Origin of the sequence: Lysinibacillus piscis, assembly GCF_026012395.1 — a bacterium.
Lineage (GTDB): Bacteria > Bacillota > Bacilli > Bacillales_A > Planococcaceae > Lysinibacillus > Lysinibacillus piscis.
In genome coordinates this window covers 57672-106338 of the sequence record NZ_BRZA01000006.1, presented here as the reverse complement: position 1 = coordinate 106338, position 48667 = coordinate 57672, and the positions used below count along the sequence as shown (strand labels likewise).

At 38.5% G+C, this 48667-nt stretch carries 42 protein-coding genes, 2 rRNA genes and 1 pseudogene (1 of these 45 running past the window's edge); 36 read left to right on the top strand and 9 right to left on the bottom strand.

The window, feature by feature from the left end; genetic code table 11:
• Positions 1-124 (top strand): 23S ribosomal RNA (locus OPF91_RS16950); the annotation flags it as partial.
• Positions 125-247: 123 nt separating this feature from the next.
• A 5S ribosomal RNA gene (gene rrf / locus OPF91_RS16945) occupies positions 248-363 on the top strand.
• A gap of 303 nt (positions 364-666) precedes the next feature.
• Here the strand turns inward: rrf and OPF91_RS16940 are convergent.
• On the bottom strand, positions 667-1317 hold the full coding sequence (locus tag OPF91_RS16940) for a LytTR family DNA-binding domain-containing protein (protein WP_264990113.1): 651 nt from the start codon (positions 1315-1317) through the stop codon (positions 667-669).
• Between the two features lie 189 nt (positions 1318-1506).
• On the opposite strand from OPF91_RS16940, the gene aceA reads away from it, so the two are divergent.
• The 7 genes from aceA to OPF91_RS16905 all read left to right on the top strand — a co-directional run bounded on the left by aceA (position 1507) and on the right by OPF91_RS16905 (position 8659).
• Positions 1507-2790 carry an isocitrate lyase gene (gene aceA / locus OPF91_RS16935; RefSeq protein ID WP_264990112.1) on the top strand — a complete coding sequence of 428 codons (1284 nt, stop codon included), beginning with the start codon at positions 1507-1509 and terminating at the stop codon, positions 2788-2790.
• 82 nt (positions 2791-2872) lie between these two features.
• Complete coding sequence (gene aceB, locus OPF91_RS16930; RefSeq protein WP_264990116.1) at positions 2873-4471, top strand: malate synthase A; 1599 nt, start codon at positions 2873-2875, stop codon at positions 4469-4471.
• Between the two features lie 97 nt (positions 4472-4568).
• Positions 4569-4964 carry a GntR family transcriptional regulator gene (locus tag OPF91_RS16925; protein WP_264990111.1) on the top strand — a complete coding sequence of 132 codons (396 nt, stop codon included), beginning with the start codon at positions 4569-4571 and terminating at the stop codon, positions 4962-4964.
• A 3-nt stretch (positions 4965-4967) separates the two neighbouring features.
• Positions 4968-6077, top strand: coding sequence for a DUF1648 domain-containing protein (locus OPF91_RS16920; protein WP_264990110.1), 1110 nt, complete (start codon positions 4968-4970; stop codon positions 6075-6077).
• Positions 6078-6147: 70 nt separating this feature from the next.
• Positions 6148-6822: a response regulator transcription factor gene (locus OPF91_RS16915; protein WP_264990109.1), complete on the top strand. Its 675-nt coding sequence runs from the start codon at positions 6148-6150 to the stop codon at positions 6820-6822.
• Positions 6819-8192 (top strand): sensor histidine kinase, encoded by a 1374-nt coding sequence (locus OPF91_RS16910; RefSeq protein ID WP_264990108.1) that lies wholly within the window; start codon positions 6819-6821, stop codon positions 8190-8192. The genes OPF91_RS16915 and OPF91_RS16910 overlap by 4 nt, the downstream gene beginning before the upstream one ends.
• A 62-nt stretch (positions 8193-8254) precedes the next feature.
• The gene (locus OPF91_RS16905) at positions 8255-8659 is read left to right on the top strand and encodes a hypothetical protein (protein ID WP_264990107.1); all 405 of its coding nucleotides are present in this window, start codon (positions 8255-8257) and stop codon (positions 8657-8659) included.
• A 46-nt stretch (positions 8660-8705) separates the two neighbouring features.
• On the opposite strand, the gene OPF91_RS16900 is transcribed toward OPF91_RS16905, so the two are convergent.
• Entirely contained in the window at positions 8706-10598 is a 1893-nt protein-coding gene (locus tag OPF91_RS16900; protein WP_264990106.1) for a tetratricopeptide repeat protein, read from the bottom strand.
• A 137-nt stretch (positions 10599-10735) separates the two neighbouring features.
• On the opposite strand from OPF91_RS16900, the gene OPF91_RS16895 reads away from it, so the two are divergent.
• Both OPF91_RS16895 and OPF91_RS16890 read left to right on the top strand, forming a co-directional pair.
• Positions 10736-11881 (top strand): transglutaminase domain-containing protein, encoded by a 1146-nt coding sequence (locus OPF91_RS16895; RefSeq protein ID WP_264990105.1) that lies wholly within the window; start codon positions 10736-10738, stop codon positions 11879-11881.
• An 82-nt stretch (positions 11882-11963) separates the two neighbouring features.
• Complete coding sequence (locus OPF91_RS16890) at positions 11964-13256, top strand: transglutaminase domain-containing protein (protein WP_264990104.1); 1293 nt, start codon at positions 11964-11966, stop codon at positions 13254-13256.
• A 42-nt stretch (positions 13257-13298) separates the two neighbouring features.
• Here OPF91_RS16890 and OPF91_RS16885 read toward each other — a convergent pair whose 3' ends face one another.
• Together OPF91_RS16885 and OPF91_RS16880 are read right to left on the bottom strand one after the other, a co-directional pair.
• On the bottom strand, positions 13299-14204 hold the full coding sequence (locus OPF91_RS16885) for an EamA family transporter (protein ID WP_264990103.1): 906 nt from the start codon (positions 14202-14204) through the stop codon (positions 13299-13301).
• A 12-nt stretch (positions 14205-14216) separates the two neighbouring features.
• Positions 14217-14780: a GNAT family N-acetyltransferase gene (locus OPF91_RS16880; protein WP_264990102.1), complete on the bottom strand. Its 564-nt coding sequence runs from the start codon at positions 14778-14780 to the stop codon at positions 14217-14219.
• Between the two features lie 133 nt (positions 14781-14913).
• Here OPF91_RS16880 and OPF91_RS16875 point away from each other — a divergent pair.
• The 6 genes and pseudogenes from OPF91_RS16875 to OPF91_RS16850 all read left to right on the top strand — a co-directional run.
• A pseudogene (locus tag OPF91_RS16875) lies at positions 14914-15858 on the top strand (carbohydrate kinase family protein); the annotation flags it as partial.
• The gene (locus tag OPF91_RS16870; protein ID WP_264990115.1) at positions 15853-16284 is read left to right on the top strand and encodes a protein-tyrosine phosphatase family protein; all 432 of its coding nucleotides are present in this window, start codon (positions 15853-15855) and stop codon (positions 16282-16284) included. The pseudogene OPF91_RS16875 and the gene OPF91_RS16870, both read left to right, overlap by 6 nt.
• A 150-nt stretch (positions 16285-16434) precedes the next feature.
• Complete coding sequence (locus OPF91_RS16865) at positions 16435-16638, top strand: PLDc N-terminal domain-containing protein (RefSeq protein WP_264990101.1); 204 nt, start codon at positions 16435-16437, stop codon at positions 16636-16638.
• Positions 16635-17510 carry an ABC transporter ATP-binding protein gene (locus OPF91_RS16860; protein WP_264990100.1) on the top strand — a complete coding sequence of 292 codons (876 nt, stop codon included), beginning with the start codon at positions 16635-16637 and terminating at the stop codon, positions 17508-17510. The genes OPF91_RS16865 and OPF91_RS16860 overlap by 4 nt, the downstream gene beginning before the upstream one ends.
• Positions 17507-18277 carry an ABC transporter permease gene (locus OPF91_RS16855; protein ID WP_264990099.1) on the top strand — a complete coding sequence of 257 codons (771 nt, stop codon included), beginning with the start codon at positions 17507-17509 and terminating at the stop codon, positions 18275-18277. Before OPF91_RS16860 ends, OPF91_RS16855 begins: the two co-directional genes overlap by 4 nt.
• A 104-nt stretch (positions 18278-18381) precedes the next feature.
• Complete coding sequence (locus OPF91_RS16850) at positions 18382-19083, top strand: CBS domain-containing protein (protein ID WP_264990098.1); 702 nt, start codon at positions 18382-18384, stop codon at positions 19081-19083.
• A 20-nt stretch (positions 19084-19103) separates the two neighbouring features.
• Here the strand turns inward: OPF91_RS16850 and OPF91_RS16845 are convergent, their stop codons facing one another.
• Complete coding sequence (locus OPF91_RS16845; RefSeq protein WP_264990097.1) at positions 19104-19823, bottom strand: YetF domain-containing protein; 720 nt, start codon at positions 19821-19823, stop codon at positions 19104-19106.
• A gap of 75 nt (positions 19824-19898) precedes the next feature.
• On the opposite strand from OPF91_RS16845, the gene OPF91_RS16840 reads away from it, so the two are divergent.
• On the top strand, positions 19899-21104 hold the full coding sequence (locus OPF91_RS16840; RefSeq protein ID WP_264990096.1) for an MFS transporter: 1206 nt from the start codon (positions 19899-19901) through the stop codon (positions 21102-21104).
• 136 nt (positions 21105-21240) lie between these two features.
• Here the strand turns inward: OPF91_RS16840 and OPF91_RS16835 are convergent, their stop codons facing one another.
• Positions 21241-21924, bottom strand: a complete 684-nt coding sequence (locus OPF91_RS16835) for a universal stress protein (protein ID WP_264990095.1) — start codon at positions 21922-21924, stop codon at positions 21241-21243.
• 405 nt (positions 21925-22329) lie between these two features.
• Here OPF91_RS16835 and OPF91_RS16830 point away from each other — a divergent pair, with 405 nt between their 5' ends.
• From OPF91_RS16830 to OPF91_RS16800, 7 genes are read left to right on the top strand one after another with little or no spacing between them, the layout of a single operon-like run.
• Positions 22330-24741 carry a Na+/H+ antiporter subunit A gene (locus tag OPF91_RS16830; protein ID WP_264990094.1) on the top strand — a complete coding sequence of 804 codons (2412 nt, stop codon included), beginning with the start codon at positions 22330-22332 and terminating at the stop codon, positions 24739-24741.
• Complete coding sequence (locus tag OPF91_RS16825; protein ID WP_264990093.1) at positions 24731-25153, top strand: Na(+)/H(+) antiporter subunit B; 423 nt, start codon at positions 24731-24733, stop codon at positions 25151-25153. The genes OPF91_RS16830 and OPF91_RS16825 overlap by 11 nt, the downstream gene beginning before the upstream one ends.
• A 3-nt stretch (positions 25154-25156) precedes the next feature.
• Positions 25157-25495, top strand: coding sequence for a Na(+)/H(+) antiporter subunit C (locus OPF91_RS16820; protein WP_264990092.1), 339 nt, complete (start codon positions 25157-25159; stop codon positions 25493-25495).
• Entirely contained in the window at positions 25488-26978 is a 1491-nt protein-coding gene (locus OPF91_RS16815) for a Na+/H+ antiporter subunit D (RefSeq protein ID WP_264990091.1), read from the top strand. The genes OPF91_RS16820 and OPF91_RS16815 overlap by 8 nt, the downstream gene beginning before the upstream one ends.
• The gene (locus tag OPF91_RS16810) at positions 26978-27460 is read left to right on the top strand and encodes a Na+/H+ antiporter subunit E (RefSeq protein WP_264990090.1); all 483 of its coding nucleotides are present in this window, start codon (positions 26978-26980) and stop codon (positions 27458-27460) included. Before OPF91_RS16815 ends, OPF91_RS16810 begins: the two co-directional genes overlap by 1 nt.
• Positions 27460-27744: a Na(+)/H(+) antiporter subunit F1 gene (locus OPF91_RS16805; protein WP_264990089.1), complete on the top strand. Its 285-nt coding sequence runs from the start codon at positions 27460-27462 to the stop codon at positions 27742-27744. Before OPF91_RS16810 ends, OPF91_RS16805 begins: the two co-directional genes overlap by 1 nt.
• The gene (locus OPF91_RS16800; protein WP_264990088.1) at positions 27722-28078 is read left to right on the top strand and encodes a Na+/H+ antiporter subunit G; all 357 of its coding nucleotides are present in this window, start codon (positions 27722-27724) and stop codon (positions 28076-28078) included. Before OPF91_RS16805 ends, OPF91_RS16800 begins: the two co-directional genes overlap by 23 nt.
• A gap of 68 nt (positions 28079-28146) precedes the next feature.
• Here OPF91_RS16800 and OPF91_RS16795 read toward each other — a convergent pair whose 3' ends face one another.
• Positions 28147-28857, bottom strand: a complete 711-nt coding sequence (locus OPF91_RS16795) for a DNA-binding response regulator (RefSeq protein ID WP_264990087.1) — start codon at positions 28855-28857, stop codon at positions 28147-28149.
• A 5-nt stretch (positions 28858-28862) separates the two neighbouring features.
• Positions 28863-31886 (bottom strand): hybrid sensor histidine kinase/response regulator, encoded by a 3024-nt coding sequence (locus OPF91_RS16790; RefSeq protein WP_264990086.1) that lies wholly within the window; start codon positions 31884-31886, stop codon positions 28863-28865.
• Between the two features lie 387 nt (positions 31887-32273).
• Between OPF91_RS16790 and OPF91_RS16785 the strand changes: the two genes are divergently transcribed.
• From OPF91_RS16785 to OPF91_RS16760, 6 genes are all read left to right on the top strand, one after another.
• Positions 32274-33428 (top strand): hypothetical protein, encoded by a 1155-nt coding sequence (locus OPF91_RS16785; RefSeq protein WP_264990085.1) that lies wholly within the window; start codon positions 32274-32276, stop codon positions 33426-33428.
• Position 33429: 1 nt separating this feature from the next.
• Positions 33430-33825 (top strand): hypothetical protein, encoded by a 396-nt coding sequence (locus OPF91_RS16780; protein WP_264990084.1) that lies wholly within the window; start codon positions 33430-33432, stop codon positions 33823-33825.
• A gap of 141 nt (positions 33826-33966) precedes the next feature.
• On the top strand, positions 33967-34611 hold the full coding sequence (locus OPF91_RS16775) for a phage tail protein (protein ID WP_264990083.1): 645 nt from the start codon (positions 33967-33969) through the stop codon (positions 34609-34611).
• An 89-nt stretch (positions 34612-34700) separates the two neighbouring features.
• Entirely contained in the window at positions 34701-37979 is a 3279-nt protein-coding gene (locus OPF91_RS16770) for an InlB B-repeat-containing protein (protein ID WP_264990082.1), read from the top strand.
• Between the two features lie 150 nt (positions 37980-38129).
• Positions 38130-42512 carry a leucine-rich repeat protein gene (locus OPF91_RS16765; protein WP_264990081.1) on the top strand — a complete coding sequence of 1461 codons (4383 nt, stop codon included), beginning with the start codon at positions 38130-38132 and terminating at the stop codon, positions 42510-42512.
• Between the two features lie 269 nt (positions 42513-42781).
• Positions 42782-43594 (top strand): metallophosphoesterase, encoded by an 813-nt coding sequence (locus OPF91_RS16760; protein WP_264990080.1) that lies wholly within the window; start codon positions 42782-42784, stop codon positions 43592-43594.
• 219 nt (positions 43595-43813) lie between these two features.
• Here OPF91_RS16760 and OPF91_RS16755 read toward each other — a convergent pair whose 3' ends face one another.
• The gene (locus tag OPF91_RS16755; RefSeq protein WP_264990079.1) at positions 43814-44986 is read right to left on the bottom strand and encodes an alanyl-tRNA editing protein; all 1173 of its coding nucleotides are present in this window, start codon (positions 44984-44986) and stop codon (positions 43814-43816) included.
• Positions 44987-45078: 92 nt separating this feature from the next.
• Between OPF91_RS16755 and OPF91_RS16750 the strand changes: the two genes are divergently transcribed.
• From OPF91_RS16750 to OPF91_RS16730, 5 genes are all read left to right on the top strand, one after another.
• Complete coding sequence (locus OPF91_RS16750) at positions 45079-45360, top strand: DUF6509 family protein (protein ID WP_264990078.1); 282 nt, start codon at positions 45079-45081, stop codon at positions 45358-45360.
• An 82-nt stretch (positions 45361-45442) separates the two neighbouring features.
• Positions 45443-46588 (top strand): VanZ family protein, encoded by a 1146-nt coding sequence (locus tag OPF91_RS16745; protein WP_264990077.1) that lies wholly within the window; start codon positions 45443-45445, stop codon positions 46586-46588.
• Positions 46589-46601: 13 nt separating this feature from the next.
• Positions 46602-47936 (top strand): FAD-dependent oxidoreductase, encoded by a 1335-nt coding sequence (locus tag OPF91_RS16740; RefSeq protein ID WP_264990076.1) that lies wholly within the window; start codon positions 46602-46604, stop codon positions 47934-47936.
• Between the two features lie 5 nt (positions 47937-47941).
• The gene (locus tag OPF91_RS16735; protein ID WP_264990075.1) at positions 47942-48430 is read left to right on the top strand and encodes a glutathione peroxidase; all 489 of its coding nucleotides are present in this window, start codon (positions 47942-47944) and stop codon (positions 48428-48430) included.
• Between the two features lie 118 nt (positions 48431-48548).
• A protein-coding gene (locus tag OPF91_RS16730; protein WP_264990074.1) for an ABC transporter ATP-binding protein crosses the window boundary here: on the top strand, positions 48549-48667 show its 5' portion. The gene runs 649 nt beyond the window's last position; 119 of the gene's 768 nt are visible here — the first part of the coding sequence; it begins with the start codon at positions 48549-48551; the stop codon falls past the right edge of the window.

The following is a 48667-nucleotide window of genomic DNA, read 5'->3' as shown; positions in this document are numbered from 1 at the left end:
AGATGAGATTTCCCATTACGCAAGTAAGTAAGATCCCTCAAAGACGATGAGGTAGATAGGTTCGAGGTGGAAGTGTGGTGACACATGGAGCTGACGAATACTAATCGATCGAGGACTTAACCAAAAAAAGTGTTACAAAACAATGCACCGTTTATCCAGTTTTGAAAGAATAATTCTTTCAAAAAGAACGTCTACTAAGGACGCAATATCGTGTTGCAACGTAGACACCAGCACATCCATGTGCAAGTGAAGTGATGATGGCAAAGAGGTCACACCCGTTCCCATCCCGAACACGGAAGTTAAGTTCTTTAGCGCCGATGGTAGTTGGGGGATTCCCCCTGTGAGAGTAGGACATCGCTTCGCAATTAACCAGTCAACTGTTTAGCAGTTGACTGGTTTTTGTTTACTAAAATTTCCCCGGTCCAATAGATGAATTAACTTTGAATGTTTAGCAAGCTCAAAATCTGACGAATTCTAAATCAACAAATCAACATTGTTTTCATTCTCCCTTCATCATATTTCTCTTACCTCCTATTAATAGTCTATTAAAATTTGATTGGTGTTCGTGAGAGAAGTACTGGTAGCTTATGTTCCTCTGCAAAATTTCCATGTGACAATAACAACATTAGGCGATTTTGTGTATCAACTCTCACGCCTAGAAATTCACTAGAATTCAAGGGCGTTACGCAAATTGGTAATATAAGACTGACTTACAGGCAATTCATGACCATCTTCAAGGGTTACAATTAAATTAGAAGTAAGATCACGTGCAATCTTTTTAATAGCATGTATATTCACGATATAAGAGCGATGAATACGAATGAAAGAGGTTGGCAATCGTACCTGTAGCTCCTTTAATGTAAAATTCGTTTTGAATTGCTCACCATTTATATAAAACCAGGTTTTCTTCTGTAAGCTCTCAAGATGAGAAATTTTAGTAGCCGCAATAGGAATCCATTCCTCATTACGCTTCCCCGTTAAAAATTCAACAGGTTCTACTTTCTGTGTTAGCACAATTAATGCAGCAGGCTCTTCTTTTATTTCAATCGGATACCCTACACCATAATAAGGTATATCAGAAAGCGAGTAATCAATTAAAGGATCGGTTTGTTTCCGAGTGAGCAAAACTTGCTCAGCGATGCTCCCTGCCTGTACTGATTCTCCTAATCCTACTTGAATATGTGGTTGTTCAGAATGCAAATAAATATAAGCATTTTGGGCAGCAATTGCAATAGATGAATTGGTCGGAATCAAATCCTTTAATATCGAAAGAAATTGTTGTGCCGCAGCATTTGATAAAAGTGCATGGTGTTCCATTATAAAAATCCTCCTTGTTTTCCAAGTTTCGTCGCTCAAATAAGAGCATTCATCATCAAAATTTAGCTTTTTATCTAAAAATAATGAAAATTCAATCAATCTGTTATATATTAATTTACAATAAAAACAACTGTTATGAAACAGTATTTTAAAAATTTTATAAAAAATATTGGAAGGTGGAGTTTTTATATGGTGACACGTCAGGAGAAAATTCAAAATTTAGAAAAGCAATGGTTGGAGAATCCACGTTGGGCAGGTATTGAGCGCCCTTATTCAGCAGAGGAGGTTGTGAAATTACAAGGCTCTGTTGTATTAGAACAAACATTAGCAGCGAAGGGAGCTGCTCGTCTTTGGAAGTCTTTGCATGAGGAGCCGTTTATCAATGCTTTAGGTGCTCTAACGGGAAATCAAGCTGTACAACAAGTAAAAGCAGGTCTACAAGCAATTTACTTATCAGGTTGGCAAGTAGCTGCTGATGCGAACCTTTCAGGACAAATGTATCCAGATCAATCTTTATATCCAGCAAACTCTGTACCAGCCGTTGTGAAACGTATTAATCAAGCTTTACAACGTGCAGATCAAATCGACCATGCGGAAGGTCGTGAGGATGAATTCGACTGGTTTGCACCAATCGTAGCGGATGCTGAGGCAGGCTTCGGTGGACCATTAAATGTATTTGAACTTGTCAAAGGGATGATTGAAGCGGGGGCAGCAGGGGTACATTTAGAAGACCAATTAGCTTCGGAGAAAAAATGTGGTCATTTAGGCGGGAAGGTATTACTACCAACACAAAATGCTGTGCGTAATTTAGTGTCAGCACGTCTTGCAATGGATGTGATGGGGGTAGATACAATTTTAATCGCTCGTACAGATGCAGATGCAGCTGATATGGTAACATCTGATATTGATCCACGTGATGCTACATTTATTACAGGAGAGCGTACACCAGAGGGCTTCTTCCGTACAAATGCAGGTATTAAACAAGCGATTGCACGTGGCTTAGCGTACGCACCATATGCAGATTTAATTTGGTGTGAAACGTCGAAGCCATCATTAGAGGAAGCACGTGAATTTGCAACAGCTATTCGTGCTGAATTCCCTAATAAGATGCTAGCATATAACTGCTCACCTTCTTTCAACTGGAAAGCAAATCTTTCAGACCAAGAAATTGCGGAGTATCAGCGTGAGTTAGGTAAGTTAGGCTATAAATTCCAATTCGTTACATTAGCAGGTTTCCATGCTTTAAATCACGCTATGTTTGAGCTTGCACATGATTATAAAGACAATGGAATGGCTGCATATTCTAAGTTACAGCAAGCTGAATTTGCATCTGAATCAAAAGGCTACACAGCTACACGTCACCAACGTGAGGTAGGAACAGGTTACTTTGATGAAGTATCACAAATCATTTCAGGTGGTACATCATCTACAACAGCTATGGCTGGCTCTACGGAAACAGAGCAATTTGTATAAGTTGTTTTCTAAATTCATAATCATAGACACGTCCTCCGCTTCTCCTAAAGCGGAGGATGTATAAATTGGAGGGAAATGAATGATGGAACAGGTCACAACAGAGAAACTTCAAATTATAAGTGCACAAGATGAGCAAACAAAGGAAATTTTAACGCCAGAAGCACTTGCGTTTATATGCGCATTACATGATAAATTTGATGCACGTCGCAAGGAATTATTAGCTGCTCGACAGGAACGTCAGAAGCGTTTGGATGCGGGAGATAAGCTTGATTTTTTAGCAGAAACAAAGTCTATTCGTGAAGGAAATTGGACAATTGCACCGTTACCAGCAGATTTACAGGATCGCCGTGTGGAAATTACAGGGCCTGTTGATCGTAAAATGGTCATTAATGCATTAAATTCAGGTGCTAAAATGTTTATGGCCTGTTTTGAGGATGCCTCTGCGCCAACATGGGAGAACATGATTGGCGGACAAATCAATATGCGTGATGCCATCAACAAAACCATTGAATTTACACAAGCATCGAATGGAAAAACATACAAATTAAATGATCAAACAGCTGTCTTATTAGTGCGTCCACGTGGTCTTCATTTATTGGAGAAGCATGTATTAATAGATAGAGAGCCGATATCTGGGAGCTTTTTTGATTTTGGTCTATATTTCTTCCACAATGCTAAAAATGCATTAGCACAAGGAACAGGACCATATTTTTATTTACCCAAATTAGAAAGTCATTTAGAGGCACGTTTGTGGAACGATGTCTTTGTTTTCGCACAGGATTATATTGGTATTCCACAAGGGACAATTAAGGCGACTGTATTAATTGAAACCATTTTAGCGGCATTTGAAATGGATGAAATTTTATATGAGCTGCGTGAGCATTCCGCTGGCTTGAATTGTGGTCGCTGGGATTATATTTTCAGCTATATTAAGCGTCTCCGCAATCAGCCAGATGTGATTTTGCCAGATCGAGGGCAAGTCACAATGACCGTGCCATTTATGAAGGCTTATACATCTTTATGTATCCAAACATGTCATAAACGCAATGCACCTGCAATGGGTGGTATGGCAGCACAGATTCCTATTAAAGGAGATGATAAGGCAAATGCAGTAGCCTTTGCTAAAGTAGCAGAGGATAAATGTCGGGAGGCGACAGATGGCCATGATGGTACATGGGTAGCGCATCCAGGCATGGTAGCGACAGCGATGGAGCAATTTGATGCAATTATGCCGACACCAAATCAAATTCATAAAAAGCGTGAGGATGTGCAGGTGACAGCAGAGGATTTAGTTGCTGTACCTGAGGGAACAATTACGTTAGAAGGCTTGCGTATAAATTGTAGTGTAGGTGTACAATATATTGCCTCTTGGCTACGAGGAAATGGTGCAGCACCTATTCATAATTTAATGGAGGATGCGGCAACTGCGGAGATTTCTAGAACACAAGTATGGCAATGGATTCGTCATCCGCAAGGTGTTTTGGAGGATGGGCGCGATATTACGCTAGCATTTGTGCTGTCTATTTTAGCGGAGGAGCTTGGGAAATTGAAAGTGACATTTGGTGAGCAGGCGTATACTAATGGACGTTATGATGAAGCTGCTGATCTATTTAAGGCATTAATTGAGCAGGATGAATTTGTAGAGTTCTTAACATTACCTGGCTATGAAAAATTAGCTTAATCACAAAACATCTAACAAGCTGGGGGACTTGTTAGGTGTTTTTTTATGTACAGAAATTTGTTATACTAAATATATAACAAAAAAAGAGGTGATGAAGATGTTTATTGAAATAGAGCCACAATCTACTGTACCGATTTATGAGCAGCTCACAAGGCAAATTATCGAAGGTATTGCTAGAGGTGATATGCAGGCAGGGGAGACATTACCATCTGTGCGGAGTTTGGCAGCAGATTTAGGTGTTAATATGCATACAGTGAATAAAAGCTATCATGAATTAGAGGCGAAAGGGATTATCTTCATTCGTGCTAAATCGGGAGCGGTTATTCGTTCAGCGGATGAACGTGTACTAACCTTGGAGCAATTGCAGCAAATTGAAAAAAATTTAAAGCCTGTTGTCGCAGAAGGGATGGTGCTAGGGGCAACAGAAAAACAAATTGAAGACATGATGAAAAAAGTATTTGCCGATTTACAATTACGGGTGGAGGGGGTATAGGAAATGGTGGTTACTGTATTACTAAGCATTTATATTGTGACAGTAGTCATACAAATGTTTATCCCTTACCTTGTAAGAGAAACGAGTGTCTTTGGTGTAACAGTACCTGAACAAAATTTAGGACATCCACTATTAAAGAAGATGAAAAAGCAATATACACAAGTCATTGGTATAGTGAGTATCCTTCTGCTCATTGTGATGATATGTAGTATGGTGCTGTTGACATTGGATGATGCAGTGCAAGCATTACTATTTATGAGTTGTTTATTCGGGATGCTAGCTGTTAGTATGGTCATTTATGGGGTGAACTATCGAAAAGTAGCAACTTTGAAGAAACGAGAGCAATGGGGCATACATGTGAAGCAGGTGCGAGCAGTTGATGTGACAGCACGCAGTCGAGAGGAAATGCTACCATGGCCATTTTTTGCAATACCAATTAGTATGACAGTGTTCATGATTTTTTTTACATTATGGCATTATGATCAAATGCCCCAGCAAATTGCTACACATTGGGGACCTACGGGAGAAGCGGATGCTTGGCAGGAAAAAAATTATTTTACAGCAATCCTGTTGCCACTTGGGATGCTAATCATACAGTCTATTATGTGGGGAACAGCAGATTCCATTAAACGTTCAGCCATTAAAGTAGCGGTTAATCATAAAGAGGCATCAGTGGAAGAACAATTAAAGACTCGTAAATATATCAGTTGGAATACAGCGGTAGTTAGTTATGCTTTAACGATGCTACTAACGGTATTACAGCTTAGTAATATTTACCCCTCTATAGCTACAGGAAAAAGATTATTACCATTATTTGTTTTATTTTTAATCATCGTGTTAGGCTCAATGACTATTTATGTGTGGAAGAAGCGACAATTAAGGGTGCGTTATGACAATCGGGCACCAGTATCTGTGATGGATATAGATGATGACCGTTATTGGAAAGGTGGATTAATTTATATCAATCGTCAAGACCCTTCTGTATTTGTGGAAAAACGTTTCGGTGTGGGGTGGACAGTAAATCTAGGGAATCCACGTGTCTATGTTATATATGGTATACCACTCGCATTGCTCATTGTCATTTCTCTATTAGCTGTATTCACTTACTCATAAAGGGTGAGTGAATTTTTTTGTATCGCAAAAGGTTCCTATGTTAAATTGAAAAGAAATGGGGGGGAGAAAGATGAAAATTCTTGTGGTGGATGATGATATACATATTTTAAAGCTGGTCAATATTTATTTGACAAAGGAAGGCTATCAAGTGCTACAGGCAGAAAATGGGGAACAGGCACTACAGTTGCTTGAAGGGCATACGCCTGATTTAGCAGTTGTCGATGTGATGATGCCTGGTATAGATGGCTACACTTTGACAGAAATATTAAGTCAGGATTATAAGCTACCTGTTATTTTATTGACGGCAAAGGGAGAATTAGAGGATAAGGAACGTGGATTTTTAGCGGGCTCGGATGATTATATTGTAAAGCCGTTTGAGCCAAAGGAATTATTGTTTCGCATTGCCGCCATTTTGCGCAGATTAGATAAAAAAAACCAAGTCACATTACAAGTAGGGCGATTAGTGATTGATCGCCTGAGCTTTGAAGTGATAATTGGGCAAGACACCTTATTGTTACCATTGAAGGAATTTGAGTTACTCGCTTTATTAGCCTCACGATCAAACCAAGTATTTACACGTGGCATGATTATGGAACAAATTTGGGGCTATGACTATGAAGGGGACGAGCAAACATTAAATACACATATTAAGCGACTTCGGGAGCGTCTACAATCTTATGAAACAGGAGCAGAGATTACTACAGTGCGTGGTGTTGGCTACAAACTTGAGGTGAAGGCACCATGAAGACGTTGTACAGCAAATTTATGTTGACGACATTGCTTGTGATGCTTGGTAGTTTAATGCTCAGTTTTTTGGCTATTAATATATACTATCATCAAGTCATGAAAGCGAAGAATGATGCAAAAAACGTAAACATTGCCGAAGATATTGTCGATTATATAGAAGCTACACAGCCTAATGATTTAATGGAATATTTAACGACACTTGGTGATATAGGCTATCAAATTTATGTAACGACAGGAGATCGAGGGAGTTTTTTCGGTGGCGAATATCGTGATACGACATTACCTTTTGAAGTAGTTGAGCATGTTTTAGCTGGAGAGGTATATCATGGCATGCGGGATTTTCCAAAAGAAACGTTTGTAACAGGCTTTTTCGCCAATGAATTAACGAATACGATTGGTGTGCCGTTCGTATATGAAAATCAACAATATGCCTTATTTGTACGACCTGATATTCGTTTATTATTTTCAGAGGTGCATACGATTTTAGCAGGGTTACTTCTAGCAATGGCTGTATTAAGCTTACTAGCGATGTTGTTATTTGCAAAGGCATTAATTCGCCCCATTACACAGTTAACGACTGCTACACATCAGCTAGCACATGAACAATTTGATACATTGCTGACGATTGACCGTGCAGATGAAATTGGTCAATTAGCCAATAGTTTTAATAAGATGGCAACACAATTACAGGAAAATGACCGTATGCGTAAAGAATTTATTAGTAATGTATCACATGATTTTCAGTCACCGTTATTGAATATTCAAGGCTATGTCGATTTATTGAAGAGCTCGAACTTAACGGAAGAGGAAAAACAAGAATATACAACAATTATTGAGCTGGAAACGAAGCGACTATCTGCATTAACAAAGCAACTTTTATTGCTGACTTCCTTAGACCAATCAACAAGAATGGTGAAACGTGAGCCATATCCTCTTGATGAACAATTAAAAGAAACGGTAAGGAAATATCGTTGGCAGCTTGAGGAGGCTAATATTCAATTATCTTATCAGCTTGAGCCAATTGAGTATGATGGCGATGCAGGCTTGTTGCAAAATGTTTGGGATAATTTACTGACCAATGCGATTAAATATAATCATGACGGTGGTATTATTCAGCTAACGATTAAAGTACAGCCTACAAATATCGAAGTGCTAATAGAGGATAGTGGGATAGGAATGACTGATGAACAATTGTTAAAAGTATATGAGCGTTTTTATCGTGCAGATGCTTCAAGGACGAAGCAAGGAACAGGATTAGGCTTAGCCATTGTGAAGCAAATTATAGAATTGCATGGTGGTACAGTTGAGATGGAGAGTCAGATTGATGTGGGGACAAAGGTATATGTGCGTTTGCCAAAAATGTCATAAGAAGTTCATGTAAAGTTCATGTTCACACGATATGCTCATGAATAGATAGGGGGCATCATCAAATGGAACAAAAATGGAGTTTACGTTTAATTCGCCTAGCCGCTATATTTGGTCTTATTGGTACTTATTTAGGCTCACATATGGCTGGTTCAGGAGGCTATGAATATCGACCAATCCACGCACATATTTTACTTGTTGGCTGGCTAAGTATGTTTGCATGGGGCATTTTTTATCGTGTGTTCCAAGTAAAATCAGCAAAATTAGTAATGGCACATGGCTGGTCAGCGATTATTGGTGTAGTGGGCTTAATAGTAGGGATGCTATTTTACAATGTGAATCCGTTTCATTTTGGGCATACATTTACACTGATTTTCTTTATTGTGGGTGGTACAACATTACTTATTAGCTTTGCTTTATTCATTGTAGTGACTTTTATGGTTCGACCATCCAAAAAAACGAGCGTATGACTTGAAGATACGCTCGTTTTTTGCTGTTGTAAATGTTACTTAGGAGTTATTGACCTTCAATCGATTTTTTTAGCCATCTTGTTGCCTCTGTATAATCTTGTGCAACACCTTGCCCCTTTTTATAGAGCATGCCGAGTTGGAACTGTGCTTTTACATGCCCTTGATGTGCAGCAAGGCGATAGAACTGTGCCGCCTTGGAGAAATCCTTTGGTACACCTTGTCCATGCATATGCATTTGCGCTAATTGATATTGAGCCTTTGCATGTCCTTTAGCAGCTGCTTGCTCAATCCATTTAGCGGCCTCTGTATAATCCTGTGTGACACCCTTGCCTTTATCATATAAATTACCAAGCTGATATTGTGCACCAGTATGTCCTCTAGTAGCGGCTGAACGATAACTGCGTCGAGCTCGTTCTAAATCCTGCTCTACACCTTGCCCTTGCTCATACAATAAGCCTAATTGATATTCGGCCTGTGTATGTGATTGATTGGCAGCTATTTTCCACCAATCGAGGGCTTTTGCGTAATCAGCCTTTGTCGCATAGAGTAAACCAAGCTCATATTGTGCATCTACATAACCCTTTTCCGCAGTAGCTACAAAATAAGGTAGGGCTTTATCAGGCTGTTGCCTATGATGGGCATAAATATAGCCTAATTCAAACTGAGCTGCTACATGATGGGCATCAGCGGCAAGTAATAGCCATTTTTCAGCAGAATCCAAATTGTGCTCTTGCTCATACAATAACCCAAGATGATATTGAGCCTTTGTATGCCCTTTATATGCCGCTAATTTCAACCATTTTTTTGCCTCTTGCTGATCTTGTGGGATACCTTGCCCTGTGTGATAGAGTAGGGCTAACTGAAATTCTGCATTTGTATGGTCTTGCAATGCCGCCATATGAAACCACTTCGCCGCTTCTACATCATCTTGTGGAATGCCTCGACCTTTTAAATACATATAGCCTGTATTATATTGAGCACTAGCATCGCCTGCAAGTGCGGCTGTTTTGAAATAAGACATCGCTTGCTCATAGCTTTGCTCAACACCTGTACCATCATGATAAAGGAAGCCTAGATTATTTTGAGCACTTGTATTGCCCTGCTCAGCAGCTAGTTGATACCATTTGGCTGCCTTCTGAAAATCAACCGTTGTACCTAGCCCTTGATTGTAAAGGACACCTAAATGATATTGTGCATCTGCATTACCTAAATTCGCCGCTGCTTTGTAATGAATAGCGGCTTGTTCATAATTTTGTGAAACACCATGTCCTAAGTGATAAAGTAGCCCTAAGTTGTAATGCGCATTAGCATCATTTTGAGCCGCCGCTTGCTCATACCACTTCTTCGCCAGTGCATAATCTTTTTTGACACCTTTGCCTTGATTGTAAAGGACACCTAAATTGTATTGTGCACTTGGATTCCCTTGTTGTGCAGCAAGCTCAAACCATTGAGCCGCTGCTTGGTAAGCTTCAGGCGTTTGCGCTTCATACAGCATCACATCAATATCAAATGGTTCGATTGTATGTACTTTTTTAGCTTGCAGTGTTGCATCATAATGCTGCATAAACCATTCCACAATGTCACTTATATAATCAAGGACCATTTTTGCCGCTTTCGCCTCAATAATGTCATTGCTATTACGATTCGTCATTTTATTGACTACATTCATTAATAAATAAATACGGCGAGGATGAATTTTAGCTACAAAATTTCGATTATTGAGCAAGGAACGCCTATTTTTAACACGTGGCTCTGTGTGCATTTCTAATTTATATACCTCATACAAAATTTCCTCTAATACAAGTAATGAATTTTTTAGAGACACAACAGGCTTTGAAACAGCATGGGAGCTAGCTTGTTGTAAATAGTTTGCAAGTGTATGAAGAGCGAGTACCTCTAATTTCTCGCACTGCTTTTGTAAAATATCATATTGAATCATCATCCACACCTCCTTTTGAGAAATCTTCTCTTTTGATAATATCGGGGGGATAAGGTAGTTATTGAGAAGTTTTATATAAGTAGCATAGTATTCATAGAAATTTGTTGTTATACTAGGGTCAAAAGGAGGAATGGAGAATGAAGAAATGGCTAATTAGTAGTGTTGCTTTATTATTGTTAAGTCCATTAACTGTCTATGCGCAAAGTCCAAATGGTAATATAGTCAGTTCCTCTATGACGATTGCACAGAGTGAGACAACAACAGTTTCGACTTGGGAGCAACTCACAAATGCAATTGTTACTAAATTAAATCAATTTGAAACAACTATTCGTATCACATATAAAGGAAATATGAAGAACTTTGAAGAAAAATTTGTAGAAGCCTTTGAAGAAGCACAACAGCAGGCGGTCTATGCAAATGGACATATGGATAATACCACAATGTCAATGGATTCAGCAGGAAATGCAACATACAAGGTTAACTATTTAACAGATGCAAAAAAGGAAGTAGCTGTCCAACAAAAGATTGATAAAGTGTTGAAGACAATTATTAAGCCATCTATGACGGAGTTTGAAAAAGTAAAGGCTGTGAATGATTATATTGTGTCCAATACGACTTATGGAGAAGATACGATAGCAAGTCCTCACAGTACTTATGCTGTATTATTTGAGGGACAAGCTGTGTGTCAAGGTTATGCGTTAACGGCTTATCAAATGCTGACACAGTTGGGTATCCAAACGCAATATGTCACAGGTTATGTAGACGGTAATGAGGCACATGCTTGGAATTTAGTGCATGTTGGTGGACAATGGTATCATTTGGATACGACATGGAATGATCCGCTACCGAATCGTATAGGAGCAGCAACCTATGATTATTTTTTAGTGACAGATGCACAATTGAAGAAAGATCATTCATGGATAGCAGCCGATTATCCCGCGGCTACAAGTGCCAAGTATAGCTTTATGTTAGGTGTTGATTTTGGGCATCAAATAGGCAATATCATATATTTTAGTAATACAACAGATGATGATAAATTATATAAACTAGATTTAGCTAGTGGTAAGAAAACAAAGGTGATTGATACGCGTGCTATTTATATTACAGGAGCGGGCAATTTCCTTTATTACAGCGATTATAGCAATGGTGGCTATCTGGCAAAATTGAATCTACAAACATTGAAGGTAGAGACACTTGTGAAGCAAGAGGTAGCCAATTTGCAGATTCAAGGAAATGAGTTAATTTACGAGATGAATGGGAAAAAACAAAAATTAAAAATCTAAACTATTGCACAAAGAGCATCGTGATGAGTTCTTTGTGCCTTTTTTGTATATAATGAATGTAATAGGGATGGAGGTGGGCATTTTGTGGAAGAAATTAGTGATTGTCATAGTGGTACTTATTTTTATTGATCCTATTTATACAGCGAGTAAAGCGGCCGTAAAGCAAATCATTGCTTGGACGGAGAATGAAGATATAGAGGATATACTGCTAGTAGCAAAAGATAAAATTACAGAAGTGACAGCAACTATTTCAGACAATGCAGCGATTGAAAAAGCGACTTTCATCGAGGAAGAACCGTCAGAGCAAACAGCAACAGCTCCCATTACGTCACAGCCTGAAGTTGGACGTGTGGTAACAAATGCACAGGAAATGGCTGATGCTATGTATGTTTATTATAGTAGCTTTGCCCCAACATTTGAGATTCAATATAAAGGCAATACCCAACGAATTGAGCAAATTGTTGAGGAAGCCTATAATAATGCGATACAACGAGATGATTATGTATATGGACATATGAAAAAACATGCGATTCGCTATGAATATGGCAGAAATACAGCAACGATTTTAGGTGAGCAAAGCTACTTAATGACACCAGAGCAAGCTGCCTATGTGGATAAAAATGTACAAGCAGTAGTTGATATCATCAAACAAAAATCATCAACAGCGATAGAAAAAGTACGGGCGGTTAATGATTATATTGTGTCCAATACGGTTTATACGGAGCAAACGAAATCGAGCCCACATAGTGCATACACGGTGCTTGCTGAGCATAGTGGTGTTTGTCAAGGCTATGCTTTACTCGCACATGCTATGTTAACGAAACTCGGCATTGAGACACAATATGTCGTGGGCTATGTAGGGCAAGAAGGACATGCATGGAATTTAGTAAAGCTAGACGAGGCTTGGTATCATCTGGATACAACATGGAATGATCCTGTGCCTGACCGTAAAGGTGCGATTCGCTATCGTTACTTTTTAGTAGATGACCGCACAATGGCAGAGGACCATACATGGATAGTGAAGGACTATCCTAAAGCGACAAGTACACAATATCAGTATTATCATCAGGTTGATTTTGCTACACAAGTAGACCAGCAATTGTTTTATAGCAATACGGCAGATGATAGTAAATTATACGTGTTAGATTTGACGACAGGAAAATCGAAGCGTGTCTCGAATACACGTGTACAGTATATCGTTTATGCAGATGGTTGGCTGTATTATAGCAACTACTCACACGGCGCGTATTTAACAAAAATACGTCCTGACGGTAGTGATGAGCAATTATTGAATAGGGAAGATACGAAGGATTTATTTGTGAAGGATGGCTATTTGTACTTTATGACAAATGAGCAAAAGCGAATGGCATTGTAAAATAGGGCTATGAGGGAGTTTTCCTGATAGCCCTGTTTTCAGTTAAGAGTTAGCTATACGCTGCTGTTTACGCTGAGCAAGAATCGATGGTAGCATCATACCTAAAATAACGAAGATAATGCCAACTATTTGTAGCCATGTTAGCGTTTCATGTAACACAATAACGGAAACAGTAACAGCCACAGGCAATTCCATGGCACTTAAAATAGAAGCAAGTGCGCCCCCCACCCTTGGTATAGCAATGGAGAACAAATAAATAGGTAAAATAATACCGAAAAAGCCGAGTGCTAGTCCGAACTTCCACAAGCCTTCTGTAAATAGTTTCCCATTCCAAATGATTTCAGGGTCAAGGAAAATACTAACGACTACAAGAGCCATAAAAGATACGATGAGTACACGGGAAGTTGTGGTAACACCCTCAACATGCCTAGAGTTAAACTGAATAAAGCAAGCAAAGGTAAAAGCAGCCGCTAAGCCAAATAGCCATCCTTGCATAGGAATATTACTTAAATCTACGTTTAGGACACCTGCAGCTAAAATAGTTCCCGTAAATAGCATCATTAATGACAGTGTTTCTGCACGATTTGGGAAACGGCGATGCAGTGCACAGTCGATGAATAAGCCAATCCATGTAAATTGAAATAGCATCACGACGGCTAAAGAAGCAGGCAAATATTTTAAAGATTCGCCATAAACAATGCCTGTCGTACCAGTGAAAATACCTGATATAAGGAGAATCAGCCAGCCTTTTGTTGAAGGACGAGGCAATTGTCTTTGCGTTACTAGAAAAATAATAGCTATTAACAGAAAACCAATAATATATTGACTGGATACAGCTTCAGAAGCTAAAAAGCCGTGCTGCATGGCTACTTTGACTATGGTTGATAAAATGCCATAGCTGCTAGAAGCGATAATAATAAGAACTGGATAAAATACGTTCGTTTTCATAAAGATACCTTTCTATAATTGTTTCACCATATGATGGAATGGTTCATCAATAATGGACCAAGGTTCTATAATGACATAACCGATGCGTTCATACAAGCGGCGAGCATTTATTTTTTCTGTTTCCACGTTTAAGGATAATTTTTGCCCACCACGTTCTTGTGTGAGTTGTTCTGCATATTGGAGCAATAATGTACCAATGCCTTTTCCCCGTGAGGCTGGTGTCACACAAACGGTATCAATATAATATTCATCCTCATGTGCCTCTTTATCAATCACGATAGAGGGTGCATTTTTTGCCTCCAGCCATTGAACGAGGTTGGCATCCATTTGAATGGCCTGTTTGCCATTATAATAAACAAGAATGCCAAGTATTTCTTCATCCTCTATGGCGACAAATGTATTTAAGTAAGAATGACGATTATCTTCACGCTTGAATAGTATGGTTAGTTCACGTTCCACAGCTTCATCTGTTTGCTCACCTGTTAAACGATTGGCAATAGCACCAATAGCTTCAATAATAAGTGGTACAACAGCAAAAGCATCCTGTGGTTGTGCTTGTCTTATCGTTATTGTCATGTAAAATCCCAACCTTTCTATAGGTAAGTATAGTCAAGATAGCCACAAATATATAATAATACGCATCAAATTAACGCACATTCCGACAAATTTCGTGTTAATCTATAAATAAGAGACTTTTTTGGAGGGTATTATGTTAAAGGAAGATAAAGGATTTATTTTGGTGTATGGGGATGCGTTTATTGATTATATTGCTGATGATGTAACAAATACGTCGTTTACGAAATATATGGGTGGCGCAACGGTAAATGTGGCAGCAGGGATTAGCCGTATCGGTGCACCATCTGCGTTGATTACGATTACAGGCGATGATGAGGGCTCGGAATTTGTAAGAGAAGGGCTTGCGATTGAAGGCGTGAATTTAGATTATGCTGTTTTTAATCCAGCTAAACGTGTGAGTGGCGTCTATGTTCATTTAACAGAGGCTTGTGAACGCATTTTTAAAGATTATGTAGATGAAACACCTGATTTGCAAGTTGAGGCATCACAGCTAGAGGAAGCGGCTTTTAAACATGCATCAGCATTAACGGTATGCTCAGGTACAATGTTCCATCCAACAGCACTTGAAACAACGCGTACAGCTGTCAACATGGCAAAGGACAAGGGTGTTATTATTGCGATGGATGCCAATATTCGTCCATTACGTTGGAGTAGTGAAGCCATTTGTCGCGAAACCATTACATCTTTCTTTGAGGATGTAGATATTTTAAAGGTAACGGATGATGAATTATTTTTCTTAACGGAAACAACAAATTTAGAAGATGGTATTGCACAATTAGACAGCTACTTAATACCGATTATTTTAATAACAGTTGGTGAAAATGGCACATATGCGGTGTTAAATGGAGAAGTGATCCATGTGCCGACAGAAAAAGTGATACCTGTCGATACAACGGGTGCTGGAGATGCCTTTATGGCAGGTGTATTGCATGACGTCCATTATAACGGCTTGCCAACAACACAGGAAGAATTAATGCGCTGTGTGACTTTTGGCAATAAACTAGGTGCTTTAGCAGCAACAAAGGCAGGTGCATTAACCGCTCTTCCTTATTATGAGGACATCAAGCATTTAGTGGAGCCAAATTATGATGTGTTGGTCGAAGGACAGCTCTTTTTTGGCGGTGTCAAGGATGCGAAGACAGCTTTTGAACAGGAGCATGTAGATGTTGTGATTGATGTGCGTGTGAATGGCTTGACTACTGAGGAGCAGACAGACGCTCCTTATGCATATAAGCATGTCCCAATCGCTGATGAGGATAGTGACATTGCCTCGTCCATCCAAAAAGTAGCGCAAGAAATTGCAGGTGCTTATGAAAATGGACAAAAAGTTTATTTCCATTGTGGAAGCGGTGGTGGTCGTGCAGGTGTAGCAGCAACGGCTGTACTAATGGAGCTTGGCTTAGCCGATTCAATAGAAGAAGCGGAGCAGGCTGTGAAAAAGGCACGCCCAGAAGTAACCATTCGTCCAAACATGGCGGCTGCGTTGAAGAAGTTATATAAATAATACTAGGCATAACCATTTCAATCTGTTGGGAATGGTTATGCTGTTTTTTATTTTACGAAAAAATAACGGATAAAAATTAAGTTGATTGTTCTATACAAAGTAGCACAATTTTGTTATATTTATTGTATAACAAACAATGAGGTGATTTAGATGATGGAGGAGTTAGCTAAAATCCCGTGGGCAGTCATAGCACCATTAATCGTTGTGCAGTTAGTGCTGATGATTGTTGCTTTAATTGATTTACGTAGAATTCACACAACAAATGGACCGAAAATTTTATGGGTGCTTATTATTTTATTCGCCAATTTACTTGGGCCTATTTTATATTTCATTATTGGGAGAAAGCAATCATGACAATCGTGTTAGAGGTTAAAGGATTGACGAAACAATTTGCTGATAAAGTTGTAGTGCATCCACTTGAATTTACATTGAAAAGTAATACATCTACAGCATTAATCGGGCCAAATGGAGCAGGAAAAACAACAACGTTATCTATGTTAACAGGATTATTGAAGCCGACAGCAGGTGCTATTCAAATAGCAAAGGGAGATATCGGCTTTTTACCACAATATCCACAATTTTATCCATGGTTGAGCGCATTAGAGTTTACAGAGATGGCAGCAAAATTGAGTGGTCTACCTACCAAAACAGCCAAATTGGAAGCGCAAAAAACGTTAGAATTTGTTGGATTAGGCGACGTACTGCATAAAAAGATTGCTACTTTTTCTGGAGGAATGAAGCAACGATTAGGTATTTCCCAGGCAATTGTGCATAAACCAAAGCTTTTATTATTGGATGAGCCTGTTTCTGCGTTAGATCCAATCGGACGTCGAGAAGTGATGAATGTCTTAAAGGATTTACAACAAGAAACGACAATTTTGTATTCTACACATATTTTGAATGATGCCGAAGAAATGACAGACCAATTATTGTTTTTACGTGATGGACAATTAGTAGAACAGGGGACGCTATCTGAGGTACGTCAACGCTTTGATGAGCCAAATTATATTGTAGAATTTTACTCAGCTAAGGAAGCACAATTGTTTGCCTCACATTTTATAGGTGAGGTGAGAGGGTGTTCCGTGTATATTACTATACAAGATGAGCGACCTAACATGAATGAATTGTTTGAATGTTTGAATAATAATTCATTCCAAGTACGAAAGGTAGAACGGCAGACAGCATCATTAGAGGAAATTTTTATGAAGGTGGTGGATCGAGCATGAGAGGACTACCTATATTGTTACAAAAAGAATTTCGAGAGGCTTGGCGAAGTTGGAAATTTTTATGGATTCCACTTGTCTTTGCAATACTTGGTATGAGTGATCCACTGACTAATTATTATATGATGGATATTTTACACGCTGTCGGTAATTTACCAGAGGGCTTCGATATTCAGTTACCCGAATTTGTACCAGCAGACCTTTTGCAAGCATCCATTGGGCAATTTCAAATGATTGGTTTATTAGTATTGTTGGCAAGCTTTATAGGAAGCATTAGTAAGGAGCGAGCAAATGGTACAGCAACATTACTGTATGTACGTTCAATCTCATTTAGTGCCTATTTTATAAGTAAGTTTTTAGTGATAAGCGCAATTGGCTTTGTTAGTGCTGTAGCGGGCTTTGCAGCAAGTGTGTACTATACAACTGTGCTATATGGAAATTTTGAAATAGGTACATTGCTAGCTTGCTTTGTAACCTACTTCATTTGGCTATTGCTTGTCATTGCTGTTATTTTAATGATGAGTGCGACTTTTAATACAATGATTGCTGCAACAGGAGCATTTATCGTGATTTTTATAGGGCAATTTTTAACGATATTATGGGATTTTTTGCCGTGGTCATTGCCGAGTAATGGGGTTTTATTAATTAGAGATATGATGTATATGCAGGATTATTGGTGGAGTATGTTTATGACGGTCATGTTCACTATAATCAGTATAGCGATTGGTATTGTGATGATGAAAAAGAATACTTCGATGGTGAAAATTTAAAAAGAATAGCGCCTACCTTTAGCCAACGTTATAATTAACATAAAGTAAACCTTCAATCGGGTTTTTACAGCCTGTTAATACGGGATAAAAGGTAGGTGTTAGTTATGACACGTAACTCAGATAGATTTCTTACAGCATTTAATCGTATTGACCATCGACTACGAGATATTGTTGGTGTGAAAGAGTTTATGCCGTTTTCTCGCTTGCTGGACCAAGCAAAGAGGAAAGATGCACTTGTGACTAAATATGAGGATGATTTGCGTGCATATGCTGACTTACGTAATGCCATTGTCCATAATCGTATTGCCTTGGATTATGTCATTGCCGAGCCGCATATGGAAGTAGTGGAGAAAATTGAAGAGATTGATGCAGCGCTAGCCAAGCCGACTTTAGTAGGGCAAATGTTTGATAAAAAGGTTTATGTATTTCAAGAAAAAGATTCTTTACAGCATGTTTTAAAGGTGATTAAATCTCGTAAATATACACAGTTCCCTGTCTACAATCAAGAGCAGTTTAAAGGACTTGTGACAACAGTGGGAATCACCAATTGGTTAGCTACAACGATGACGGACAACCAATTGCCAAAGCAAATTCCAACATTGCAAGATATTTTATTGCATGAGAAAAAAAGAGTAAATTATAAGTTTATTAGTCGGTACATAACGATTTATGAGGCGGAGGAAATTTTTAAACGTGGTGTGGAGCGGGGGCAACGCTTTGAGGCATTGCTGATAACTGAACATGGCAAGCCACAGCAAAAGTTATTGGGCATGGTGACACCACTAGACATTATGAATATTGACTAAAAGCAAGACGAGACAAGCTATTAAGGGCTTGAACGTCTTGCTTTATCTTTTAAGCTAATATATAAGGAGCCATTATCTTGTACTTGTGCAAAATAAACATCTTCCACAGCATGAACATTTTGTTTTTTCAATTTCTTCATTAACCAATCTTCTGTTAATTCAAGTTCTACTAGGTTTTCGTATATCAACTGACCATCTGATACAACTTCTGTTGGAATGTAGGCAGGAATGGACACATCAGCTCGTACATCTTGCTTCGTGGCAGACTGTTCAGCAGGTTTTTGTAAAATACTGAGCTTACCTGTTGTTTCTAGTAAAGCATATTGGACATCTTGAATGGAAAAAATAGATTGTTCACGTAGCATCATCGTTAATTCATCCATATGCAGGCGATTCTTTTTCAGAGCGGATTCTAAAACAAGTCCATTTTGAATGACAATAGTTGGCTTATCATCAATCAAGACACGTGCTTTTTTCGATTTGATGGTGATAATAGTCATTAAATAGGTCAAAACACTCCACCAAATAAGAGCAATAAGACCGTCTAAAAAAGGGGTTTCTGCTTGTGCAGCAATTTCAGAGGCAATCGAGCCAAAGGTGATACCTGTTGTGTAGTGGAAGAATGTCAGTTGTCCAAGCTGTTTTTTTCCGAGAATTCGGGCTAAAATAAGTAATGCAAAAAAGGAAATTGTTGCACGAAATATCATTTCCCAAAAATGAGCATGTAGAAAATCATCCATTGTATCAACTCCTATCAAAAGGTAGCATGTGCACAAAGGACGATATTATACGAGTTGAGAAAGAAGGAATCTGCTATGAATACAAAAGCAGGGAATTTGAACAATCCTATTTACCCTATTATGATTGCGATTGCCGTTGCACATCTAATTAATGATACGATGCAGGCTGTTATTCCAGCGATGTTCCCGATATTGAAAAGTGAGTTGGGTCTAACGTTTACGCAAATCGGACTTATTTCATTTGTTTTAAATATGTTTGCCTCTGCCTTGCAACCTGTTGTAGGCTTTGTCAGTGATAAAAAACCGATGCCCTATGCATTGCCGATTGGGATGATTAGCTCCTTTATCGGTATTGCAATTATTGCTTTTACCTCTCAATATTGGGTAATCCTTGTCGCTGTTTTATTTTTAGGTTTTGGCTCTGCTGTATTTCATCCTGAAGGGTCACGTGTATCTTTTATGGCAGCTGGATCAAAAAGAGGATTAGCACAATCGATTTATCAAGTTGGTGGTAACTCTGGTCAAGCATTAGCGCCATTAATCAGTGCTTATATTTTGGATATTTTCGGACAACGTGGAGCAGCGATGGTCTTACTATTAACGACAATTGGCATTATTTTATTGAGCAAAATTGCAGGTTGGTATAAAAATCAATTAGAGCAGGAGCGTAAAGCGAAAACAAAACGTATACTTGTTTCTAATTTACCGCCTTTGACGAAAAAACAGGTAGGTATTGCACTAACATTATTATTTACGATTATTTTTGCACGATCATTTTATACAACTAATATTACAAGCTTCTATGTATTTTATTTGATGGATCACTATGATATTAGCTTGCGTCTTGGTCAAATGCTTATTTTTGCTTTTATGGCTTTTGGTGTTGTCGGCACATTTTTTGGTGGTTCATTGTCAGATCGCATTGGTCGGAAAAATGTCATTTTACTATCCGTTGTTGTACCAATGCCGTTTTGTTTAGCCCTACCATATGTGCCATTATGGGCGGCGATCCTATTTTTAATCATTATTGGTACATTGATTATGATTAGCTTCTCTGTAACAGTTGTGTATGCACAGGAGCTAGTACCTTCTAAAATTGGAACGATGGCTGGTTTAACAACAGGCTTTGCATTCGGTATGGGTGCTGTTGGGGCGATGGTAATTGGTATATTGATGGACCATAAAGGAATTGATTTTACAATGATGGTTGTGTCCCTATTACCACTGCTGTTACTTGTAGCCTTTCTTTTACCAAAGGATAAACCAGCTTCGATGGCATAATGAAAGCCATTCGTAGGCAATCGACATGACTTCGTAGATATTCGACAAATGTTTATTGTGCAAAAGTGTAGTGTAATGTAACGTCAGCAATAAAATAAAAACGTGCTCTCACAATGAGAGCACGTTTTTTTGTCAATTAGGATAATGGTGATAAAAATTCAGCTGGTAATTTTTCAGGCTCTAATAAATAGCCTTCTGATATATGCACCTCATGCATTTTGTCATTGTAGGAGAACTTAAAGATTCCATTGTCAAAGTCTGTACCGATTTCTTTAAAGAAGATTCCTTCAATGGCTAACTGCTTTGGACAAGTAAAGGCAATTTTAAAGCGGTCATGCTCTTTTATTAAATAAGCTCGAACACCTTTTTCAAAAATGTCATATACTTCGTCATCTGTTGGGCGTTGGACAGCCACGATATGAAAATCAACAAAAGGGATTTCTTTCAATAACACATTGAGGAAGGAGCCACGCATAATTTCCTCCCAACGACTTTGGGCACTTTGACCAACAATAATTTGTGAAATGGCATGTTTTTTAGCCACTTCTGCAATGACTTTTTGGACGGGGCGTGTTTCAGCGTCAAGAAGAATAAACTCCTCCACGTCAAGCTCAACGGATAGAGCCTTCCATTGTTCAATATAACCAGATTTTTCTGCGTCGAAGGCATCAAAGGGTTGAGGGTCTACCGAAAGAATATAGAGTGGGCAATCTAACATAGATGCCATTTTATGACCTCTTCGTATTAAGCGTTCACCGTTTTGACCATAATACACACATACTAAAATACTTTCGTCTAAACGCCTTTTTGTATGCTTCATAAAAATTATACACCTCTTTTAGGACGAATTTTGAAGAAATGGTAGTAAAAAAGCTAAAACCAATGCTGTTACAGTGCAATCCATTTATCTCGGTTCAGCAAACGTTCATTTGCTGAACCGAGATAAAAGCCCCAGCAGATGTCATGGATTTTAAAAAGGAACTTTTTCGAGCAAGCTCGAAAAAATCCAGACGCAATTACGCTGGAGCGTAATTGATTTATATTGTATACTTAAAAATGTATAGAATTTGTAGACAATATATCAGAATAACTTGAAATAGTAAGATTTAGTTGATATAGGCTAAATTCCTATGCATTATATGTCACATTATTATGCAAGGAGTTCCACAAATTAGTCAAGTCCACAGCACTCCGATATTCAAATATACATTATAGGAGGTTTCTTATGGCCATTCTTTTTCTAGCGATTCTTTTCCCATTTATTTGTGCCGCACTCGTGTCATTGCTACATAAACGATTGAGGCGTATTGCGCACCTAGGTTGGTTTATTTTACCGATACCACTTATTATATTCCTTTTCCTTATACAGTACATTCCTCAAATAGCTGAGGGTAAAACATTGATCCATACATATAAATGGATTCCCTCTTTCCATATTAATTTTACAACCTACCTTGATGGCCTTAGTATGATTTTTGGCTTATTGATTACAGGCGTCGGTAGTTTAGTGATATTGTATTCTATTTTCTATTTATCAACGAAAGAATCACTTCATCATTTTTACTGCTATTTACTACTATTCATGGGCGCAATGCTTGGCGTCGTCTTCTCAGATAATTTAATGGTGCTGTATACGTTTTGGGAGTTAACGAGCGTATCTTCCTTTTTGCTTATTGCCTTTTGGCATCATCGAAAAGCTTCTCGTGCAGGGGCAAAAAAGGCGATGATGATTACGGTTTTTGGTGGCCTTTCCATGCTTGCAGGCTTCCTGATGCTATATGTAGCAGCAGATACATTTAGTATTCGAGGAATAGTAGCGACCCTTGACATCGTAAGTCAACATGCACTCTTTATTCCAGCACTTATTTGTATTTTACTCGGCGCATTTACGAAGTCTGCCCAGTTCCCATTCCATATTTGGTTACCAGATGCGATGGAAGCACCGACACCTGTTAGTGCCTATCTTCATTCAGCAACGATGGTAAAAGCAGGGATTTATTTAGTTGCTCGCTTTTCGCCAATTTTTGGAGGAGAGGCCATTTGGTTTTGGCTTGTTAGTGGCATCGGATTAATTACATTATTCTGGGGTTCATTTAATGCTGTACGTCAAATCGATTTAAAAGCATTGTTAGCTTACTCAACAATTAGTCAGCTAGGTTTAATTATGAGCTTGTTTGGGCTAGGCTCTGTTGGCCATTATTACGGTTACGCAGATAGTACATTGTTATATACACAGGCTAGTTTTGCAGCATTATTCCATCTTATCAATCATTCGACATTTAAAGGTGCACTATTTATGATGGTCGGCATTGTGGATCACGAAGCAGGGACACGAGATATTCGTCGTCTTGGTGGGTTAATGGCATTGATGCCGATTACCTTTACTATTGCTGTGATTGGAAGTTTTTCGATGGCTGGACTTCCACCATTTAATGGATTTTTGAGTAAGGAAATGTTTTTTGCAGCGGTATTGGCAATTCGAGATGTAGAAGCCTTTTCTATTGCAGATATCGGTCTGCTTTTCCCGATGGTTGCATGGGTGGCTAGTATCTTTACTTTTGTTTATAGCATGATTTTAATTAGTCGTACATTTTTAGGAAGATTTCAACCTGAGCGATTGGATAAGAAGCCACATGAAGCACCGTTTGGCATGTTAATTTCACCGATTATTCTATGTGTGCTTGTTGTAGGGATTTTCCTTTTCCCGAATCTTATTGGCCATTATCTTTTACAGCCTGCCATGGCAAGCATTTATCCAAGCTTCCCATCCATTAGTGAGCTAACACCACATATTTCCGCATGGCATGGCTTTAATATGGAATTAGTGATGACGATTGGTGTCGTGATTATCGGTACCGTGCTCTACAAAACATTAAAGAGCTGGCAACCACTGTATCGCTTATTTTCCCAGCGTTACACGTTTAATGCCTACTATAATCAAGCACTAAGCTTTGCGGAAAGTGGCTCTACAAAGCTAACAAATCGTTATATGACGGGGAATTTAACACATTACTTTATCTATATTTATGTATTTTTTATTGCATTAATTGCTGGTTACTTCATTTGGTCAGATGCCATGGTTTTACGTGTGACACGGGATGCAGCAGTTGAATCGCATGAGCTCATTTTAGTATTTGTCATGATGTTTGCGGCGCTATGGATAGTGTTTGCTAAAGGGCGAGTGACAGCGATGCTATTAAATGGTGTGCTCGGTTACTCTATTGCTTTCTTCTTTGTGATTTTCCGTGCACCTGATTTAGCACTGACACAATTAGTAGTGGAATCAGTCACAACAGCATTGTTTTTATTATGCTTTAAATATTTACCAGATTTAATGCCTGAGCAAAAGCAAAGAAAAGCTCGGTGGTCACATGTGACAATCTCTATTTTAGTAGGCGCAACTGTGACGCTAGTTGGTCTAGCAGTTGTGCATTATGAACGATTTGAATCGATTGCCACGTATTTTAACGATGCTTATGAGCTGGCAGGAGGCTCTAATATTGTCAATACAATATTAGGCGATTTCCGTGCATTTGATACGATGTTAGAGGTAGTTGTTCTTCTGATTGCAGGCTTGGGTGTTTATACATTGACAAAGCTGAAGCCAAGAAAGGGGGAGGCAGACAATGAAAATTAATGATGTCATTTTACGTACTGTGGTGAAAGCGGTCGTATTCATTATTTTAACGCTTGGTGTGTATTTATTTTTTGCTGGACATCATGCACCAGGTGGTGGCTTTATTGGCGGTTTAGTGCTTGCCTCCGCTATTGTTTTATTATATTTAGCTTACGATATTGAGACTGTACATAATGGAATGCCCTTTGATTTTAAAAAAGTAGCGGCATTCGGCGTGTTACTGGCAACAGGTACAGCAGCAGGCTCATTATTTTTCGATAAACCCTTTTTAACACAGGCATACACATATGTGGAAGTACCAATATTTGGAGAAAAAGGGCTTTCAACAGTCACATTATTTGAAGCAGGTGTTGCATTAACTGTTGTAGGTGTTGTTGTCACGATTATTTTAAGTATAAGTGAGGATGAGTAGCCAATGGAATCTTTAATACTATTATTAGTTGGGGTATTAGTGGCTGTTGCGACCTATTTAATCCTCTCTAGACAATTGTTACGTGTTATTTTAGGAACGGCTGTCCTATCCCATGCCGCACATTTATTAATTTTGACAATGGGTGGATTGAAAAAGGGGGATGTGCCTTTATTAGGAGAATCGGATGGACCGTATACAGATGCACTGCCACAAGCTTTGATTTTAACCGCTATTGTAATCAGCTTTGCGGTGACAGCATTTGTCCTTGTCCTTGGCTATCGCGTATATAAAACAAATGGTACAGGAAATTTTGATGAACTAAGGGGGAGGCCTGATGAGTAATATCATTGTTTTACCATTAATAGTACCCGTCATTACCGCTATTTTACTAGTGTTTTTGCGTGAGAATATTGTATTGCAGCGTATGATTAGTTTAATGACGCTAGGTTTTGTCATATTAACAAGTATTGTTTTATTGATAGAAATTCAAGCGCAAGGTGTGATGCGACTTGATTTTAGTGGCTGGGCTCCACCATTTGGTATTTTATTTGTAGCAGATTCATTTGCTGTGCTGCTAGTATTGATTGCGAATATTGTAGCGAGCATTTGTGTCCTATTTGCTATTTACACAATCGGTTCGCATTTTGAAAAAATGTATTTTTATTCATTTGTTTTATTGATGGTAGCAGGTGTGAATGGTTCCTTTTTAACGGGAGATATTTTTAATTTATTTGTCTGCTTTGAGGTGATGTTGCTTGCCTCATATGCTTTGATTAGCTTAGGTGGCGATAAAGTACAGCTACGAGAAGCCTTAAAATATGTGCTGATTAATGTCGTAGCTTCGTGGATTTTTTTAGTGGCATTAGCCTTTTTATACGGCACGGTAGGTACATTAAATATGGCTCATATTGCGCTTCGTGTGATGGAGGCGGGGGCTGATCCGCTGATTACAACGGTAGCATTATTATTTTTAATTGTCTTTAGCTTAAAGGCTGGCTTATTGTTATTCTTTTGGCTACCCGGCTCTTATAGTGTTCCACCGACTGCGATTGCTGCTTTATTCGCCGCCTTATTAACAAAGGTTGGCATTTATGCACTTGTGCGTTCATTTACATTGCTCTTTGTTAATAATGTTGAAGTCACACATATGGTATTAGGAATAATGGCTGGTGTAACAATGATTGCAGGCTGTATAGGAGCAATCTCTAGTAAGGATGTGCGTACAATTGCTGCCTATAATGTGCTAATTGGTGTTGGCTTTATTGTAGCAGGTCTTGCGATTGGTACAGAATCCTCGCTACAAGGGGTTGTTTATTATTTAATGCACGATATGGTAGCAAAAGCATTGTTATTTTTAGCTGTTGGTTTAATGATCTTTTTAACAGGTGAAACGCTAATTGACAATATGAGTGGATTAATTCGTAATTACCCTGCTTTTGGTTGGATTTTCTTTATTACGATGTGTTCATTGGCTGGGATTCCACCATTAAGTGGCTTTTTAGGCAAAGTATTAATTGGACAAGGTGCGATTGAAGGTGGTCATTTTGTGTTATTAGGGTTAGGCTTCCTTTCTAGTTTATTTGTCTTATATTCATTGCTCCGCATTTTACTTGGCTCATTTTTTGGTGAAACGATTATTAGTCTAGAAGATGAGAAGCCACTAAAAGGTCGTGTGTTAATGCCACTGATTTTATTGACGGTATGTACGGTTGGCTTAGGTGTCGGTGCACAATGGTTAGCACCATATGTACTAGATGCAGGACAAACATTGTACACGCCATCCATTTATATTGATGCTGTACTAGATGGCGGGGTGAATCGCTAATGGCTATGCAGTTTATTTTAAATTTGTTTATCGCAACACTGTGGTTATTGTTAAACGATGAAATCAAGCCGCAACTTTCTACATTTTTAACAGGCTTTGTGGTGGGGATTGGTATTTTATATGCTATGCACCGTTTTTATGGTACACAGTTTTATTTGCGTCGTGTCTTTGCGATTTTGAAATTGTTTTGGCTATTTAATTGGGAGCTATTATTATCGAGCTATAGTGTGTTAAAGCAAATTACGACACCAAAGCTAAATATTACACCTGGTATTTTTACTTACAAAACGGAATTGAAGGGGGATTGGGAAATAACAGCTCTAGCCCTATTGTTGACATTAACTCCTGGCTCTGTTGTGATGGAAGTGTCAGAGGAGGGCGATATGTTCTATATTCATGCGATGGATATGGAACAGTCAAAGGATGCTGTTATTCGTTCAATCGGTAAGTTTGAACAAGCGATTATGGAGGTGACACGGTAATGATTGACAAGCTTTTATTAGTAGCACTTGCTCTATTTAGCATATCCATTGCGCTATCTTTGTATCGTGTGATTCGTGGTCCATCGATGCCAGATCGTGCAATTGCGCTAGATACGATTGGTGTTAATCTGTTATCAAGTATTGCGATTGTGTCGATTGTATTGAAAACGAAGGCGTATTTAGAGGCTATCTTAATTTTAGGGATTCTAGCTTTCATTGGCACGATTGCCTTTTCAAAATATATTGAAAGAGGTGTGATTGTTGAACGTAAATCAAATGATTGAATGGGCTGCAGTCATTCTTATTTTGATTGGCTCTATTGCGAGTGTGATTAGTGCATTTGGCATGCTGCGTTTGCCTGATGTTTATACACGCTCACATGCTGCAACAAAAAGCTCCACATTATCAGTGTTAACTTGTTTATTAGGTGCATTTATTTATTTTTGGGTGCATGATGGCTTTGTCAGTGTACGTTTAATTTTAGGTATAGTTTTCGTGTTTGTAACGGCTCCTGTGGCGGGGCATCTCGTATGCCGTGCTGCCTATCGCTCTCGTGTACCTTTAGCTAAGGGGTCGGGAGAGGACGAGCTGAAGCCAAAGCTATTTCCAAATGAATAGAATATGTAAAGTGACAAATAGAAAGGGAAGTTGTTCATATATGTGAACAGCCTCCCTTTTTATTATGTCTATTGAAAAACCAACTGATAGCCAGAGCCTCTTGTCATCACGATTTTAGCAGGCTGCTCTGGAATAGCATCTAGCTTTTTTCGTAGATTGCTAATATGCACTCGTAATGACTGTGTTTGGCCAATGCTTTCCTCGTCCCAAATAAGTTGATAAAGCTCAGAGGCTGGAAAGGCTTGTTCACTGTTTTGTGCCAAAAAGAGTAAAATTTGAAATTCCTTATTAGATAGGGCTAACACTGTATCATCAATGGAAACTTTGCCTGAATAGATATGGAAATGCAATGTGTTGATAATGATTGCATCTTCATTGGGCAAAACATTTTCAGAGAATTGTATAGATGGTGCTGGATTCCTTCGTTTGTATAAGCGTTCAATCGTTTTGAATAATCGATTTCGATCAATTGGCTTTAAAATATAATCTGTTGCTTGTACATCAAAGGCTTCCAATGCATAATGCTCATACGCTGTGACGAAAATGACATCCATCTTATGCGATAAGGATTCTATTTTAGAGGCAAGTTCAATGCCCGTCATTTCAGCCATTTCAATATCTAAAAATAAAATATCAGGCTTTAATACATCAATACATTTTAAGGCTTCCTTTGGATTTGTGAAGGTTGCCAGGACATTAATCATGTTACTCGTCTTTAACATTGATTCTAATAAATGGATCGCTAAAACTTCATCATCTACAATAATTGCCTTTAACAATATACTCATATCCTTTCAGCCATAATAATTGGAAATTTAATTTCAACAGTTGTTCCTTTATTATGAATGCTTTCAATCCATATAGTAGCATGTTCAAATTTCTTCAATCGCTTAGAAATATTACGAATACCAATACCTTGACTAGTGGTTATTTCCCCTTTTTGTAGTTTTCTTAAAAGCTCTTGGGGTATACCAGAGCCATTGTCTATTACTTGGAAAACGACCATCTGCTGTTCTTTTTTGATGACTAACTTTAATTGGCCCTCGCTATTCTTCGTTTTCAATCCATGAAGCAACGCATTTTCCACCAATGGCTGAAGCAATAGTGGAGGAATAAGGCATTGAATAGGTTCATCCATACAAATCGCCCATTCTAATTGCTCAGGATATCTTGTGCGATGAATATTTACATATGCTTTAATAAGATTGAGTTCCTTCTCCAATGGCACAAGACTATTGGCATTTTCAAAGGCGAAACTATTACGTAAGAATGTGGCAAAATCGGTAATCATGGAGCGCGTCTTCTCTAAATCTAAATAACTTAGGGATAGAATAGAATTTAAGACATTGTAAACGAAATGCGGTTTAATTTGTGCCTGTAAAAATGCAGTTTCCATTTTTACAGCGGTTTCTGTAGATTCTTTTAATAAAAGAAGATTTCTTACTCTTGTTTTCAACTCTGTTGTGTCCAAAGGCTTGTGTAAAAAATCATTTGCCCCAGATTGGAAGGCCGCAACCATATCCTCAGGGCGAATAGCGGCTGTTAACATTAAAATTGGTAGCTCAGCAGATGAATAATTGTTTCGGACAAGCTGACAAACTTCATAGCCAGAAAGGTTAGGCATCATAATATCTAAAATAAGCAAATCGACATCATGGTGTTTCGCTAATTGCTCAAAAACGTGCTCACCATTATCGACTGCGATGATATAATAGTTTTCTTTTTCAAGAATATCAATTAAGACACGTAGATTGATATGGTCATCATCTACAATAATAATTTTTCGTTGTCCTTTATTTTTTACAATATGAGGGAAGGTAAGAGATGGCTTCGTATTCTCTATTTTTTTCTTTCTTTTGTATACAGGCTCCATATAATGCTTTGAACCCAATGGTAGCTTGACACAAAAAGTTGTACCTTGTCCAATAGTAGACTGTACAGTGATATCCCCACCTTGAAGCTGAACAAGTTCCTTTGTCACGCTAAGACCAAGTCCTGTTCCATCAGTAGCATTTTCTAATTGCTGAAATGGCTCGAAAATCGTTTCTAAATACTCTATTGCAATACCACGACCCGTGTCCTTTACTTCAATAGCTAGAAAACCATTTTCTTCATAGCAAGAGATTTCAATTTTCCCATGGTTTGTATATTTCACCGCATTATTGATTAAATTATAAAGAATTTGCCGAAGTCTATTCTCATCTGCCAATACAAATTGACCACGTTCAATACGATTATCTATTACGACATCTTTGCTCACAAGATAGGAGACTATCTCCACAATCAAATGGGTGACAGAAAATAGGTCGACAGAGGTGATATGTAATTTTAATTCCCCCTCTTTTAATTTAGAAAAGTCTAAAATATCATTGACAAGATGCGATAACCGTTCTGAAATACTAAAGATTAAAGAAACCTTTTCCTTTTGCTCCTTTGTGAGGTTCTTCTCCTCCTTTGAATCTAACATCGATTGAGAAATTGCAACAATCCCATGCAAGGGTGTTCTAAATTCATGTGATGTTTTAGCAAGAAAATCATCCTTTAATTTATCTACACGTATAAGTGCCTCCGTTAACTTGCCTTTTTCTAAATATGAATCTGCAAAACGATGAGAAATATATAAGGATAGCATTGTTAAACAGACAAATGGTAATAATGGTGGCAAGGCATTTAACTCCAAATTGATATGTGTGTTAAATGTAGCAACGATAAAATAAAGAAAAACAGCTAAAGAGCTTAATAATAAATACATAACACCCGTTGCACGCTGGTAAATGGCTATAATTTGCGCATAAAAAATATAAACAATATTGGCAAAGACATAAAGAGAGTTTATATCTTGCAAGCGTGAATTGATGGTCGCAGGTAGTAACATCGTTAGCATCATGATAATACCGATAGTAGATAGTATCTTGACCACACGGTGATCCATATATTTTGGCAAAGCGCGGTAAAAATACAGCAATATTGTAAAACCAACCGACACACTAGAAGCCATTTGTATACTTTGAAATGGTGCATAGCTTATATCGGCAAAGGATAATAACAGCTTTTCACCATGGGTCAGCGTATAAAGCACACTAGCCAAACAAAAGAAAGCAAAGTAAAGCTGTTCAATATCTAACTTCGCATAAAGATAAGAGCCTAAAAAATAGATAAACATCGTTAAAAATGCTGCAAATGTGATTAAATCATAAAAAAGTGCTCCTTCACGAAGTTTCTTAATACTATACTGATCTCCAAGAAATAGTGAGCTAATAATGCCGCCCCCTGGTGCGTAATCAAAATTGGCTACATGTACAATTAGCTCTAACTCCTGTGTTTTAGGAGAAAAATAAGTGGTATAGGGCGTATTGTGAGGCACATAGTTAGCATTTTCATCAGGCTGTCCACTTTGTCCAACAAGTTCATCATTTATATAGAGAGCGTTTGACATACGAATGATATTTGTTTTAATCCCTAAAATTTCCCCAACATCCTTGATTAAAATTTTTAGTCGATAAGTACCGCTTGCAAATGCTGGCATCTTCTCACCAGCAGTCGTATATTGTGTCCATGCGGAAGGTACCTTGACGACATAGTTATCATATGCATCAAATTCTGAGCTACTTACCAATTTATTCGGCACAAACTCCCATTCGCCATCTAACTTGACAGATGTATTGTTATGGAAAGTGTAGTGGCGTAGGTCCATCACACCTTTGACTGCTTGAGGACCGTCAGAAGTAGGATGAGTAACGAAAAATACGACTACAGCTATACTGATTGTACTTATAATGATGATGAACAGTAATAATAATTTTTTCATTTATAATAAGTCCTTTCTCTAATGACTTACCTTACATAAAGAAGCTGTATGAGTTGGATTATACAAGACAGCATGGGCGATGGAAATAAGTAACGTGTGTAATGAATGTTAAGAAATTTTAACGTTAAAAAAGGAATACTTTTCTAGAGTTTATGCTAGCAGCTTTTTATAATGAAGGTATAGCTCCTTTACTATAATATTAGTATAAAATGTAATGTTAAGAAAAAATAACAATAAAAATGGAATATATTTATATAAATACATGTTGACAAGCACTATAATTAGATACATAAATAGCGAAAAATATAATTATTTATGTAGGATAGAAAAATATACTGCTATTTATTTTTTCTTAATATTCAGAAATATGAAGGGGGTATATCAATTATGGCGTGGACTTTTTCTTTAAGAATTACAAATGATACTGACCGAGATTTAGAAGTAGTAGAATCACAGCTACATTGGGGATATTGGAATACGGATGGTGAGGAGGATAAAGGCCCTCAACCTATTAGAGCAGGAGAGACCATACAAGCAGTAGGTGTTAAGTCAGCTTTTGGTACAAATGGTTATGAATTTTCATGTTCATGGAAGGATAATAACCAGAATAGTGAGGGTATTATGCAAGCTCCATATGGAGTAGTCAGCCTTTATGTCAATGTTCCATACAATAATCCAAATGAGGCAACTTGTCAGACAAATGGATATTTTGAAGTGGACGGATGGAATGACATTACACATGATGGTCATAATTTCATTCAAAATATTCGCATCTCTAATAAGATGGATAGATTAAGAAAAAAGGAACATATCAATAGCCTATATACAGATTGGTCTCAAGTGGAAGCTTTGACTGCTTTAGAGAATGTAAAGAATGTTGATTTGAATAAACATATTCCAAGCGGTGTTCACTTTGAAAAAATGGAGCTATTCCGAACGTCGGTTTTTACAATTTCTAAAAAACTATGGGCTGGTGTCAATGACTTAGATTTTAATAGCCTTTATTTGAAGCAGCGTGAAGTGCAAGATTATTTTTCTGTTGAGGTTACTTGTTTAAGAGCAGATGCTACCAAAATTGAAACAGTGACTAAGGGTGGGCAAATAACGGTTATTGATGAATATGCTTTATCAACTGCAAGTAAGGTAGTAGAGGAAAAGGTTAGCACGTTTGAATCTGCACTGAAATTTACAAATAAATCTTCTGCCTCTATGACTAAAGCAAAAATAGCAACTGTGGGTATAGAGAAAGAATTACAAATTGAACTAAAAGCAAAGTTTAATATATTAAATAATGTAACAAATGAGCAGCAACAAAGTGAGAAAAAATCAACAACGAGACAATTCAATGCACCAGAGGATAAGGATATGGATGTCGTGCCTTGGATATTTAGTAAAATGATTCTTCTTTATCGTACTGATAAAAACAATGTAACGACTTTGATTGGGGCATCTGAATGGGATTATGCTATTTTAAATCGCACTCATGTATACGATGTGATGGGTAATGCGAAACAAATAGTAACGACAGGAGGAGAGCAGTAATATGGCAACTTGGACTTTTTCATTAATGATTACCAATACAACAGACCGTGAATTAGTGGTCGATCATCCACAGCTTGATTGGGGTATTTGGAATACAGAAGATGTTGAAGAAAGGGGGCCACTAAATGTTCCACCTCATACAACGATTCAAGCACTAGGAATTAAAGCCTCAACTGGGCCAAATGGTTATGAATGCTCTTGCTCATGGAAAGATAAGGTTCCAGCTGGGGAAAAGTCTTATGGCGCAATTTCACTGTCATTAGATGTTCCACAAAAAAGTAAAAATCGAGCTACTTGCTTAGTAAATCATCAATTGCATGTAGATGGTTGGGAGGACTTGCCTGAGAAAGGTCATAATTTTGTGCGGTCTATTATTGTCAGTAAAATAGATTCATAGTCATTTATTTAGTGATGCCTTTTTCACCTGAAATATGGATAGATAGAATATTTTATTCAAGAAAAGAGATTTTCCTTATTATAATTTGAAATCATAAAAAGATAGAATGCAATAGTACATGGTAAATAAGGAGTGATATTTATGTTAGAAGCATATACTGGCACAATCATACTTTGGGCAGGTATGTATGCTCCAAGAGGATGGTTGTTTTGTAATGGGCAACAACTTCCACTGAATGTTCCGCAAAATCAAACATTATTTACAGTAATTGGATCTCGGTATGGAGGGGATGGAAAGACATACTTTAATCTACCAAATTTAAACGGTCGGGTACCTATAGGAGCGGATATGGGAGGCAATAAAGATAATGGAATATCATCATATCCAAGTGGGAGTATAGGAGGTACAGAGTATACAGCTTTAACTATTAGTAATTTGCCAAAGCATAACCATACTTTCAATAGTAAAGGCAGTGCACTAAAGAATGCTAATGCCCATGTATCTATTCCGGTTGTAAACAATGATAGTGTCTCAAATATTCCTGATAATACTAGTATTTTAGGGAGAGGTATTTCAAATAGTCGGGATGCTAATATTTATAGTAAGAGTAATTCAAACGCAACGCTAAAACCTTTTGATGCCCATGTAACTGGTGACGTAGTAGTTGAGGGAACAATAGGAGAAGCTGGTAATGGTGTGCCCTTTGATCAACGTCAACCATATTTGGCGTTAAATTACATTATTTGTGTAGAGGGGATATATCCACCTAGAGGAGATGATTGGTAAGTAGCATGGAGAGATTTCAGAAGTTCAAAATTGGATTATTAAGCTTTTGTTTAATAGTTTTAAATTTTTCATCGATTGTTATTGGAGAGGTGCCTTCAGCCTCAGCAACTACTTTCCCAGCAAGTGAAGATTTTGAGTCTAGTGATGGAATAGGGCCTAATCCACGTATTATAGGAGATTGGATATTTTCATTATTAAAAGATGATGGCACTTTGGATGATTCAGATAATAGTAACAATGATATTGATGATTTTTATGAAAATGATAAAGGTTTAGGTATGTCAGGGGCACCTGATATTGTTAAAACTGCCTCTATTAAGTCTACTAAGGGAAGTTTCAAGCTACTATCATTGCGACTAGAAAACGTTCCAGGCAATTCTGTGGAACTAAAAATAGAAGGATATCGAAATAATATATTTGTCGCTGGAGCAGTACAGATCAATCAATATACATCAGGTGTAAAAGTAGATATGCCATTAGTGGGAGAGGAATGGCAAAATATTGATGAGTTTAGAATTAGCAGAACAGATGGAGTCGCAGATATATTTGTCAGAATTTATGATATAGCTGTGGGACCACCAGTGACTATTTTAGAAGATACATTATCGCCAACAATAACAAACTCATCTATGAATATCACAAATATAAATAATGGTAGTGCAACGTTAAATTGGACCAAAGCAGCGGATAATATTACGGATACAGAAAATTTAGAGTACCAAGTCTATCAGTCTGCAAGTAATAATATTGATACAGTAAATAATATTGAGGCAAATGGTAGTGTAATAGGAAACTATACAAAGGATATTGCCACGTTCGATATTTCAGGATTGTTACCAAATATTGATTATTATTTTAATGTTATTGTAAAAGATGGAGCAGGCAATAAAACAGTCTATACAACGATTCATGTAATGATACCTAATGTATATACTGTAAGTTTTGATGTCGCTGGAGGAAGTGCTGTTTCCAGCCAGCCAATAGCGCATGGCAATAAAGCAACCGAACCAACGCCAGCGCCAACCAAGGTAGGCCATACATTTGGAGGCTGGTATACAACAAATGGATATATAACACCGTTTGACTTCAATACAACCATCACAGGAAACACAACCATCTACGCAAAGTGGACACCTGTAGAGTATACAGTAAGCTTTGAGGTAGACGGAGGAAGTGCTGTTTCCAGCCAGCCAGTAGCGCATGGCAATAAAGCAACCGAACCAACGCCAGCGCCAACCAAGGCAGGCCATACATTTGGAGGCTGGTATACAACAAATGGACATGCAATCCCATTTGACTTCAATACAACCATCACAGGAAACACAACCATCTACGCAAAGTGGACACCTGTAGAGTATACAGTAAGCTTTGAGGTAGATGGAGGAAGTGCTGTTTCCAGCCAAACAGTAGCGCATGGCAATAAAACAACCGAACCAACGCCAGCGCCAACCAAGGTAGGCCATACATTTGGAGGCTGGTATACAACAAATGGACATGCAATCCCATTTGACTTCAATACAACCATCACAGGAAACACAACCATCTACGCAAAGTGGACACCTGTAGAGTATACCGTAAGCTTTGAGGTAGATGGAGGAAGCGCTGTTTCCAATCAAACGGTAGTTCATGGGAACAGAGCTATACAGCCAGATCCAGTACCAACTAAAATAGGCTATCTATTTGAAGGTTGGTATACAGATGATACACATACAATCCCATTCGATTTCAATACGGTGATTATTGAAAATACAATATTGTATGCCAAATGGCTACACACACCTGTTATGAATACAGTGAGCTTTGAAGTAAACGGAGGCAGCCCAATGCCAAATCAGTCTGTAGTCCATGGCAATAAGGTAGCTGAACCAATACCAGTGCCAACAAAAGCGGGATATATATTTAACGGCTGGTATATAAATAGTGCTTTAACCCAAATATTTAATAGTAATACGTTAATTACAGCAGATATAACATTGTATGCAAAGTGGACAGCTATTGTATCACCACCTTCTGATAATGCATCGAATAATGATGATACGAACCTAAACACCAATAATACTGCAAATAATTCAACAAGTGAACAATTCTTGGTGGATGTGCAGTCAGGGGACGGCAATGATATGTCCAAAACCATTATTTATCGTACAACGAATTTAGATGGCACTGTACAAGATCGTGTGACACTAACTGTTCAAAGTGCAACAGAGGCATTGGTGAAATTGCAGGACAAGCAATCAGATACAATGCGTATCGTGTTGCCAACAGATACAGCAAATCGGGTACAACAAACAGATATTGTGGTGGCACAAAACGTTTTAATGTTGTTAAAAGAGAGCCGAGTGCAATTAGAGATTGCAGCAGGTGGAGCAAAGATAGCGATTCCGCAAAGCTCGTTACAAGCCTTTAATCAAGAATTATATTTCCGAGTAGTACCAGTGAAAACAGAGGAAGAGCAGCGGTTAGAGGAGCGAGCCAAGATAGAGCAACGGGTGCAACAAGTAGCAAATGGTGCGACAGTGACCTTGTTAGGACATCCGATGACAATTGAAACCAATATGCAAAACCATCGTGTGACACTAACCTTGCCGTTACCACAAAATGTAACACAGGAGCAATTAGATAATTTAGCAGCGTATATTGAGCATAGTGATGGCACGAAAGAGGTTGTGCGTGGACAAGTCGTAGATTTTAAAGCAGGGACAAAGGGAATCCAATTTGAAGTAACGAAATTCTCCACTTTCTCGGTTTTGTATGTACCAGTGAAAAAGGAACAGCCGAAAGAGGAAGTGTTGGTGGCAGAACCAATCTCTACGCCATACATTAAAGGTTATGCAGATGGCACATTCCGCCCAGAAGCATCGGTCACACGAGCACAAATGGCGAGCATGATGGCGCGTTATGTAACAGATAACGAGATTCCAGAGGCAACAGCAACATTTACAGATACAGCAACACATGATGCCAAAGATGCGATTGAATTTGTGAAGGAAACAGGATTATTCAAAGGCACAACAGCGACAACCTTCAATCCAAATGGCTCCATTACACGAGCACAAATGGCGACGGTTGTAGCGCGTTGGTTAGCGGAAAATGGTGAAGTAGATAGCTCGCAGGCAAAAGCATTTAAGGATGTTAGCAAAAACCATTGGGCAGCCGAAGCCATTGCTAAAGTCAATATACTCGGTATTATGAAAGGTACAAGTGCAACAACTTTCAACCCAGAAGGCGCATTAACAAGAGCACAAGCAGTCAAAGTGCTGAATCAATTGTTTAAGCGTAAAGTACAAGCAAGTGAACACACATCGTTATTTAAAGATGTGACATCAACACATTGGGCATTTGATGATATTCAAGCAGCGGCAAAATAGTGAGCTATCAAGAGAAGTCCACCAACCTTATTAGAATAGGTTGGTGGACTTCTACTCTATTCTATGTGAACGTTAAGAAATCTTAACGTCAAGGTATGATGTTCTTCATTTATAATGAGGAAAATAAGAGAATGAGAAGGTGAACCAATAATGAAAAAATGGTGTATTGTCGTATTGATAGCTACATTGGTGTGGTCGCAATTAGGGATACTTGCGCCACTGGCAGATACAAGCCAGATGTACATAGTGACATTTAATGTGAATGGTGGAAGCCCGATTGACCAGAAAACGGTAGAAATAGGTGGATTGGTAGATGAACCCAATGCCCCAACAAATGATAGCTATGTATTTGATGGTTGGTATAAAGAAGAGGATTTGATAAATCACTGGAATTTTGCGACAGATACAGTAACAGACAATATAACATTGTATGCAAAATGGATTGAGCCAAGCGGCTTCACTACACAAGATAATATAGGTGGAACTGTTACGGTTACAGGATACACTGGCACTATGCCGACAGATTTAGAGATTCCGAGTATGATTGATAACAAAACAGTAACAGCAATCGGACCTGCTGCTTTTTACAATAAAGTATTGCAAAAGGTAACAATTCCTTCAACGGTGAAACAAATAGGAGATGGTGCTTTTGCAACGAATGAGTTAATAGAAGTAACCTTTGAACAAGGTTCTGAGTTAACGACAATAGGGATAGCTGCTTTTTCAGGAAGTAAAATTCAAAGTATAACGATTCCAGCAACAGTTCAAAAAATTGAAAATGCTACATTCCAAAATAATAGCGAGTTGACAACAGTCAATTTTGAAGCTGGTTCAGTATTAACAGAAATAGGTCCGTCTGCTTTTAAGAAAAGTAAACTACAAAGCATTACAATTCCAGCAACAGTTCAAAAAATAGAAGATAGTGCGTTTGCAGAAAATAGTGAGCTAGCAGCTATAACATTTGAAGCAGGCTCTGCGCTGACAGAAATAGGTTCATCTGCTTTTTGGTTAAGTGATCTTCGGGGTATAACGATTCCAGCAGCGGTTCAAAAAATTGGGAATTCAGCGTTTAGGAGCAACAAATTAGCCACAGTGAGCTTTGAACCAGATGCAGCATTAAAAGAGATAGGTGATTATGCTTTCATTAGTAATCAATTATCAGGCATTATGATTCCTTCAAAGGTTAAAAAAATTGGTGAGTTAGCTTTTCAGAGTAATCCGCTTACATCATTAACTTTTGAACCCAACTCAGAGTTAGCAGAAATTAAATTTCTTGCTTTTAGTCATACTAAATTAAAAGCAGTTGTTTTTCCAGCTAGTTTACAAAAGGTTGGTATGAGAGCGTTTGAGTATAGTTTGTTAGAGAATATTGAGTTTCAACAACCAACCACTCCACCATTGATAATTGATGAAAACGCATTTAATTTTCAAAATAATGGGGCAACTACTAATTGGTACGTGAATGGGGATGAAGAAAATCAATGGACTGGGTCAAATATAACCACAGCATTCAAAATGTATAGTACACCAAAACAACTGCATGAAGTGGTGTTTGAAACAGACGGAGGAAGCCCAGTAGTAAAGGGTAAGGTAGCAAGTGGTAACTTAGTTACAAAGCCATCCTCACCAACAAAGACTAATTATACATTTGATGGATGGTATCAAGATGAACAACTTCAAATACCATGGGACTTTGCCCTAGATACAGTGACAGCGAGCATCACTTTATATGCGAAATGGAGTCCATTTAGCACTACGGATAATGGCAATGGAACGTTAAAGATTACAGGCTATCAAGGACAAGTACCATCAAATTTAATTATTCCATCACAATTTGATGGGAAAAATGTGACAATTATAGGGAAGGAATCGTTTTGGAGTAAAGGATTAACAAGTGTAACGATTCCATCAGGCGTAACAAAAATAGAGGAAACAGCATTTACATCGAATCAACTAACAAGTGTAAGTATTCCTTCAAGTGTAGAAAGTATAGGAAGTGGTTCGTTTTCTAATAATAAATTAGTAAATGTAGAAATTTCACATGGTGTGACACACATTGGGAATATAGCATTTAATACAAATCAGTTAACAAAAGTGGTCATTCCTTCAAGTGTAACAACTATCGAAAACGGTGCATTTGCATATAATAAACTAAAGAAAGTAGTGTTTGAGGGAAATGTCCCTACAATAGTTAAATCGTCTATTGGCAATCAAAGTGGGACATTCTCTGATTGGTATACAGATGCTGCATTGACTACAACGTGGAATGGTACAGTACCTCTAGCAATGGAGATTTACTCGGTAGTTCCTCGTCCTATGTATACAGTGACGTTTAATACCAATGGCGGTAGTGATATAACGCCGAAAGAGATGGAAGAAGGAGAGTTCATTGTAAAACCATCCGACCCAACAAAGGACAGTTATACATTTGATGGATGGTATCAAGATGAGCAGCTTCAAATACCATGGAGCTTTGCTACAGATTCAGTAACAATGAACATTACACTATATGCGAAATGGAGCCCATTCACTGCAGTTGACAATGGCGATGGTACGATAAAAATTACAGGTTATAGTGGCACTGTGCCAGCAGAGTTAGTCATTCCTACTGAAATCAACGGTAAATCCGTGAAAGTAATCGGCATGACAGCCTTTATGTTCCAAAACTTAACGAGTATAGTGATTCCAGAAGGGGTTAAAACAATTGAAACATCTGCTTTTTCAGGGAATCAGCTAACAAGTATAGTGATTCCATCTACAGTGGAGGGGATTGAGAGTACAGCATTTAAAGGTAATAAATTAGAACAAGTAGAATTTAAGGGAACTGTAAGCACAATAGATGGCTCAGTTTTTGGAGGGCAAAGAGTTACACCAGAATTTACAGGTTGGTATACAGATCGCTCTATGCAACCATCTGCACTATGGGATGAAACTGTACCACAGGCAATGACTATTTATTCTGTAGGGTTCCCAAAATATACAGTCACGTTTAATACAAATGGCGGTAGCGCTATAGCACCGAAATCTGTGGCACAAGGTGAAGGCATCACAGCACCCACAGCACCAACAAGGGCAGGTTATACATTTGCAGGTTGGTACAAAGATAGTACATTACAAATAGCCTGGAATTTTGGAACAGATAAAGTAACAGAAACTACAACACTTTATGCGAAGTGGAATGCGGTATTAACACCAAATCCAAATCCACCATTTGTTCCAGATTCAACACCATCTACAACGAATCAAATTAGAGTAGATGTTGTAGATGCAAGTAACCCAAATGCTGTGTTGGTACAAACAGTCATTACACGTGATACTAGCAATGGTGTAGTAAAGGATACAGTAAACTTTACGTCAGCTAATGCGAGAGAATCGATTGAAAAATTAACGAATCAAGTGAATAAAAAATCACGTATCGTTATTCCAGATGCCCAGCAACAAGTAAGTGAAACAACAGTAGGTATTGCAAGAGAAGCAGCACGACTACTAGCAGAAGGACAAGCTGGCTTAGGGATTGATATGGAAACGGTGAAGTTTGATATTCCTGCATCCTCTTTAGCGAATTTCGACACAGATTTTTATTTCCGTGTTGTACCTGTCAAAGCACAGACAACAAAGCAGCAGTTAGAAGAACGTGCAAAGGCAGAGACAAGTGTGCAACAGTTCACAAACAATGCCACAATCACATTACTTGGACAACCAATGACGATTGAAACAAATATGCAAAATCGTCCTGTGACTTTAACATTGCCATTACCACAAAATGTAACACAGGAGCAGTTGGACAATCTAGCGGTGTATATTGAGCATAGTGATGGCACGAAAGAGGTTGTGCGTGGCAAATTGGTTGATTTCAAAGCAGGTATACGAGGTATTGAGTTTGAGGTAACAAAATTCTCGACATTCTCGATTCTGTACGCGCCAGTGAAACAAGAACAGCCGAAAGAGGAAGTGGTGGTAGAGGAACAAATCTCTACGCCATACATTAAAGGCTACGCAGATGGTACATTCCGTCCAGAGGCATCGGTCACACGAGCACAAATGGCAAGTATGCTAGCACGTTACTTAACCGATAATGAGATTCCAGAGGGAACAGCGACATTCATAGATACAGTAAAGCATGATGCAAAAGACGCCATTGAATTCGTGAAGGAAACAGGTTTATTCAAAGGCACAACAGCGACAACCTTCAATCCAAATGGCTCTATCACACGAGCACAAATGGCGACAGTAGTAGCGCGTTGGTTAGCGGAAAATGGTGAAGTAGATAGCTCGCAGGCAAATGCATTTAAGGACGTTAGCAAAAACCATTGGGCAGCCGAAGCCATTGCAGTAGTAAGTGCACAAGGGATTATGACAGGTACAAGCACGACAACGTTCAATCCAGAGGGCTATTTAACAAGAGCGCAGGCAGTAAAAGTATTAAATCGCCTATTTGAACGCCAAGTGACAGCAACAGAACAAACGCCACTCTTCACAGATGTGCCAAGCAACCATTGGGCATTTGATGAAATTCAAGCGGCAGCACAATAGCAAACAACAAATACAACTTAGTAAGCCCGAACGATTCTCTAATCTCATCGTTCGGGCTTTACTTTAGCTTGGATAGTAGCAAGAGAATTAAAGCTATCTTCCTCTTTCCATAGTATGGCATTGTTCATGAAGCGTTTATTGTAATATGCTCTATCTATTCAAATATATGAAGTAGAAGGCTCTGTATAGCAAACTCATCTATAATATGTTTATAATAAAGAAGTCGGAATTTTGTTCTGAATAAGTAGCTACAAAGTGAGCGATTGAGATTGAAAAAGTTATTGTATATTGTGGTTGCGATAATGTTTATTATGCTTTTTCTATATGCCAATAATCATTGGATTGTGGTGAATGAGCATGTATTTGAGTCGGATAAGGTGCCTGCTAGTTTTGATGGGCTACGTATTGTGCAAGTGTCAGATTTACATGATGCACTTTTTGGCGATGGACAGCAAAAGCTGGTTGCGAAGGTGGAGGCAGCGAAGCCAGACCTCATCTTTATTACAGGTGATGTGGTGGACAGCAATCGCTATAAGCTAGAGCAAAGTATACAAGCTGTAAAAGGGCTAGTAGCGTTAGCGGATGTTTATTATGTACTAGGTAATCATGAAGTGGCGACGAATAAGGTGGATGAAATTTATGAGGCGCTATCATCATTAGGTGTGCATGTGATGGCAAATGAATCGACCGTATTAGAGCGCAACGGGGAGCGTTTGGCGATTGTTGGCATTGAAGACCCGTTAATGGGAAGAAATACAAGTGAGATGTTAACTGAAGCGACAGTAGGTGTGTCCCAAGATATGTTCAAGCTATTGTTGGCACATAGACCTGAAGTGTTTTCTACATATGTGGAGCATGGAGTGGATTTAGCTTTTACAGGTCATGCGCATGGTGGACAAGTGCGTATTCCAGGTATTGGTGGATTAATAGCACCAGGACAGGGGCTATTTCCTGTTTATACAGCTGGTATCTATGAAGAAAAGGCAACGAAAATGGTTGTTAGTCGAGGATTAGGCAATAGCGTTATGCCTTTTCGGATTTTTAATCGACCTGAAATCGTTGTGGTGGAATTAAAAAGGTAGGAGCTTCCGTCTAGTGAAGCTCCTATTTTCATATTGTTGAAAAAAGGGAATGCTAGCAGTTTATCCATGAAATTTTGTCGAATATCTACGTAACTTTGTTGCTGACGCTACGTTGCACTCACGCTTTCGCACAGAAACCATTTGTTGCTGACGCTACGTTGCACTCACGCTTTCGCACAATAAACATCTGTCGTTTGTTTACGCAGTTTTGTCGAATAGCTACAAGCAACTTTTTTGCATGGCAGCTACTAATTGTTCAGCTGTCATAAGGATTTCACCGCCACCTTGCACAAGCTGGTCATTGCCACCGCCTTTGCCATTTATCAATGGTAGGACAACAGTAGATACGGATTTCATACTAATTGTGACCTGTTCTCCACGTGCTGCTACGAATTGCAATTTACCTTCCGTCTCTGTAGCAAGTAATGCAATACCATTTGGTTTTTCCGTAACTACCATACGAGCTAGCTTTTGAAGCTCTTGCATGGAGCGTTGTGTGAGGACTTCTGCAACGATGGTATCATGATTTGCTATTAATGCGTGTGCTTCAAATTGCAATAGCTTATCTTTAGCAGTAGCGAGTGCTTTTTCGGTATTTTTTTGTGTAGCTAATACTTTCACTAAAGCACTAGCTGCCTCTGCTTCTGGTACGCTTAATTGCTTAGCTACCTCTGTTAACACCTTTTTCCGCATCCCAAGCTCTGCTAACACACGTTGCCCACAAACAAATGATACGCGCACATTGCCTTTCATTTTTTCTGTACCTAAAATCTTTAAAGCACTTACTTGTCCTGTAGATGTTGGGTGTGTGCCACCACAGCCGTTATAATCGAAATTAGGAATAATGACAAGTCGAATATCTCCTGTTACGGCTACTTCCTTGCGCAAGTTATAGCTCGTAAGCTCCTGCTCTGTAACCCATTTCGTTTCAATTGGACGGTTTTCTAAAATAATTTCATTGGCACGAGCCTCTGCTGCTATAAGTTGTTCCTCAGTCAATTGCTCCACGGCAATATCAATGGTTACCTGTTCTGCACCTAAGTGAAAGCTCACAGTTGGGGCATTAAAAAGCTCTACAAACGCCGCTGTTAAAATATGCTGACCTGCGTGTTGTTGCATATGGTCAAAGCGTCTCTGCCAATTTAATTTGCCATACACCGCTCCGTCAACCGTTCCCTCTATATAGTGACGAATTTCATCACCTACTTTTTCCACATCCACAACCTGTACATCATTTAATGTGCCTGTATCATGAGGCTGTCCACCACCTGTTGGATAAAAGACAGTATTCGACAGTACAACATAGTTACGACCATTTTCCAAACCCTTACTAACAACCTCTGCTTCAAATTGCTGCATCATGACATCTTGATAATAAAATAAGTCCTTCACACAAAATCCTCCTCTATCTCTAGTGCTTTCATTGTGTCATAATTATTCGCAGATGTTAATATAAAAACAAACAGTATAAAGGAGCAATTATAGTGGAAATTACACAATTCTCAATGGAAGAAATTTTAGACCCAACAAATATTATTGAAGGCAAGCGTTATGAATTTATTTTAGACGTTGAAGTAGATGAAGAGGACGAGCTATACCATGAGGCAGGCATTGAACTTCGTGTGCTAATTGGTGAAAAGGGTGAGGAGCCATTTATTTTAAATTATTTCATCATGGAAAAGGGCGAGGGTGAATACTTAGACTTCGCTTTAGAGGATGACGAGCTAGCAGAAATTTTAGCATTTTGTAAAGCAGAAATAGCGTGATGAGTAGGCAGGTAAAGGCTTTCTTTACCTGTTTTTTGATTTGAAGGTACGTGGCTATAATAGGGATAATGGAGGTGTTGTCATGTCTACTTATGCCCAACCGATTTTTACGGCTTTGTTGATTACTATTTTAGCTTCTTTTATTTTATTCATTCCATGGCTTATTCACACGTATCGTAAGTATGGCTATTTGTCTTTTTCCAAAACGATTATTATGTGGTCATTTATTTTTTATTTTCTAGCGGCCTTGTGTTTGGTGCTGTTGCCGTTTCCAGAAACGCGTGATACTTGCTCATTGCAAAAGCCAGATACAGTCTATTACAATGTAAAGCCATTTCAATTTGTTGCAGATGTTTTAAAGGATAGTGGTATTGTGTTGAACAATCCCACAACATGGCTGTATACAATAAAACAGCCAGCTTTTTTCCAAGCATTTTTTAATTTTTTGCTATTGATGCCATTTGGCGTGTATTTACGTTATTTTTTTAAGGAAAGACGGTATTGGAAACGTGCATTCTTCCTAAGCTTTTTGTTAACATTGTTTTATGAAATAACACAGGTAACAGGTGTTTATGGCATTTTCAATTGTGCTTATCGTATTTTTGATGTGGACGATTTAATGCTTAACAGTATTGGCGCGTTACTAGGCTTTGTATTAGCACCAGTAATATGGGCCTTTTTCCCTTCGGATGAGGCTATTAAGGCACGAGCAGCCGAATTAGCGCAAAAGGATATTGTGAAACCAGTAGCGATTATTTTAGCGCTGGCAATTGACTTCTTTATTGGGCACTTTATATGGCTACTTATCAGCACAGCGATGGGCTATAATGGCATTGTTGAATTTGTTGTTAAATTTATTTTATATGTGCTTATTTTTGCCATTGTGCCAAGTATGACAAATGGTGCAACGCTCGGGATGAAGATTATGCGTTTTACGATGAAAAGCGAAAATGGCAAATCGATTATCCGACAATCATGGCGTCGATGTATTGCTATTGTAGCAACGGTTAGTTTATTAGAAATAATAACGATTTTAGGGCAGATTGAATTAACGATGGATTCACCATTTTACACATTGCAAATTATTCTAACTTTAGTGGCATTGTTAGCTGCGGTATTAATAAGAATATTAATGGCTGTTCATATTATACGTTTCATCATTGGTGGAGGAAAGCGACGTTTGTATATTGATACGTATGCTGATTTAGTAGCGACAAGGGAGAAATAGGGGAGATGGTTCAATGAAATATGTCATTATCGGGGGAGATGCTGCTGGGATGTCAGCGGCTATGGAAATACAGCGCAATGTACCACATGCAGAAATTACCTCTTTAGAACAAGGATTTATTTATTCATATGGACAATGTGGCTTGCCTTATGTGGTGGATGGACGCATTTCCTCCACTAAGCGTTTGATTGCAAGAGATGTGGCAACATTTCGTGACAAATACGGTATTGATGCACGTGTTGGGCATGAGGTAGCAGGTATTGATGTAGAAAGACAACTTGTTTTTGGTATGCAGGCATCTGGTGAGCCGTTTGAAGTGGCTTATGATAAGCTGTTAATCGCCACAGGGGCAAGCCCAATAATACCTGTAGAAAAAGGGACAGATTTAGCAGGAATACATACCATAAAAACGATTCCGCAGCTAGAGGATTTATTAGCTGATTTAACAGCTACTATTGAGCAAGTGACGATTATCGGTGGTGGATATATCGGTTTGGAAATGGCAGAAACCATTCACGCTTGTGGCAAAAAAGTCAGATTAATTCAACGTAGTAGCCATGTTGCAAAAACATTGGATGAGGAGCTTACACAGCACATCCATGAGGAAGCGAAACTGCAAGGTGTGGAGCTTGTGTTGAATGCTAATTTACAGGCATTTGAGGGGCACAAGCGAGTGGAGCGTGTTGTTACAGATCAAGGCGTATTTGCAACAGATTTGGTGATTATGGCTGTGGGCATCAAGCCAAATACGCAATTTTTGGCAGGTACGGGTGTTGCTTTAGCAAAAAATGGAGCGGTGCTAGTTAATCGCTACTTAGGCACATCGGTTGATAATATTTATGCAGCAGGAGATTGTGCAACACACTACCATTTGGTAACAGAGCGTTTAGACTATATGCCACTTGGCACGACAGCCAACAAGCAGGGGCGCTTAGCAGGACTGAATATGGCAGGGAAGTTTGCACCGTTTCGTGGCATTGTTGGGACATCGATTTTTAAATTTTTTAATTTAACGATTGCCTCGACAGGTATAAATGAGCGTAAGGCACAGGAAATTGGCATTGATTATGAGGCGTTCAAATTGTCGGCTCGTCATATTGCAGGCTATTATCCAGGAGCGAAACGAATTTATATGAAAGTCATTGTGCGTAAAAGAGATCAACAGCTACTTGGCGCGCAAATTGTAGGACCAGCAGGTGTCGATAAGCGCATCGATGTCTTTGCGACAGCTTTGCACAATAAAATGACCTTGCCTGATTTGCTTGATTTGGACTTAGCTTATGCGCCACCGTTTAATGGTGTATGGGACCCATTGCAGCAACTAGCAAGAATCAATGGAAGGGAGTAAGTGGTATGAGCATTTATGATATTGAAGTGACATTAGAGGATGGGACAATTTATAGCTTAGAACGCTATAAAGGCAAGGCGATGCTTATTGTGAATACAGCCTCTAAATGTGGCTTTACACCACAGTTTGAGGAGCTAGAGGCACTATATCGCAAATATAAGGATGAGGGCCTTGTTGTATTAGGCTTCCCGTCCAATCAATTTAAGCAGGAGCTGGCGACTGCTGAGGAAGCGGCATCTGAATGTCGTTTAACCTATGGTGTGACATTCCCCATGCATGATTTGGTACTGGTGAATGGCAAAGAGGCACATCCTGTATTTCGTCATGTGACGTCACAGGCAAAGGGCTTTCTCGGCAATGGTGTTAAATGGAATTTCACGAAGTTTTTAGTGAATCGTGAAGGAGATGTTGTAGAGCGTTATGGCTCAGCAGATAAGCCAAGTAAGTTTGAAGAGGATATTCAAAACGTGTTAAAGGATTCACACACAGTATAGCGTGTGGGTCTTTTTTTTTTGCGTTTGTAGATAAACGTAAGGTTGTTGTAAGCTTACGACAATTTTACTGTAAGTTTGGGGGGGTATACTGAGGTCAAGAAAGAAGAGGTGAGCGTTTATGACGTCGTTATTACAAGTACAAAATGTAGGAAAAACATATGGCAAAGGCGCGAATACATTTACAGCGCTATCAAATATAACATTTACAGTAGAAAAGGGAGAATTTGTTGGGGTGAT

Coding starts and splice junctions, on each gene's coding strand:
- OPF91_RS16825 (WP_264990093.1), top strand. CDS start 24,731: ATGAAAATTAATGATGTCATTTTACGTACTGTGGTGAAAGCGGTCGTA.
- aceB (WP_264990116.1), top strand. CDS start 2,873: ATGGAACAGGTCACAACAGAGAAACTTCAAATTATAAGTGCACAAGAT.
- OPF91_RS16920 (WP_264990110.1), top strand. CDS start 4,968: ATGGTGGTTACTGTATTACTAAGCATTTATATTGTGACAGTAGTCATA.
- OPF91_RS16915 (WP_264990109.1), top strand. CDS start 6,148: ATGAAAATTCTTGTGGTGGATGATGATATACATATTTTAAAGCTGGTC.
- OPF91_RS16815 (WP_264990091.1), top strand. CDS start 25,488: ATGAGTAATATCATTGTTTTACCATTAATAGTACCCGTCATTACCGCT.
- OPF91_RS16850 (WP_264990098.1), top strand. CDS start 18,382: ATGACACGTAACTCAGATAGATTTCTTACAGCATTTAATCGTATTGAC.
- OPF91_RS16740 (WP_264990076.1), top strand. CDS start 46,602: ATGAAATATGTCATTATCGGGGGAGATGCTGCTGGGATGTCAGCGGCT.
- OPF91_RS16940 (WP_264990113.1), bottom strand. CDS start 1,317: ATGGAACACCATGCACTTTTATCAAATGCTGCGGCACAACAATTTCTT.
- OPF91_RS16855 (WP_264990099.1), top strand. CDS start 17,507: ATGAGAGGACTACCTATATTGTTACAAAAAGAATTTCGAGAGGCTTGG.
- OPF91_RS16805 (WP_264990089.1), top strand. CDS start 27,460: ATGATTGACAAGCTTTTATTAGTAGCACTTGCTCTATTTAGCATATCC.
- OPF91_RS16735 (WP_264990075.1), top strand. CDS start 47,942: ATGAGCATTTATGATATTGAAGTGACATTAGAGGATGGGACAATTTAT.
- OPF91_RS16775 (WP_264990083.1), top strand. CDS start 33,967: ATGTTAGAAGCATATACTGGCACAATCATACTTTGGGCAGGTATGTAT.
- OPF91_RS16910 (WP_264990108.1), top strand. CDS start 6,819: ATGAAGACGTTGTACAGCAAATTTATGTTGACGACATTGCTTGTGATG.
- OPF91_RS16900 (WP_264990106.1), bottom strand. CDS start 10,598: ATGATTCAATATGATATTTTACAAAAGCAGTGCGAGAAATTAGAGGTA.
- OPF91_RS16820 (WP_264990092.1), top strand. CDS start 25,157: ATGGAATCTTTAATACTATTATTAGTTGGGGTATTAGTGGCTGTTGCG.
- OPF91_RS16895 (WP_264990105.1), top strand. CDS start 10,736: ATGAAGAAATGGCTAATTAGTAGTGTTGCTTTATTATTGTTAAGTCCA.
- OPF91_RS16790 (WP_264990086.1), bottom strand. CDS start 31,886: ATGAAAAAATTATTATTACTGTTCATCATCATTATAAGTACAATCAGT.
- OPF91_RS16830 (WP_264990094.1), top strand. CDS start 22,330: ATGGCCATTCTTTTTCTAGCGATTCTTTTCCCATTTATTTGTGCCGCA.
- OPF91_RS16905 (WP_264990107.1), top strand. CDS start 8,255: ATGGAACAAAAATGGAGTTTACGTTTAATTCGCCTAGCCGCTATATTT.
- OPF91_RS16765 (WP_264990081.1), top strand. CDS start 38,130: ATGAAAAAATGGTGTATTGTCGTATTGATAGCTACATTGGTGTGGTCG.
- OPF91_RS16835 (WP_264990095.1), bottom strand. CDS start 21,924: ATGAAGCATACAAAAAGGCGTTTAGACGAAAGTATTTTAGTATGTGTG.
- OPF91_RS16880 (WP_264990102.1), bottom strand. CDS start 14,780: ATGACAATAACGATAAGACAAGCACAACCACAGGATGCTTTTGCTGTT.
- OPF91_RS16865 (WP_264990101.1), top strand. CDS start 16,435: ATGATGGAGGAGTTAGCTAAAATCCCGTGGGCAGTCATAGCACCATTA.
- OPF91_RS16840 (WP_264990096.1), top strand. CDS start 19,899: ATGAATACAAAAGCAGGGAATTTGAACAATCCTATTTACCCTATTATG.
- OPF91_RS16845 (WP_264990097.1), bottom strand. CDS start 19,823: ATGGATGATTTTCTACATGCTCATTTTTGGGAAATGATATTTCGTGCA.
- OPF91_RS16745 (WP_264990077.1), top strand. CDS start 45,443: ATGTCTACTTATGCCCAACCGATTTTTACGGCTTTGTTGATTACTATT.
- OPF91_RS16860 (WP_264990100.1), top strand. CDS start 16,635: ATGACAATCGTGTTAGAGGTTAAAGGATTGACGAAACAATTTGCTGAT.
- aceA (WP_264990112.1), top strand. CDS start 1,507: ATGGTGACACGTCAGGAGAAAATTCAAAATTTAGAAAAGCAATGGTTG.
- OPF91_RS16925 (WP_264990111.1), top strand. CDS start 4,569: ATGTTTATTGAAATAGAGCCACAATCTACTGTACCGATTTATGAGCAG.
- OPF91_RS16885 (WP_264990103.1), bottom strand. CDS start 14,204: ATGAAAACGAACGTATTTTATCCAGTTCTTATTATTATCGCTTCTAGC.
- OPF91_RS16780 (WP_264990084.1), top strand. CDS start 33,430: ATGGCAACTTGGACTTTTTCATTAATGATTACCAATACAACAGACCGT.
- OPF91_RS16785 (WP_264990085.1), top strand. CDS start 32,274: ATGGCGTGGACTTTTTCTTTAAGAATTACAAATGATACTGACCGAGAT.
- OPF91_RS16810 (WP_264990090.1), top strand. CDS start 26,978: ATGGCTATGCAGTTTATTTTAAATTTGTTTATCGCAACACTGTGGTTA.